This window comes from Paenibacillus sp. F411, from assembly GCF_017582705.1.
Taxonomy (GTDB): domain Bacteria; phylum Bacillota; class Bacilli; order Paenibacillales; family Paenibacillaceae; genus Paenibacillus_AQ; species Paenibacillus_AQ algicola.
This window is the reverse complement of record NZ_JAGFIP010000022.1, coordinates 1-57,329: the sequence shown is the minus strand read 5'-3', so window position 1 is coordinate 57,329 and position 57,329 is coordinate 1. Positions and strand designations below refer to the sequence as shown.

The following is a 57,329-nucleotide window of genomic DNA, read 5'->3' as shown; positions in this document are numbered from 1 at the left end:
AGCTCTACGGTAACACCCTCAAAATGAATATCAAAAGGCGGATGCGGCTTGGTTACTTTAACGGTTAATGCAACGATACTAGTATAAGTGCGGAGCACTTCGGTTGCAATATACTCCGCTAAAGCCTCGATTAGCTTGAATTGCTTGTTTTTCATCACACCGAGAAGCAGCTCGTGGACCTCCGCATAATTGACCGTGAGGGTCAAGTCATCGCGCAGCCCGGCCTCTTTTAAATCCAGCTCCAGCTCCAGGTCCACATAATAGCGCTGTCCGAGCTTTCGTTCCTCCTCAAATACGCCGACATAGGCGTAATATTCCATTTTGCGCAGGCTCATCTTATCCATGGATCCATACCGCCTTTCCTGAACGTTGATCGTTACTAAATACTTCCTGCAGGCAGCCTGCGGGTCAACCAGGGTGAAGCGTAAAGCATGGCATCACTCATCGCAACCGTTCGTTTCATCTGCGCCACATCATGCACCCGAACCAGCTGACAGCCCTGTGCGATCCCGAACGCAACCGTAGCTGCGGTTCCCTCGACGACATCCTCCACCGGCAGGTTCAGCGCGGTGCGGATAAATCGCTTGCGCGAGGTAGCCAGCAGCACGGGATACCCCAAGTGAACGAGCTCATCCAGCGCACTCATGACCTGCAGGTTCTGGCTGTGATTTTTGGCGAATCCGATACCGGGATCCAGTAGAATCCTTGCGGGATTGACGCCGGCCTGGAGTGCAATATCTACGCTTTCCAGCAGATCCTTCTTCATATCTTCTATGAGATCTGTATAGTTCTCATCCTGACGGTTATGCATCAGAATGATCGGGCAGTCCAGTGCTGCGGCTGTGGATGCCATTTGGGGATCCTTTTTACAGCCCCAGACATCATTAATGATGTGCGCCCCGGCCTGTATCGCCTGCCGCGCTACCTCCGCCTTATACGTGTCGATGGACAGCGGGATATGCGGCGCTGCTTTATGAATCGCCTCAATCACCGGTATGACCCGGCTCAGCTCTTCCTCAGCACGGACGGGCTGATGTCCCGGACGCGTGGACTCTCCCCCGATATCAATCAGATCTGCACCCTCCTCCACCAGCCTCAGTGCATGCTCCACAGCACGCCCCGAATCCAGATACCTGCCCCCATCGGAAAAAGAGTCCGGCGTAACATTCAGAATGCCCATGATCAGTGTAGCACTGCCCAGCTTCAGCTCGGTCTGACCGCACTTGTATGTCTGCTCGTACACGGTGATTCTCATCCTCGAAGTCCCCTGCCTTCCTGTCTGTTCCCGGTCCATTGCCGGTAGGCCTGTAAAAGCTGCCCCGTAATCGGGCCCATGACACCAGACCCTACCAATGCGGTTTTCTGTCCCTGGGCGAGCAGAGAAGTGATCGGCATCAGCTCCTGAACAGAGCCTGTCGTAAACACCTCATCCGCTTCCAGCAGGTCCTCCCAGCCATAACGGCCTTCATGGACGGGAATGGAAAGCTGCTGCGCCAGCTCCAGCACCGCCGCCCGGGTAATACCGGGCAAGATGCCGGTGCCGATGTCCGGCGTATACAGGTGGCCCTCCCGGATAAAAAACAGATTGCTTACAATGCCCTCCGCCAGCTCCTGGTTTACGGTCAGCATGCAGCCCTCGGCTTGGAGCGCAACGGCCTCCGGGTAACTTTGCAGTTCTTTTTTGGCCATAATGCTGTTCATGTAGTGCAGCGACTTCAGCCTGACCGGCGTCTCCGGCGTATTGCGGGGGGTATGCAGCAGCTGTAGCCCTCTCCCCTTCTGATACGCTTCGTCAGGCATTACGGGGAGCGGCTTCACGAGAAGCAGCTCCTGCGGAGCTTCATACATACCAGATGGCAAGCCGAGACCGCCCTCTCCGGCCGTTACCGTATACCGCACATAAGCATCCTTCAAGTCGTTAGCGGCAAGCAGAGCCTGCAGCCAGTCCCGGAAGGTGCTGTCATCCTGGGTATACGGAATGCCCAGCACGCTGCAGCTCTCTTCCAATCGCTTTAAATGCCGGTCCAGCAAAAAAGGCACCCCGTCGTAAGTACGAAAGGTCTCAAACAGCCCCATCCCGTAGAGCAGCCCATGATCGAGCACCGAGATGGAGGCCTGAGATGCCGGAATCACTTGTCTGTTGAGGCCAACCAGCCTCATGCCTGAGCGCCGGCCTTGTTCTGCAGAAAGCTGCGCAGCATTTGATGGCCATGGTCCGTAATAATGGATTCCGGATGAAACTGAACGCCTTCGATCGGGTATTCCTTGTGCCGCAGCCCCATAATTTCACCCTCTTCGGTCCAGGCTGTAACCTCTAGACAGTCAGGCAGACTTTCCTTCTCCACCAGCAGCGAGTGATATCTCGTCGCAGTAAAAGGATTGCTCAGACCCTGGAAAACCGAGGTGCCATGATGATGAATAGGCGAGGTCTTGCCATGCATCAAGCGCTCCGCCCGAATCACGTTGCCGCCAAATGCTTGTCCGATCGCCTGATGACCGAGACAGACGCCGAAAATAGGGATCCTGCCCTTAAAATGCTGAATCACGTCCAGGCTAATGCCTGCCTCATTCGGCGTGCACGGCCCCGGCGAGATCAGAATATGATCCGGTGCGAGCTTTTCAATACCGGCAAGATCAATTTCATCATTGCGGTACACCTGAACCTCTTCGCCAATCTCTCCCAAATATTGCACCAGGTTATAGGTAAAAGAATCGTAATTATCAATGACCAGAATCATGATTATCTCCCCTTATCTTAAAGCTGCGGCTGCAGCCTCTTCTTCACTGCACATGACGGCAGCGATCAAGGCCTTCGCCTTATTATGGCATTCGCGGTATTCCCGGTAAGGCTCGGAGTCAATGACAATGCCGGCTCCCGCCTGAATATATCCGATTCCGTCCTTGACCGCTAAGGTACGTATAATGATATTTAACTCCATATCTCCATTATAATCGATCCAGCCCATCGACCCTGTGTAGGGACCTCTTGTGACCGGCTCCAGCTCCTCGATAATTTCCATGGTGCGGATCTTGGGGGCCCCGGTGATCGTTCCGCCGGGAAAGGCAGCAGCGATCACGTCATAAGCATGCTTCCCCTCGGCCAGCTGTCCCTCCACTTGAGAAACCAGATGCATCACGTGCGAATAACGCTCGATCGTCATCAGCTCCGGCACCTTCACCGAGCCATAGGCTGCAATACGTCCAATATCATTGCGCTCCAGATCGACCAGCATGATATGCTCCGCCCGTTCCTTCTCCGTCTGCAGCAGCTCGGCCTCCATCGCGGCATCCTCTTGTGGAGTGGCACCCCTCCGGCGGGTACCGGCAATCGGGCGCGCGGTTACCTTTCCGCCATCCAGCTTGATCAAGAGCTCCGGCGAAGCGCTCGACAGCGCAAACCCCGGCGAATTCAAATAGCCCATGTAAGGTGAAGGATTGAGCACGCGCAGCCACTCATACACTTGAGAAGGATGAGACCTAAGCTTCACGTGACGCCGAAGCGAGAGGTTCACCTGAAATACATCTCCATTGCGGATATATTCCTGAATATCTTCAACTGCCTGCTGAAAGGCCTCCTTGGAAAAAGGGCTCTCCAGCGCATCCCAGCCCGCCACCTCCGGCACCAGCAGTGACGCTGCTTTTTGACGTCTTGCGGCAGTGAGGGCTTGCTCTGCAGAGCGCTCTTGAGTATCTCCCGTTATCCACTGCTCCCAGGCCTTAAGCATGCTTTGCGCTTTAGCCTCAGCTTGCTCATATAGAAGCTGCAGCTTCATCTTATCCTCCGCAGTTAACGGGAATCCCGCGGGGTGTTCTGCTGGCTGCAGACTGTCCCCGTTTAAGCTGTCCTTGCTTCCCTCATCCGGCTTCCATGGGATATGAACAGCGCAGTACAGCGCATGCTCCTGATGATCATAGATCCACTGCGACTCCATCCGCATCCACAAATAATCCGGGAAGCCGGCGTCATCGCTGGCAATAACCGGAATCTGCTCCAGCGAGCGGATGACATCATAGCCGAGGAAGCCGGCACAACCGCCCCGGAAATCCGGCCAACCGGGAGTGCGCGGTGCCCGGTACGGACGCATCCACTGCTCCAGCAGCGGCAGCGGATCGCCGTGAAGCGGCTTCGACTCTCCAGTGCGCAGATCCAGCACCTTCGCTTCCGTGCCTTTACCGGTAAGCACTGATACCGGATCTGTCCCTACATAGGTGTATCTTCCGCTCTTTCCGCTCTCCAGCACGAACGAATAGGGAGAGGAGGCCTGCCAGGCCGGGGTCCATGTTTCTGGTAGCTCGGGATAGACCTTGTTCCCTCGTGCTAAATAAGGCAGCATGGTCCAGCCTTCCTCCACCCAATTTAACCATTCGGCCAGCTTTGTTGTTCGTTCCATGCCTTTCCTCCCTATCCGTGAAAAATGCTGTCTGTTGCCTGTCAGTATACTTCATCCCGTCCGGCTTGAAAACCCCGCAGTAAGCAGCATACGCCTTGTTCTCTATACAATGTCCATTCCGGCGCTGCCCCATCCGAACCCCCGGGAAAGAAACAAAGCCTTCAATGCGTCCTGCATTGAAGGCTGTTTCTCTATAAATTTAAGTGCAATTAGGATTCAAAGTTATACAGCGGTGTGCTCAGGTAACGCTCACCGTTACTCGGAATAATAACAACGACACGCTTGCCTTCGCCAAGCTGCTTGGCAACCTTCAGTGCAGCGTGTACCGCAGCCCCGGAGGAAATGCCGGCCAGTACGCCTTCTTCTTTGGCCACACGGCGTGCCGTCTCGAAAGCATCATCGTTCTCGACATGGATAATCTCATCGTAAATGTCACGGTTCAAAATCTCCGGAATGAAGTTCGCACCGATACCTTGAATCTTATGCGGACCCGGCTGGCCTCCCGCCAGAATTGGGGATGCTGCTGGCTCTACTGCGTAAATCTTCACATCCGGGAACGCGTTCTTCAGCACTTCACCAGCGCCCGAGATCGTTCCGCCCGTGCCGATGCCGGCTACGAATGCATCCAGACTGCCGCCCACGGATTGAATCGCCTCCACAATTTCCGGCCCTGTCGTTTCACGGTGAATCTTCACGTTCGCCTGATTGCGGAACTGCTCTGCCATGAAGTAGGAAGGATTGCTGCGAACCAGCTCCTCGGCCTTCTTCACCGCGCCGTTCATGCCTTCAGATCCAGGTGTCAGCACCAGCTCTGCGCCGTAAGCACGCAGCAGGTTACGACGCTCCAGGCTCATCGTTTCCGGCATTACAATAACCGCTCTGTAGCCCTTGGCTGCCGCAACCATTGCAAGGCCGATCCCTGTGTTGCCGCTCGTTGCCTCAACAATGGTGTCGCCCGCCTTCAGCTTGCCTTCCTTCTCGGCTTCTTCCACGATGCTGACCGCGATCCGATCCTTGACGCTGGAGCCGGGATTCTGGTATTCCAGCTTCAGATAAATCTCTGCGCTGCCTTCCTCCGCCAGACGGTTCAAGCGAACCAGCGGTGTTCCTCCGATCAATTCCGTTACGTTATTAACGACTTTAGCCATGGTAACTGCCTCCCTGTATGATATATTCCACTGCATTCGTATCTTTATTTATTGCATGAATAGTTTCATTAATATCCGAGTAAAACGCTAGGTTTTGTAACTCCATATTATCAACGATTCTGTCCTGTGTCAACAACCTAAAATCACAGGAAGTCTCCATAAGAAACAGGCCTTGGCAGCCGGAGAAATAAGCTGCAAAGGCCTGTTTTACGGTTGCCGGAATGGCGCGGGCGACGCCCCTGCCAGCATCCGGGCTTCATATTTGCTGCGGAGCCGCTGCTCCAGCTGACTTAAGGATTCGGAACGCTCCAGAGCCAGCTGTCTGCGGACGGTCTCACGAGTGAGCTTCGGATCTGGCGCTGCCGGCACGAGAATTCTTTTGACATATACAATACCAAAGCCGTCCTCCAGCGCAATCGGTCCTGCGATATCGCCGCTGCTCAGCTCCAGCACGGTCTCCATCAGCTCTTGCGGCTGAAAAGGATCATCCTCTTCAATCAGTCCCAGCCGGCCGCCGTCTTCTCTCGTGTATTCGTCGATCGAGTGCTCGGCAGCAAGAGCTGCAAAATCCTCACCGTCCTCCAGACGGTCCAGCAGCTCATTCGCCAGTGACTCCTCCTCCACCTTGATCAGCGACAAATCCAGCTGCTTCTTGGGCACGAATTGATCCGGATGGTCCTCTAGATATTGATCAATTTCGCTAGAGCTGACCTTGACGTCTGCCGTTGCAATTTTCTCCAGCAGCAGCCGGTATTCGGTCTCTTCCTTCAGCACCTCTTCGGACAAGCCCAGCTGTGCCATAGCCTCCAGGAAACGTTCCCGGGAGCCGTAGGACTGAGCCATCCGATCCAGCTCCTGTTCAATCTCCTCCGGAGCTACCGTGATATTGGCCTGCTCCGCTTCCAGCGCAGCGACCTGGCGGTTCATCATCGTCAGCAGCACTTCGCTGCCGTATCTTCGCTTCAGCTCACGGCTCCACGCTTCTTCCGTGATAGCCTGCTCCTGCACCATGGCTACGGCCGATGAGCCGCTGCCTTCCTCTCTGGACAAGCCCTCCCGCGACAGAGCCCCCGAGAACACCATCCAGCTCCCCATAAAAAGCAAACCTGCTGACAGAACCATTACAGCTGCCCACAGTGCCTTTTCCTGTTTCGTCATCGGCTGCTCATCCCATATCTTTAAGATTTCGCCCGTTGTAAAACGGCTATCAATTCTTCCTCATCAAATGTATAGGCCTCATTACAGAAGTGACAGGTCACCTCGGCCTTCCGGTCCTCATCAATCATCGCCTGCAGCTCGCCCTCACCCATGCTGATCAGCGCGCGCTCCACCCGTTCACGGGAGCAGTCGCAGGTAAAGCTTACCTTCGTCTCCTCCAGAATCGTAATGTCGGGCAGCAGCCGCTTCAGAATGTCTTCCAGCTCAAGCCCTTCCTCCAGCAATGTCGTGATCGGTGGAATGTCCTGAATAGCTTTTTCAATAGTCCCGATTTCCTCATCCGTAATGCCGGGCAGCAGCTGAATAATAAAGCCGCCGGCATTGGCTACCGTATAGTCCGGGGATACCAGTACGCCCAGACTGACTGCAGAATTGGTCTGCTCGGATACGGCGAAATAATATGTGAAATCCTCTGCCAGCTCACCGGACACGATCGGTATACTGCCACGGTAGGGCTCCTTAAGGCCGAGATCCTTGATCACGTGGATATATCCGCTCGTGCCTACTGCAGCAGCGACATTCATTTTGCCGGGACGGATGTTCGTCATCTCCACATGCGGGTTATTCACATAACCGCGCACCTCGCCTCGGGCATTGGCTTCAGCCGCAATCAGACCAATCGGTCCATCGCCCCTCACCTGAATGCTGAGCCGCTCTTCCCCTTTCATCATAGCGCCCATCATGGCAGCGGCGGACGCCGTTCTTCCTAATGCGGCTGTTACGACGGGAAAAGTATCATGTCTGCGTCGCAGCTCCTCAACCAGATCGGTCGTCCGTACGGCAAATGCCCGGACCTTACCGTTCATGGCCGTTCCGCGGAGAATGCGGTCTATGCTGTTATCCATCTTCAGCCTCCTTTTGAGTCGTTAGCTCATGCTCTTCTTTATATATAACTCCTTGAAGTCCCTGTTCGTTGCGTTCCCTGCAGCACTTATTCGTTTCGTTCGTAAATAATCCGCAGCCCATCGAGGGTCAGGAGCGGATCAATATCGTCAATACAATGGGTTTCTCCCGAGATCAGCTCTGCCAGTCCGCCGGTCGCGATGACCTTAACATTGTCCGTTCCCAGCTCGGCTTTTATGCGCCTTACCAGGCCCTCGACCTGTCCCGCATAGCCAAAAATCATCCCGGATTGCATAGCATGCACGGTGTTGCGGCCAATCGCCTTCTTGGGCTTCTCCAGCTCAATGCGGGGCAGCTTTGACGCCCGCTGCACGAGCGCTTCCGCCGCAATGCCGACCCCCGGAACAATGGCCCCACCCAAATAGCTGCCGCTGGCGTCAATACAATCGAACGTCGTAGCTGTTCCAAAGTCAACGACGATCAGCGGCCCGCCGCCATATTTTTCAACGGCGGCCACAGCATTGACAATACGGTCCGCTCCGACCTCGCGCGGATTGTCATTGCGCAAATTCAGCCCTGTCTTGATGCCGGGACCGACGATCAGGGGATCCTGACTCATATATTTACGGCACATCTCTTCCACCACCGGAATTAACGGCGGCACTACGGATGAGACAATAACCCCTTCTATGTCGTTTACCGAGATTTGGGACATCTGAAACAGATTATGAATCAGCACACCATACTCATCTACTGTAGATTGGCGGGAGGTACTGATTCGAAAATGATGCAGCAGCTCTTTGTGCTCATAAATGCCGAGCACAATATTCGTATTTCCGATATCGACGACGAGAATCATGCGGTACCCCCTTTTTTGCCATTGAGATCCAGACTGATGTCCAGGCTCTGAAAAGAGTAGGTTAACCGGCCGACAGAAATAACATCCACTCCGCTTGATGCGATCTGCCGCACTGTCTCCAGCGTGACATTGCCGGAAGCCTCGGTCATCACGTGCGGGGAATGTCCCTTGATGAGGCTCACGGCCTCCTTCATCTGCGAATCATCCATATTATCAAGCATGATAATATCGGCCCCCGCCGCAAGAGCCTCCTGCACCTGCGCGATGGACTCCGTCTCCACCTCAATCTTCATCGTGTGCGGGATGACGCTGCGGGATCTGGATACCGCATCCCCAATGCTGCCTGCGCCCTTGATATGATTGTCCTTGATCATGACGGCATCATACAAGCCAAAGCGGTGATTACCCCCGCCGCCGATCCGTACGGCATACTTCTCAAGCATTCGGTGACCCGGTGTCGTCTTGCGTGTATCGACGAGACGGGTTGGCAGGCCCTCCAGGGCATTCACGAATGCACGTGTCTTTGTAGCAATGCCCGAGAGACGCTGCAGTAAATTCAGAGCGAGCCGTTCACCGGTCAGAATATGGTGCGTACTGCCCTCAACGATCGCCAGAATATCGCCCTTCTTGACTTCCTGTCCATCCTCAACATGCGCGTGAAACACAAGGTCTTTATCTACAATCTCGAACACCAGCTTTGCGGCAGGCATTCCGGCCACCACACCGTCTTCCTTGGCATGGACGACTCCCTTAGACTCGTGGCCCGGCGGAATTGTAGACAAGGTGGTAATATCGCCGGAGCCGACGTCCTCGCGCAGCCAGGAGCGTATATCTGCAGCCAGATTTTCATTATATCCGTTAAACATCATCACTGATTTCCTCCGTCATTCCTTGATCGCGGCCCTGTACAATGTGCTTGCGCCACTTCATATCATCTCGCTCCGGGAAATCCTCCCGATAATGAGCTCCGCGGCTTTCCTCGCGGTAAAGAGCTCCCTGGATGACGAGCAGGGAGCTGGTGAGCAGGTTCGCAAACTCATACTCCTCCCGCCGGGTCAGCACCGAGTGCAGCAGCGGCAGCTGACGCTTCAGCTCCTCCATCGCGCGAAGCAGCGTTTCCCGGGTCCGTCGAAGTCCGGCGTAGCGCACCATGACCTTTTGCAGCTTGAGGCGCCGCTCGACAATAGGCTGGGAAGCCAGCTCTCTGCGCTCCCAGCTGAAGGCCTCCGGCTCAAGGCCTTCCTCCAGTGGAGACAGCCTGCGGATGGCTTCTGCGATCCGTCGTCCGTACACCAGCGCTTCCGACAAGGAGTTGCTGGCGAGCCGGTTGGCTCCGTGCACACCGGTGGAGGATACCTCACCGCATGCAAACAGGCGTGAAAGACTGCTTTCGCCGTGCAGATCGGTTTTGACACCGCCCATCATATAATGCGCAGCAGGAGAAACCGGAATCCAGTCACTAGTCAGGTCCAGGCCGTACCGCATGCAGGTTTCATATATAGTGGGGAAACGATGCTTGATCATTTCCGCAGATTCATGCGTAATGTCCAGATAGACGAATGTGGATCGGGTTTCCTCCATTTCGCTGACGATCGCCCGAGCGACAATATCGCGGGGAGCGAGCTCCAGCAGCTCATGATACCTGTGCATGAAGCGCTCGCCTTTAATGTTGCGCAAGTAGGCTCCTTCACCCCGCACCGCTTCCGAGATCAAAAAGCGCGGTGCACCGGGATAGCTTAACGCCGTCGGATGAAACTGAATAAACTCCATGTCGCGGACCGTAGCCCCTGCTCGGTAAGCCATAGCCACCCCATCGGAGGTCGCCACCTCCGGATTCGTCGTATATCGATACAGCTGACCGGAACCGCCTGAGCACAGCACGGTGGCTTCGCCGCGTACAAAGGTGCGGCTTCCATCCGGCATCTGCACCAGCGCTCCGAGACAGGCTCCGCTCCGGGTGACAAGATCAATCGCAAAATGATCGTCCCATACCTCTACCCGAGGATGGCTTTGAACCTTGTCGGAGAGTGCTCGCACAATCTCATGTCCTGTTGCATCTCCATTGGCATGAAGAATTCGCCGGTGACTGTGAGCCCCTTCCCGGGTGAGTGCCAGTACGCCGTTCTCCTCATCAAACAGGGTACCCAGACGGATAAGCTCCTTTACGCCTTCGGGTCCCTCATGAACGAGCACGTCAACGGCTGCCGAGGAACAGAGCCCTGCCCCTGCAAGCAGCGTGTCCTGCCGGTGATAGATCGGGGAATCATCCTCTGCCGTCACGGCAGCAATGCCGCCCTGGGCATACCGGGTATTGCTCTCCATTAGCGTCTTCTTCGTAATGAGCAGTACCTGGCGGTCCTTCGCAAGCTCAATAGCCGTATACAGACCTGCTATCCCTGAACCGATGACAATACAATCGGTGGTCACCACCGGAAGATTGCTCCAGTCTACATCAACGAGAAACGGAGGAATAACGGGAGCCTTTGAGGGGTCGATGACAGCACCGTTCATCCTATTTCACCTGCAGCATGCGTTCGAGCGATGCCCGTGCCTTATCGGCTACGGCCGGCGGAACGTAAATTTGCGGCTTCATCGTTTCCAGGCATTTCACCAGCTTCTTCAAATTATTGACCTTCATATTCGGACATACGAGAAACTTGGTAGCAAAATGAAATGCTTTATCCGGACTATCTACCCGAAGCTGATAGCCGGTTCCATCCTCGGTACCCACGATAAATTCTTTCGCCGGAGAATTCTTGCAATATTCCAAAATAGCCGTCGTGCTGCCTACGAAATCACCCAGCTCCACAACCTCTGGCCGGCATTCGGGATGAACGACAAACTCCGCCCCTGGATACTTGGCCTTCATCTCCATGACATCTTTGACGGTCAGCATATCATGCGTGTTGCAGTATCCTTCCCAAATAATCATCTTCTTGTCCGTATGCTGCTGTACATAATGACCGAGGTTCTTATCCGGTACCCAGATGATTTCATCAGAATCTACAGACTGAATGACCTTTACCGCATTGGAGGACGTGCAGCAGATGTCGGTTTCTGCTTTAATCTCCGCCGAGGAGTTAATGTAAGTCACGACCTTGGCGTTAGGGTGCTGTGCCTTCAGCTTGCGCAGTCCATCCACATTCACCATGTCAGCCATCGGACAGCCTGCGCGCTCATCCGGGATGAGCACGGTTTTGTTCGGGGCTAGAATTTTTGCGCTTTCACCCATAAAATGCACACCGCAAAATACGATGGTGTCTGCGTCGGTTTGTGCGGCTTTCTGTGCTAATAGGAAGGAATCTCCCCGAAAATCTGCGACTTCCTGTATTTCATCGCGCTGATAATAATGCGCCAGAATAATAGCGTTGCGTTCTTTCTTCAATTGGATTAAGCGTTCGCGTAACTCCCGGTTCTGTTCGGCTTTACGCTCCAGTGCTAAAGCTTCCACTTCTGACCCTCTCCCTTTATGTATTACGGCAAGATTCGTATGGCCGCAGCAATTTGAGTACAGATGCCCATCTACCTTGTGAAAAGAAACACCTGCTAGTTAACACCTAATGTACACAACGTTCTCCCGGCTGTCAACGTGATAAGATGCACAAAAAAAACCGGAAAACAAGGGATGTTCTCCGGTTCTATCTGTATATAACGCTGCAGCGTCAGTTTTGGCGATATTACTACGTTAATCTGCCGCCTTGGTCTGACCCGCCTGGAGGCTTATCGTCAGGATTGCTGTTCTCCGGCTGATCATTGTCCATTGGATTGTTCGGAATTTCTCCCGTGTTGGAACGCTCTTCCTGGTCTTTGCCCTGAATGCGAACACGTACGTCTCCAATGCTGTCGATGACCGGTTCACCGCTCTCGGAGGAGCCGCCTTCACCGTCGTTGCCGGAATCCACAGAACCTGTCTCGATCAATTGCTTGATCTGATCCAGCTCCAGCGTTTCCTTCTCCAGCAAGGTGTTTGCAATCAGATGCACTTCCTTCGCATGCTCGGTCAGGAGCTGGCGGCATTTCTCATAGCAATCCTGAATGAAATGCTGCATTTCCTGATCGATCTCGTATGCGATCTGATCACTGTAGTTCTGCTCGTGTCCGATATCCCGGCCCAGGAACACCTGTCCCTGAGAAGTGCCGAACTGCATCGGTCCGAGCTTCTCGCTCATGCCGTACTCCACAATCATGCTGCGGACAATGCTCGTTGCCTGCTGGAAGTCACTGTATGCACCGGTACCGATTTCGCCGATAAACAGCTCCTCCGCTACGCGTCCGCCCAGCAAGCCGGTAACCCGGTCCAGAAGCTCCTGCTTCGTCACGAGCATGCGGTCTTCCTTCGGCAGCATAATCACATATCCGCCCGCGCGTCCGCGCGGAATGATCGTTACCTTATGAACCATATCGGCATGCTCCAGGAAGTAACCAACGATAGTATGGCCCGCTTCATGATAAGCAACAATCCGCTTCTCGCGGTCACTGATCACGCGGCTGCGCTTCTCTGTACCGACGATGACACGGTCAATCGCCTCGTCAACCTCTTGCATGGAGATGTCCTTCCGGTTGCGCCGTGCAGCGAGCAGGGCCGCCTCGTTCAGGAGGTTCTCCAGGTCCGCACCTGTAAAGCCTGTCGTCCGCTTCGCAATAACATCCATCTTCACGTCTTTCGTGAGCGGCTTGTTACGGGCGTGAACGTTCAGTACCGCTTCGCGACCCTTCACATCCGGACGGTCCACCGTGATCTGGCGGTCAAAACGTCCAGGACGCAGCAATGCAGGGTCCAGAATGTCCGGACGGTTGGTTGCAGCAACGATAATAATGCCTTCGTTCGCACCGAAGCCATCCATCTCAACCAGGAGCTGGTTCAGTGTCTGCTCGCGCTCATCGTGGCCGCCGCCCAAGCCGGCGCCGCGCTGACGACCGACAGCGTCAATCTCGTCAATAAAGATAATACATGGGGCATTCTTCTTCGCATTCTCAAACAAATCCCGGACACGGGATGCACCGACACCGACGAACATTTCGACGAAGTCAGAACCCGAGATGCTGAAGAACGGAACTCCGGCTTCACCGGCAACAGCACGAGCAAGAAGCGTCTTACCCGTACCTGGAGGGCCTACAAGCAGCACGCCCTTCGGAATGCGGGCTCCTACCGTGTTAAACTTGCGCGGATCCTTCAGGAAGTCGACAACCTCCACCAGTTCCTGCTTCTCTTCATCCGCACCGGCCACATCCTGGAATGTCACCTTCTTCTTCTCTTCGTTATACAGGCGGGCCTTGCTCTTGCCAAAGTTCATGACCTTGCCGCCGCCGCCCTGCGCCTGATTAAACAGGAAGAAGAACAATGCGAACATAATGATCAGCGGAATAAAGGAGGACAGCAGCGTCAGCCAGATGCTCGGTCCTTCCGTCTTCTTAATATTAAAGGCCACCTCATTAGCTTCGCTGGCGCTCACGAGCTCTTCCATCGCGGCATCCGTTGCCGGGATGTAGGTCGAGAAATCCTCAAATTCCTCTTCGCCTCTAGGCTCTCTATATGAGCCGGTTACCAAGTAAGCATAACCGTCAAATTGAGCCGTTATTTCCTCAATATTATCGGCCTTAATCTGTTGCCGCAGCTCATCATACCTAGGGGTATCGGCTACTTCGTTCCCATTGGTCACGAATTGTACGATGCCCACCACGACTAAAAATAGAATCAAATAAAAACCAGAATTCCGGATGAACCGACTCATCCCCTACCTCCTCTCAAAGACACATAAGATATTTTAACACAGCCTGTCTGGCTATCTCAACAAAGCAAAGGACCGACCGATATCTCCGGTCTTTGCGGTCAGCCATTTCAGCTGCTGTAAATCTCCGGTTTTAAAATCCCGATATAAGGGAGGTTGCGGTAATGCTCGGCGTAATCCAGACCATAGCCCACAATAAAGGCATCCGGAATCACAAAGCCGGTATAGTCCGCCGTCAGCTCCACGGTGCGTCCGGACGGCTTGTCAAAGAGCGTCACTACAGATACCGTCTTCGCCTTGCGGTCCTCCAGCAGCTTAATCAGATAGCTCAGGGTAAGCCCGCTGTCGATAATATCCTCCACGATGAGCACATCGCGGCCTTCCACCGACTGGTCGAGATCCTTGATGATCTTGACGACGCCGGAAGATTTCGTGGAAGCCCCATAGCTGGATACCGCCATGAAGTCCAGCTCAATCGGTACTGTGATGTTCTTAACCAGGTCCGCCATAAAAATAAACGCGCCCTTCAGCACGCAAATAACCAAGGGATCGCGGCCTTCATATTCAGAGCTCAGCTTCTGACCCAGCTCCTTAATCTTTGCCTGTAGTTCTTCTTCACTAATTAGTACTTCTTGAATGTCATTCTGCAACCTGAGACAACCTCCTACGTGTTTGTATCGTCTAGACGAAAAAGCCGGGCTGTCCCCTGCATTACGCCTCTCCCGCATCCGACAGCGTAAGGCGCAGAATACGGGTAGTATGCTGCCCGACAGCAGCGTGAACAGAACGTCGTACGCCCGGGATCCAGATCAAGGTGCCAAGCCCGTCACAAACAATGGGAATGGCCTGGCGGGCTGACGGAGGGATTTTCTCGTTGATGAGAATATCCTTTACCTTTTTGCTTCCGTTTAATCCCATGAGCTTCATCTTGTCACCGGGCTGCCTGGAACGGACAATCAGGGGGAAGTGCAGGTGATCGGCATCGAAAAAAGCTTCCGCATTCAGCATGCGGGGATGCGATTCCAGTCGTGCTTCGTCCCACAGCTCCAGCTTGAGCCTGCGTTGAATCTCCGGCAGCAGGAGCTCGAGCTCCTGGGGAGAATGCAGCTCATATATGTAGTTTAGACAGACGGGAGGACCGTTCATAAAGGATACTGTATCGTACTCGCGGATACAGCAAATGCCTTCCCCTAGATCCAGACTCCACGAATTAGAAATGTCCTGCGCAATGCGTCTTCGGATCAATTCAATCTTCGTAAAATCCGAAATTTCACGGTCAGGCGACAGGTAATTTAATATTAGTTTAATCAAACGCCGTTGTAAAGCGACATGTAGGGCCAGGAAAGAGGGCGCGCTCATGGCCGGTCCGTATGCCCCCTTCTGCACCAGGGCCGTATAGGCCTCCTGTGCAGCGCTCTCCATGTAATCATCCTCGCTTCCGATAATCTCCGCCGTCTGCACAAGGGAGGATGAAATCCGGGGATTGTACTCCTCCAGAAACGGAAGCACCTGCAGCCGCACTGCATTTCGTCGATACTTCGTCTGCTCATTGCTGTCATCCACCGCATAATCCACTCCGCTCTGACGGCATATCGCCACCAGATCGGCTTTACTGCGGCGCAGAAAAGGCCGGATCAGCTGAATGCCATCCTGAAGCCGGATCAGCTTCATGCCGGAGAGCCCGGAGGGACCGCTTCCGCGCAGCAGCCGCATCAAGACGGTTTCTGCCTGGTCATCACCATGGTGAGCCAATGCAATGGACCTCGCTCTGTATTTTCCCGCGATTTCAAATAAAAATGCATACCGCTTGGATCGCGCAGCGTCCTGCGCATTCCTGCCGCTCTCCCGGATGTAGGCCGGCACATCCACCACAGCCATTTCAAACGGGATCGCAAGCCGGGCACACAGAGCCTCAACAAGCTGTGCCTCCTGATCCGATTCCTGACGGAATCCGTGATGCACGTGGGCACAGACCAGCTTCAAGGGAGTGAGGACTGTGGAAATATGATGCAGCGTGAGCAGCAGAGCCATAGAGTCCGGTCCGCCGGAAACTGCAGCCACGACCGTATCTCCACGTGACCATAATCCATTCTCCGAGGCCAGCTGCTCTATTTCTTCACTTAGCTGCTGCAAATTTGTTACATCTTCCACCATTTCATACCCCTTTACCCATGCACCTGTGTCTTATGATGATATTAACCCGTTTCGGCCCATATGATCTCCTATGTAGCCAAAAACAAATATAATGCCGCTCCCATAAGCAGCAGGGAGAGGACAAAGGAACGCCGGAGCCACCGGGGCGTCCTCTTGATAGTGGGAAGAGGGCGGGCATAAACGCCCCGCTTCCACGCGTTCATCGCTTCCCGTGAGTTTGCGAATCCGCCTCTTAATGCCCGGCTTAGCCAGGCCGCATATGGCTTGATATGGGGACATTTTCGCACCACAGCCTCCAGATCATGAACCCCCCGGACCTGAGGGAGCTGCGCTGACGCTTCGCGAAGGCCCTTCTCATCGAGAAGATGTATACACATCACGGCAAACGAGAACAAATCATAGGCTTCATCGCCGGTTCTTGAGCCGGCATTCCAGTAGCCCCGGTCATACCACTCCGTAAACTGCTTCACGCTCTTGCCTTCTGCGCTGACCCCGCCGAAGTCGATCAGCTCCACACTTCCGTAGGGAGATACCAGCACATTCTCCGGCTTTAAATCACCGAACACATAGCCCAGCCGGTGCAGGGAAGAGAGCCGCTCCAGCAGCTTCAAGCCAATCAAGCCCATCCACTCCCGGCCGCGCACGCGGATAAACTGCCGAAGCTGCACCCCCTCCACATATCGCATGACATAGAAGGCAGCCTCCAGACCCGCCTCCCTGGCGTCATCAGCCTCGATGAAATACGGCTTCGTGAACTGCCGATTTAGCGCCTTGAGAACGTTGATCTCTGACTGCAGCTCCAGTGTATCGTATCCCATCTTGAGGGCATACCGCTGCTCCTGCCCCCGGCGGCGCACCAGATACACGCTGCCGTTCGCGCCGGAGCCCAGCAGACGTTCTACCACATACTGACTATGATGCCACTTGCCTGTAATGACCGTGCCGGGGGCACAGCCTGTCTCAGACGACGTAGTCACCGAGCATCCCTTCCTCTTGGCCGGAAAGTTCCCGCCTCTCTTGATTATATTCCAGTGTACCATAACGGAATTCATCAATCACCCCTAGAAGCGCGGGTCCTGTCGGCGTGGCTCCCTTCATCTGCAGGCGGCCGAACAGGCTCCTGACACCTTCGAGATTCCCGGTCCAGTCTACATCCTTGACCACATTTTCTCCGCTCCCCCGGCCCGGAAAGTGGAACACGGACAGCCTGCTGCGGCCAGAGCGCGCCTTCAAGCTCAGCATCAGGTCCCGGATCGCCTCCTCCACGGCCGCAAGCTTCGGCTTCATGCTTGCACTGGCGTCAATGAGCAGCGCAACCTGCAAGGAGGAGGTTTCGCTGAGCTCATCGACGACCTGCACCACCTCTGCTCTTTTGTCCGGGGGGAGAGTGCTAAGATCTCCGCTTCCAAGAATATGGCGAATCTCTTGGTTCACCGCCTGCTGAATCGTCTGCACCACGGTCTTGCGGGTCATCATCTGCATCGTTCTTGCCAGCTGCGGAGTGCCCACCACCTGGTGAAGCCCGCCTCCGGCCTTGGCAATCTCGCGGATTTCCAGCTCTCCCAGCTCGCCAATCATGCCGTAATCAAGCACCCCGATGACGTTCACGGTGATGCCCTCCTGCAGCGCATGGGCTGCAGCCATAACCGGACTCTCTCCAACATTAGAGCATCCGTCCGTAATTAGCAGGATTTGTTTCATCATTGCAATCTCCTCCCGTTCTGTTGCCAACCGGCTTTGCTCTCTAGTATTTCCGCATTTCAGAGAGTTCAAACCCGATATCCTCGAACTTGAAAGACTGCAAGAGATCCCTGTTTACAAGATTAGATATTGTGAGGACATCGGCTCAGCTTACCGTGCGCGGCCTTTCCATTCTGGAGAAGCCAGGCACATGTACGTTCGCCCATTCCGGATGGAAATGATCTACCCGCCCGACGACGACCGTCATATCATCATGAATATGATTTTGCTGATAGCGAATGACCTTTTCCAGTAACATATCCGCAATTTCCTGAGGATCGCTGCTATCTACCTCCTGAATGATACGCTTCATCCAGATTTCCTTATTCACTGCATAGCCTGGGGCATCATAAATACCGTCCGTCATCATAATGAGCACATCCCCTGCCTGCAGCTGCAGCGACACAAAATCGACCTCTATATCCTGAATGATGCCAATCGGCAGATTGCTTGCTGTCACCGGGATGACCTCTTTCCCCCGCTTGATAAAGCTTGGCGTGCTGCCGATTTTCATAAACGTCGTTTGAGCGGAATATTGGTCAATTAGCGCCATATCCACGGTGGCGTAAATTTCCTCCGGCGAGCGGAGCATTAAGATCGAATTGACCGATTTGATAGCGAGACGCTCATCCATGCCGGACTGCAGCAGCTGTTCCAAAATATTCAGTGCCGAGCTGCTCTCCAGCCGGGCCCGCTCCCCATTCCCCATACCATCACTTAACGCGACTGCAAATGTTCCGTTCCCCAGCTCCACTGTGCTGAAGCTGTCACCTGACAGCAGATCTCCACCCTTCGCGGCGGCGGCGACGCCGGTTGTGATCTCAAAGGTTTTGGCGGATTTGAACCGGACCGTGGCCAGTCCGTCCTTGGGATGAGTCAATACCTCTCCCACAACGGCAATATGCTCTCCAATGATATCTGACAGCATCGGGGCAATGATTTTGCGGCATTCATCGTATCCCTTGGTATAGGCATGAATAATCTCGATTTCTACATGACCGGAGTCGAGACTGATAATATCGATGCCCTGCACGGACAAGCCCAGCTGCAGCAGCGCCTCGCGGATCTGCTCCTCCTGAATGTGCATCGTCTGGCTCTCTCTTTTAATTTCCCGGGCGAGGTCCTCCATCACCTGGGACACCCCCGACAGCTGCTCCGCAACCAGATGCCGGCTGTCGAATATCTGGCGCTTCCACTGCATATCATTTTGATATAGATGATACTGCTGCTTCAGCACCTCCAGCACTTCCTCCCGCTTGGTACAGAATTTACCCAGCTCTGGCGGCAGCTCCTCGGCTTTAAGATCCGGCTTGTTCTCAATCGACGTCATGATGTCGGACATATATTTATAGGTTTGATAAAATTTAGCGTCCCAGCAGTGGCTCTGCTTAAAGCAGGCTGCACAGGTGCCCTGCGCCGCGGCGTCCATAAAATGATTCAGCTCCTCCGCCTGCTTGCCGGGCGGATGCATGCTTTGCGTCGCCTGCCCAAAGCTTTGGGACAGCTGGCGGAACACCTGGGAGAACTGGGTGACACGCTCGGCGGTCAAGTCCCTGACGCGCTTCGCATATTCATGCTGCGACCGGGTGTGGTCCTGCGTGCCCGGCACGTATTTTCCGATCATCTGGAAGAAGCTCTTGGGGGTGATCAGGAAAAGGCCAATCGCAGCACAAGTCTCCCAGGTGGAGAGCAGCACCTGCTCCGGTTTATTGAAATAAATCGATAGGATCGTGGCGCCGAGCAGCATGCCGAGGGAAACGCCGGCTTTTTTGCCCTCGCGCAGCATGCCGGCCAGCATCCCGGCGAAGGCTAGCAGGCTCATCTGGGCAAAGGCAGATATGTCCGCGAGACTCAGAATGAGGCCTGTAACGACGCCGACGGAAGCGCCGAGCGGCGCTCCTCCCACCAGGGCGAACAGCAGGATCAAGTACCGGGAGAGCACATGCTCGGCTGACAAGCCGTGCACAGCCCAGCCTACCGCTCCTGTCATGACCGAGGCGAGCAGGATGATCAAACACAAGATTTCTTCGTTTTTTAGCATATAATTTTTCTTGCGGAAGGTCAGGACCGGGATCGCCTGGATAAACACCAGAGTCAGGACAAAGCTCAGCACCGCGTCCAGCGTAAGCATCATCATGCTGTACCAGGTCATGGACGGGCCGACCAGCGTCGCGAACAGGTTCACCACAAAGGTAGAAACGAACACCATCATCGGGGCGTAGGAGAGCTCTGCCCGCTCGTAGGATTCCAGCCCGCGCAGGATCAGGTAGAAGATGATCATCTCCGCCGGTATGATCAGCATATTAGGATAAGGGGCGAACAGGCTACCTGCCATCACGGCTGCGCCTACCGGCAGCAAATAATCCCGGCGAACAAATACGATGACGGCGAAGAAAGCCGCAGCAAACGGTGACAGCTCGTCCAGAATGGTGGCCCGGCCCAGCAGAAAGCCCATAAAGCTTAATAGAATCATCCACTTTTTTGCAGCCAGCATATCCAAAGGGCGCTTCAGTGCCGACAATGACCCCAGAGTAACGCCCAAACGGCTGTACAACGCCCCCGCGCCTCTTTTTACCGTCCCTGTCCCCGGAAACATAACCACATTTCTTTTATCCATTATCCTGGCACCCCATTCATCACGAATTTGTTTGTAGGTCCCATTATAAAAGCAAGGATTTAGAAAGTTTGTCAGAACACCGGGTATGTGTCCAAGAAATTTCCGACAAAAAAGCCGGGCGGTCTGTCAGTCAGACAACCTCCCCCCGGCTCTAGGGTCAGACCGCTTTGAGCGTTTCAAAAGAGGGCTTAGCGGGTAATGAATGCGCGGTTTTTTGCAGGACCCCTTGGGGAAGGCGGCATCAGATCCGGGAGGATCCCGTTGTAACCTGTCGGACGCTCGGACCAGCTGACAAAAAAACCGCAGAAGGAAATTTCCTTCTGCGGTTCTGATCTATATGGGATCGGACTACATACGTTTGGCACCGCGTCCGCCGCGTTTGCCCTCCGTATTCTTCTTAAGTGAAGAGATGCGTTCCTCACTGTCTTTCAGGAAGCGCGACATTTTATCCTCAAATGAAGGCTTGTTGACCGCAGGCTTAAACGGGCGTCCGCCGCGTTCACGGTTGAATCCTCCACCGCCGCCTCCAAATCGCTCTCCGCCGCCTCCGCCGCTGCGTTCCGGTCTAGGTCCGCGTGGTGGACGGCTTTCCGAAGAAGCCGGCTTATCGACAGTCTGCTTGATCGAGAGACCGATCTTGCCATCCTTGTCGACGTTGATCACCTTTACGGTTACGACATCACCGATCTTCAAATGATCGTTAACGTCCTTTACGTAATTATCGGCGATCTCCGAGATGTGAACGAGACCCGTGACACCTCCTGACAGATCCACAAATGCTCCAAAATGCGTAATACCTGTCACCTTGCCCTCTAACTTGGTGCCCACTTCAATTGCCATAGAATAAAATGATCCTCCCTTAGAAATATACAGTCACATTGTGAATCTCGCTACGGTGATTTGATTATACCCAATGACCGAAAAGAGGTCAACAGAGTGATGCCGCGGTTTCGCAGGCTTTACTACCTTATTCCTGCGGCTGGATGATCGGAACCTCATTCGGCGGATACAGCCCAAATTTCTTACGGGCCATCTGCCCAATGTACTCCGGATCCTGCAGACGCTCCACTTCCAGGTTAAGCTCCTTCAGTGCAGCCTTTACGGCCCTCTCTTCGCCTTGCTTCTCAGCAAGCGTGCTGCTGGTGCTCTGGATCTGGCCATACTGGCTGTACAGCGTGATCCCTGCCCAAACCACAAACGAAAGCATCACCACGGCGTATAACCTCTTTCGCCGCTTGGCCCCCGCATTCCTGGCTGTATCGGGGGAATCCTCTTTGCGCACTGCCTCTGCATTACGTTCTACGTCGGCTCTGCGTCCTGTACCCGCTCTGGCCATGGCCTATCCCTCCTAAAACCAGCGTTTCCAGACTGCCTTGAACTTGTCCGCTGCCTTCTTCCCCCATGCCGGCATAGAGAGCCGGGAAATGATCGGGGAGCAAATCCACCTCAGGATGGCCCTGAGCGGCGTCAGCAGCTTCCAAACCACTTGAAGCACAACCATCATCAACCGCCAAATCAGCTTCAGGCTTCCTTTCAGCAAGGAAAACAGCAGCTTTAATGGCTTCCATAGCAAGACGTCCAGTAAAGTCGTCAAAATGGACAGCAATGACATTGCTGCCTGAACTAACATTACCACAAAACGCCTGGTTGTAACACTCCCGATTAAAAAATAGATCCATACCCCTGCAAAAAGACCAACAAAAACATAGAATCGAAGCTGCCCGTGATTGGCGGCGTACAGCATACGGAATACGAACAGCGCTGCGCCGATCCAGTACAGCAAATCGATCACATGCACCGACCATTTCGGGAAACGAAGCTCTCCTGCCAGCACCCGGTAGCTGTCATAGGCCATTCCCATTGCTGCTCCGGAAACCATCATCCAGAGCAGCGTCATCCACTGCTCATGGGGGTTCATTTAAACAGCTTGCCCAGCAAGCTCTTCGGTTTGGCCTGATTCCCGGGATTGAGGTAGGCAAAGGAATGGATCAAGCCTTCAATGGAGAGGATGCCCTCCTCCAAACTCAGGTTCTTGATATGTAAATTCTGGCCGCGGATGCTTAAATGCCCCAGCTCGGTCTGCAGAAGAAATTCTTCACTGTCAAAGCTTTCTACATTTTTGACACCGGTCATGTCCAGCAGCTTGCGGCTGTGCAGCCGCATATCGTGCGGCTTGTTTTTTTGGTCAATCATGGCATGTACCCCTCCCTTATACCAACAGCATATGGGGACAGGGATGCAATTAGAACCGGAATGATAGCTCCCGCGAGCAGGTATCCTCCGGCGGATGATAAAAAGACATCCTCTCCGCCGGCGGAGAGGATGTCTTGGACGGCGATGCCGTTATTGCCAGTTTAAATCGTTGTCTTTCGCGATCGGCTCTTCCTTAACCAGAGTGTAGAGGCTTGCAGCCTCATCCTTGCGGGTGGTGTCCACCAGGCGCTCTACCCGGACGGTGACCAGCTTCTGTCCGAACTGGACCGTAATCTCGTCTCCGACCTTGACCGTGCCGCTCGGCTTCGATTCACGGCCGTTAATATATACCCGGCCCTGCTCCGAAACGTCCTTCGCCACGGTGCGGCGCTTGATGAGTCTGGATACCTTAAGGAATTTATCGAGACGCATTAGTTGACAGCTTCTTTAAGCTTGTTGCCTGCCTTGAATGCAGGAACGTTGGATTCTGGAATTTCGATGGTGTTGCCGGTTTGCGGGTTACGGCCTGTGCGGCCTGCACGCTTGCGTGTTTCGAAGGTACCGAAGCCGATCAGCTGTACCTTGTCACCGCTTGCCAATGCATCTGTAATTTCACCGAGGAAACCGTTCAGAACGTTCTCCACGTCTTTTTTAGACAAACCGCTTTTACTGGAAATGTTGTTGACGAGATCTGTTTTGTTCATGAGTTAAAATCCTCCCAATATTTCGAAAAATAGAATGTGTGTAATAGCAAGCACCGTGATTCCATCTGTTTACTCGGGCTTGCCTATCAAGTGTAATTCTGGATGGGGGAGCGAATTCCTGCCTTTGGGGGCGATTTTTTTGAAAATCTGCCTATTTATCGGCAAATTTCACGCTCCTTTATGCCTTGTCCCTGCCCCCGGATGTCTTCGCGGACTGCCACAGCTCTTCCATGACGTCTACAGGCGTCTTGCGAATATCCTCGCCCCGGGCCGACAGCTGCTCCTCGATATAGTGAAAGCGCTCGGTAAACTTGCGGTTGGTTCGGGATAGAGCCTCCTCGGGATCAGCCTGGATAAAGCGCGCAGCATTGCAGGCTGCAAAGAGCAGGTCTCCCAGCTCAAGAGCCTGCTCCTCCGGAGACAGTCCCTGCTCTACGGCTTCCCGTAGCTCCGCCAGCTCTTCTTCAATCTTCTGGAACACCCCGGAGATGTCATCCCAGTCGAAGCCCACCTTGGCCGCCTTCTTCTGCAGCTTGTAGGCCTTCATCAGCGCCGGCAGATCCCGGGGAACGCCGTCTAGCACCGATGTGGAGGACGCGGTCTGTCCTTTTCTCAGCTTCTCCTCCGCCTTCATCTGCTCCCAATTCTGCAAGGCGTCCTCGGCATCCTTCGCAGAGGTGTCGCCAAATACATGCGGATGCCGGAAGATCAGCTTGTCATTCAAGGAGCCAATGACATCTCTGACGGTGAAGGTACCGATCTCTTCCTCCATCTGCGAGTGAAGCATAATCTGCAGCAGCAGATCTCCGAGCTCCTCCTGCATATGATCGGGATCATCCTCATCAATCGTTTCCAGCACTTCGTACGTTTCCTCAATGAGGTTCTTGCGGATGGATTGATGCGTCTGCTCCCGGTCCCACGGACAGCCCTCAGGACTGCGGAGCACGGCTACAATCTCATGCAGACGGTCAAAGCTGCGCCGGCGCAGCTGCTCATCATCGCTGCGGGGCACATAGACGAGAGACAGATTGCCATAGCCCTCTACACGGTCCAGCTCATACAGCGGAATGTGCTGAATGGATTCCTGTCCCTCCACGCCCAGCGCATGCCCGACGATGACCTCATAGTCATCCGGGTACACCTCCATCAGCGCAAGCTTCACCTCGGAGGCGGTAAACATATCATACACCTGACCGATCAGGGTGTGCAGCTGGGGCTGAAGCCGTGAAGCCGACAGCCCGCCGGCATCCAGCAGCTGAAAGCCTTCAATCGGGTCAAACCCGAGACGTACGAACGCTTCGTCGAGAAAGCTTTCGCCTCCCAGCACCTTCAGGGCAATGTCCTGCTCCGGACAACGCTCCCGCAGCAGCCGTACGGTTGCCTCCGCCACCATGGGATGGCCGGGAACGGCATACACAATCTCTCCTTCGCCGGCAAGAGCCAGCTTGATCAATGACGCAGCAATATGCTCATACACCTCCGGGAAGGTATCATAGCTTTCATATACGGAGTCAAAGGACTTCATCTCTATGCCTGTCTCACGCAAATCATCAATTACCGGGTGCTTCAGGGTGCGCACATATACCCTGTCAGCCCCTTGAAGAGTCTTGAACATGCCTAAGGTCAGTCTGTCGGCATTCCCCGAACCCAGTCCGACCACTGTAATCGCTGCACTCATGGGGCTTCCTCCGTCTTCGTCCGCTGATGCTTCTACAGCGGTAGTATCGTAGTCTACTATACCACAGGCGCCGGTGCAACTCACGTCCGCCGCTGCGGTAGGCGGTAAGGCGTGCGCAGCGGCAACGTATAAGCAGGCGCGGGCGTGAAGCTGTCACAGACGTGCTGGCTGCTCGCTCGGATGGCGGAGCCGAGACGTGCACGCGGTGGCTTCCACAGCGCTCGGCGTGAGAGACAGCGCGTCAGCACAGCAGCCGCAGGCGCGTAAGCAGGGCGGCCAGCGGCCGGCCGATCTTCGGCAGCAGGTGAAGCTCCTCCTCTGAGAGGAGCTTCGTCCAGACGGCGCCGGCCACAAAGGCGCCGGCCCCTGCCGCCACGCCGGCCAGGCTTGCGGCGGCGGCGCTCATGCGGCCGGTGCCCAGCCCGGCCGCGGCTGCCAGGCCGCCCGCCGCGGTTGACGCGGCCCAGGCGGCCAGCACCAGGCCCGCGGTCACCAGCGCGGGCCGCAGGAGCAGGTGTGCGGCGGATAGCCTGACACCTGCATGACGCACCAGCAGCGCGGTATTGAGCGCTGCTGCGGTGCCATGCGCGGCGACACCGGCAATCGCCGCGCCGGTAATGCCGAGCTGGGGCACAAGCGCCAGGTTCAGCCCCAGCTTGAGCAGGGCCGCCGCCAGCAAATGCAAAGCTGGCGCCCGGACCAGGCCCGCGCCCTGCAGCAGCGCGGCCGTAATAATGCTCACCGTGCCAAACACCGCGGTGAGCGCAACCCAGCGCAGCACATCGCTGCCTTCGGCATCCTCGTACAGCATCACATTGACAGGCTCGGCCAGCACCGCAAGTCCTGCGGACGCAGCCAGGCCGAGCAGCCAGAACCAGCGCAGGGCGAGCTCGCTCTGCCGGGCCGCCAGCTCATGCTGTCCCCGGTAGCGCGCTTCCGCCAGCGCCGGGATGAACAGCACCGACAACGACGCTGCCAGCATCGTGACCAGCTGGACAAGCGGCAGCCCCCGGTTGTAAATGCCGAACCGGGCCAGCATGCCGTCCTCCGACAACCCGCTGCTCAGCAGGGACCGGGGTACGGTGAAGGAGTCCACCAGGCCGATCAGCGGGATCGCCAGGGCGCTGAGGCACACGGGCAGCGCATAAGCAGCCAGCACCTTCAGAATCCTCAGGGCGCTGGTCTCGCCCAGATGGACCTCCCCCGCGCTCCGCTGGCTTTGCTGAAACCCGGCTTGCCGCGACCACGCTGGCTCTGTGAAACCGGGAGTGCCGGAATCCTTCGCCGCAGCCCTTTTCTTTCCACGGCTCTTGCGCCAGTATAGCAGCATCACAAGCAGGCCTGCGACTCCGCCGGCGGCCGAGCCGAGCATCGCCCCGGCCGTAATTTGTGGTGCAGACGCCCCCTGCTGAAGCATATACAGCAGCAGCGTAATCATGACGATGACCCGAATGCTCTGCTCTGCAATCTGGGATACCGCTGTCGGCACCACATTGTGCAGCCCTTGAAAATAGCCGCGCAGCAGCGCCATCCACGGCACAAAAAGCAGCGCCAGTGCAGAGGCCTGCAGAGCCGGCACCACCTGCTCACTGCCGATCCAGCTTCCGAGCAGCGGGGCTGTTGTATACAGCAGCAGCCCCAGCACCAGCCCCAAGCTGATCAGGAACAGGCTTGATATCCTCAGCAGGCGCAGGCTGTCCTGAGGCCGACCCGCCGCCTCGGCCTCCGCCACGAACTTGGACAGCGCAAGCGGAAATCCCGCTGCTGCGAGGGTAATCATCATGGTATACAGTGGATTCACCGTATTATAAATGCCGAACACGGCGTCTCCGCCTATATTCTGCAGCGGTATCTTTTGAAGCGTCCCGATCAGCTTCGAGCCGATCGCCGCCGCGCTCAGGATAAAGGCCCCCTTCAGAAGCCTTGCCCCCGCTTCCCCTGTTTTCATAAGCTGACCACCATTCCTTGCAGATCTCTCACTGAATTGTCATGTACAGCCCATTATACGCTCAAAGGACGGCTTGACTCAAAAGACATGCAATTTCCGGCACCGCCAATGCAGAACCCGATCATCAAAAAGCTCCCGCCGCATCCCGCTCTCCAAGGGAGAGCTTCGTTGCGAGCAGGAGCTGAGGTTGTGCAGTCATGCAGGGGGCTTTACACCGCCGGTTTACTGTTCCATTTGCTTGCCAAGGAAAGCAGCGGCGGTTTCCGCCATTTTCACTTCCATTTGGCCCATCTTGACAGACTCGTCCTTGTTCAGCATCAGCACACAGCCAATCGGGTCACCGCCGGCGACAATGGGAGCCGCAACAAAGGTGGAGAACTCCTCCGGATGATCCTTGCTGATTTCGTACGTGCCTTTGTTTTCTTCCAGGATGGTCTTGCGATTCTCCATCCCGGTCTCCAGCAGATTGCCCACCGGCTTGTCCATGTACTCCTTCTTGGAGCCTCCAGCTACAGCGACGAAGGAATCCCGGTCAGCAATAATGGTAATATGGCCGGTGCTTTCATACAGGGACTCTGCGTATTCCTTGGCGAAATCTCCAAGCTCTCCGATCGGCGAGTATTTCTTCAGGATGACTTCTCCATCCCGGTCTACAAAAATTTCGAGCGGATCTCCTTCTCGGATCCGTAGAGTACGACGAATTTCCTTGGGGATGACCACACGACCGAGGTCATCGATACGGCGAACGATTCCAGTAGCTTTCATTTCACATGCTGCCCCGCTTTCTTAAGAAGATTTTTCAACTACTGATCGGTATGGGAAGAGGATGTCCCCAGCCAGGTATGTTAAGTGAATGTCTGAGCTTAGTATTCATCCTTTCCTATAACCTTATACATCTTTGCCCTGAATTGGTTGCGTTAGAGGGTAAAAAAATCCATAACGCCATGGCGGCGTTATGGATTTACTGCGTCCAGAAGCCAAAAGACTGCCCCGGCCTGCGTTCTCCGGGACGAGTGCTCCCGGCAGCGCCGGCGCCTTTAGCAGCTTACTTGCCGGTATCCTCTCCTGCAGGCTCCTTCGCTTCAGGCTCCTTGCTCTCCGCACCGGGATCGCTCGTGCCAGGATCGGCCTGTGGCGCTTGCTCCGCTCCGTTCTCCTGCTCCGTAGACGGCTCAGCCGGCGTCTCACTCTTTGGCAGCTCAATGCTCTCAATGATGCTGTCCAGCTCTGTATTCATGAACTCGTCCACCTTACTGGAAGCCAGGTCACTGCGAATCTGGTCCTTGCGCTCATCGCTGAGCTTGTCAAAGGTCATTTCCTCGCGGCTTTCGACCTTCATCACATGGTAGCCGTATTCGGTTTCCACCGGCTCGCTGACTTCATTCAGGGGCAGGCTGAGTGCCTTCTCCTTGAACTCGGGCACCCAATCCTTCACTTCATAGTTCTCATACAGACCGCCGTTAGACTGGGAGCCCGGATCCTCTGAATACTCCTTCGCAACCTCCGCGAAATCAGCCCCGCCATCCAGCTTGGCCTTCACTTCATTTGCCAGCTTCAACGCATCTTCCTTCGTGCGCTCCTTGCCTTCACTATCGGTCAAGCGGATGAGCACATGGCGCAGCGTGACCACGGTGAAATCCTCCTGCTTCTCGTCAAAGGTGTTCTTGATCTCTTCATCAGTCACCTTGTTCTTCTGGTCTTCCATAACTGTCATGACGCGCAGCATGTAGCTTCTCAGGTCATCCTCGGTCAAGCCCTGAGCTGTGAGCGCCGCTTCCAGCGCCTCGGCTCCCATGGCCTCCTTGTTCTTATCGACCAGCTCGTCCGCCTGCTTCTTCGCGGCTTCCCTGGATTCCTCGCTGGCATCCACCGCCAGATACTCATAGGCTGCGCCCTGCTTCGCGAGATATTCTTTGAATTCGTCCATCTGCGCGAACTGTGCAAATTGCGGTGACATGAACTGCATCACCTTCTGCTCCAGCTCAAATTCTTTCTCTGTGATCTCCCCGCCCTTATACTTCACAACAATCTTGCTGTTGTCCTCCGGCGCAGGTGCTGCCGCGTTCTCGTTCCCGCAGGCAGCCAGTGATATAGACAACATGGCGCTCATCGTCACCATGAACAGCTTTCCCGACTTCTTATTTCTTGACGGCATTCTGTAAATCTCCCTTCCCGTTAAATGACTCCTTCGCAGCCTCAAGAAACTGTTCCAGCAGCTTCAACAGCTCCGGATCTTGAAGTCCTTTGCACTTCAGGCGTATCGACATGCCTGAGCCCTGCTCAAATTGTACACGCTTTTCGAAGGAACTTCCAATCTGTGAAAGGCTGTTCCTGTTCACTATTTTATCCTGTCCTTCGTAAAACTGCAAAACAAGGTCGTCCCCGCGCTGCGTAATGGAGTCGATTCCGTAGCTCCGTCCGTATATCTTCAGCCTCGACACGGCAAGCAGGTTCTGAACGGCCTCCGGCAGCTCACCGAAGCGGTCCAGCAGCTCATCCTCCAGCTCTGCAGCCTCCTCAAAGGATGCCACCGCCGCCACTTTTTTATAGATCTCAATCTTCTGAATGCTGTCATAAATATAGTCAGAAGGAAGATAGGCATCGATTCCAAGATCCAAGGAGGTGTTCCAATCCCGGGACGGCTCCTGCGGCTCGCCCAGCATAGTGACCTTCCGCTTCTGGATTTCCTCCGCCAGCATTTGGGAATACAGATCAAACCCGACGGAGGCGATGAAGCCGTGCTGCTCCGCCCCGAGCAGATTGCCCGCTCCCCGGATAGACAAATCCCGCATGGCAATCTTGAAGCCCGAGCCGAGCTCCGTAAATTCCTTGATGGACTGCAGCCGCTTCTCGGCAACCTCGGTTAACACCTTATCCCGCTGATACGTAAAATACGCATATGCGATCCGGTTGGAACGGCCTACCCGCCCTCTCAGCTGATAGAGCTGGGACAAGCCCATCTTATCCGCATCGTGCACGATCAGGGTGTTCACATTCGGGATATCTACGCCGGTCTCGATAATGCTCGTACTGACCAGCACGTCATACTCCCCATCCAGAAAATCCAGAATCGTCTTCTCAAGCTCTGTTTCACTCATCTGTCCGTGGCCCACGCCCACCTTGGCCTCAGGCACCAATTCTGAGATCTGGGCAGCCATTTCCTGAATTCCCTGCACCCGGTTATACAGATAGTAGACCTGTCCGCCTCGGGCCAGCTCCCGCTCAATCGCTTCGCGGACAAGCGTCTGGCTATGCTCCAGCACATAGGTCTGCACCGGAAACCGGTTTTCTGGCGGGGTTTCAATGACCGACAGATCACGAACGCCCAGCATGGACATATGCAGGGTCCGCGGAATCGGAGTGGCGGTGAGGGTCAGCACGTCCACGTTCGTCTTCAGCCGCTTCAGCTTCTCCTTATGAGTAACGCCAAACCGCTGCTCCTCATCGACAATCAAGAGGCCTAGATCCTTGAATACCAGGTCCTGCGACAGCAGGCGATGCGTTCCGATCAGAATATCAACCGTCCCCTGCTTGACCTTCTTAATCGTTTCATTCTGCTCCTTGCGGCTGCGGAAGCGGCTCAGCACCTCAATGTTCATCGGATAGGTTGAGAAGCGCTCCCGGAACGTTTCGTAGTGCTGCTGGGCCAGGATCGTCGTTGGCACCAGCACAGCCACCTGCTTCCCTTCAATCGCCGCTTTAAAGGCTGCACGGACAGCAACCTCGGTCTTGCCATAGCCGACGTCTCCGCACAGCAGGCGGTCCATCGGACGGTTCTGCTCCATGTCCTTCTTAATTTCTGTAATCGCCCGCAGCTGGTCCGGCGTTTCGTCATATGGAAAAATATCCTCGAACTCCTGCTGCTCAGCCGTGTCCTTCTCAAAGCCGTAGCCCGGTGCGGACTGCCGCTCGGCATACAGCTTGATCAGATCATCCGCAATATCCTGGACGGAAGAGCGAACCTTGTTCTTCACTCGCGTCCATTCGTTGCCGCCCAGCTTGTAAATTTTCGGCTCCTTGTCCTCCGAGCCTACGTATTTCTGGATCAGATCAATCTGCTCAATCGGTACCGATAGCTTGTCACTGCCCGCATATAAAATATGCATATAGTCTTTATGAATGCCATTGATCTCCAGCGTACCAATGCCCAGATATTTGCCGATCCCGTGGTTTTGGTGCACAACATAATCGCCGACCTTCAGCTCGGTATAGCTCTTGATCCGCTCGGCATTATCCATATTACGGCTTGTTTTTCTCGTCTTCCGCTGCTTCTGCGAGAACATCTCTGCCTCGGTAATGACTGCTGCATGCACGGAAGGGAGCTCGAAGCCGTTCTGCAGGCTGCCTTCAAGCAGCATCGGCTCCTCAATGCTATAGTCGTGCAGCACCCGCTTCATCCGGTCCATACGCTCGGCATCGCCGCCGAGCATCATCACCTTGATCCCGGATTTCTTCCACCTTTCCATCTCGGCTTTCAGCACGTTCATTTGGCCATGGAAATCCTGCATGCCGCGGGTAATGAAATTGACGATATTTTTCGGCTGCATCCGCGGCACCTGACGCAAAAAGACCGAGATCAGCAGGCTTTGGTAGCGCTGCTGGTAAATGACCTCTTCATGCTCCAGCGAGAGCGGCAGGCTTGGCAGCGACTTCCCGTGCTGAATCAGGTGCAGGTTCCACTCCGCTTCATCGCGCTCCAGCTGACGGGCGGTTTCCAGCAGGCGTCCTGGCTCATCCAGCACCAGAATCGTATCCTCGGCCATGTAGTCATACAGATGAGCGTGCTCCGGATATAGTAGCGAAATGTATTTATACATTTCCGGGAAATAAATACGCTCCCGCAGCATTTCCGCCTCCCGGCCGATCTCTTCCTTGAGGCGCTGCTTCGCCTGCCGGTCTGTCATGCGCTCCAGCTGGGTATCCAGCAGACTCAGCACGGTATCCGCTGCGCGATTCAGCGACTGCTGACTCGCGATAATTTCTTTGCAGGGCGTAATCAGCACCTCGCGGACCTTGTCAATCGAGCGCTGATCACCGGGGTCAAAGGTGCGGATGGAGTCGATGTCCTCATCGAAGAGCTCCACCCGGTATGCATGACGGGCTGTCATGGGATAAAAGTCGATAATGCCGCCGCGGACGCTCATCTCTCCCCGGGATTCTACCCGCTCCACGCGCTCATAGCCCATCTCGATCATCTGGTTGAGGAAGGCATCGAGCGCAAGCAGACCTCCTTCCTGCAAAAGGATACGCGCATCCTTCATCGCCTCCGGAGCGGGAAGCAGCCGCCGCACCCCTGAAATCGGAGCCACGACAAGGCCCCGGAAGCCGCGAGCACAGCGATGCAGCACTTCAATTCGCTGGGCAAGGGCCTCCGGGCTGGATACGGCCGATTCGGCCGCCACAAGCTCATTCGCCGGGTACAGCAATACATCCTCCGGAGATAGAATCTCCTGAAGGTCATCGTAAATTTTCTGGGCCGAGAACATGTTGTGGGTCACAACCAGCACAGGACGCTGCTGATTCTGCATCACCCCTGCGATCATGACCTGCCTGGAGGAGCCGGTAAGCCCGGATATGAGCTGATCTCTCATCCCGGAAGCCAGTCCCGCTGTAATGGATTGAAAATCCTTATCCTCGGAAAAAACATCAATAAGTGCTTGTAGCAAAAGGGGCACCTCTCTTTATGCAAGCGAAATATAAAAAGCTCATCAGTAATTGAAAAGAAGCCTTCAGCATGTCTGCCAAGGCTCTTGTAGTCAGTGGTTCTGTCTGTCCTAGGAATCCGTCATGAAGAGATGTACAGGCTGCGTCATTTAGGACAGCGGCTGCATATAGGCCCCGTGCAGGCTGCATCATTGACTGCCCACTCTATTGAAGCGGGCTCGCCAGCAGGCTGAGCTCCGGATGCATCTCCAGCGCTTCCCGGCAATGATCGCAGGTCACGTTGACAATCATCTCTCCGTTAAAATCATACGCTATTATATCCCTGCGTTCCTCGGGGGTCAAGGCATCCAGCCCGAGCCTCGATTCGGAAATGCCGCGGGAATCAATCACGCCTTGATGGGTCCGGCAGTGTCTGCAAACATAATTTATCGCCATTGTATGCCTCCTGGGAATGGTTTATGTTCCTCAGTATGTCCCTATTCAGAGACTTTAAGACAAGCTTCCGTTGGCAATGAGAGAGAGATTCTCGAGTACTTCTAGCCGTTGAACCGCTGCATAGTCTGCTCGAAGGTATGGCTCAGGCTGTGCTCCAGAGCGTCGCAGGTGCTGTGGATCATTTGCTGCAGCGGCTCCTGCTCCTGCTTGGGAAAGGTCCCCAGCACATAGTCGACAACAGCCCGTCCCGGAGTCGGCCGGGAAATGCCCATGCGCACCCGGTTGAAGCTCTGCGTGCCTGTATGCTGAATGATCGACTTGATGCCGTTATGTCCACCGGCACTGCCCTGGTAGCGCAGACGAATTCTGCCGACGGCCGTATCCAGATCATCATAAACGACGATCATATCGTCCAGATGAACTTTATAATAATCCATATAAGCCCTGACGGCCTCGCCGGATAAGTTCATATACGTCATCGGCTTCATCAATACAGCCTTCTGACCGTTGATGATCCCTTCTGCGATCACGGATTTGCATTTGCTCTGATTAAAGGTGAAGCCATGCCGGGAGGCCAGCTCGTCCAGAGCCATAAACCCGACATTATGGCGGGTCTTCTCATAGGCGGGGCCCGGGTTGCCCAGGCCGACAATCCATTTCATGAGTAAACGTCCTTTCTGCAATTATGCTTTCCTCTTTCCCCTATTCTAAAGTACAATAGATGGACAAAGGACATGTGATAGTCATGTCATCATCCCGACATAAGAAGGTGGAGCGCTATTGGATCATACGAGGAAGATGTTGACGCACCACAGCCACTTCCAGTACCACATGAAGCATGGAATCCCCGTTCAGGTCTATGACCAGGGAGTTCATATTACACTGGGCTGCATCACAGCCGTGGAGCCGCAGTTTGTCGAGATTGAGGGCGCCGTATACAATCGGAACTGCTTCACGTTCGTATCCCGTCCCGGATATTGACGTTTCGCTGCCCTTCCCGCCCCTTATTGAAAGCGGTTACCCGCTATGGATAGGTTGTCATATGCAGTATCAGTCCATCGGCGTATAGCCGCTAAGGGTTACCGCTCCTTAGGAAGGTGCGGTAACCCTTAGCGCTGGCCTGATGCCGGTTATTCGATCTCGAACAGCTTGCTGATGGACAGCTCTTCATGGACACGGATAATAGCCTCGCCCATTAGCGGAGCTACGGACAATACTGTCAGCTTGCTGCTTGGGTTTGGATGGGTAATCGGAATCGTATCCGTCACAATGACTTCCTTCAGCGGCGAATTCTCCAGCCGCTCCATCGCCGGGCCGGAGAGCACCGGATGTGTACAGCAGGCGTATACTTCCTTCACGCCGCCCTCCATCAAGGCATTGGCTCCCAGCACAATGGTGCCGGCTGTATCAATAATATCATCGATCAGAATAGCGGTCTTGCCTTCAATATTACCGATAATGTTCATCACTTCGCTGACATTCGGCTCCGGACGGCGCTTGTCGATAATCGCCAGCGGGGCATTCAGGAAATCAGCGAGCTTGCGGGCGCGGACGACACCGCCATGGTCTGGAGATACGACCACCGGGTTCTCGATTTGCTTGGACCGGAAATACTGGGCAATGATTGGCACCCCCAGCAAATGGTCTACCGGAATATCGAAGAAGCCCTGGATCTGCATCGCATGCAAATCCATACAGATGACGCGGTGAGCACCAGCAGTTTCGATCAGGTTCGCTACGAGCTTTGCTGTGATTGGATCACGCGAGCGTGCCTTGCGGTCCTGCCGGGCATAGCCGTAGTAAGGAATAACAACGTTAATGCTCTTGGCCGATGCGCGCTTCAATGCATCCACCATAACGAGCAGCTCCATCAGGTTATCGTTGACCGGTCCGCAGGTAGACTGCACGATGTATACATGACAGCCGCGGACGCTCTCGGAGAGCTTGACTTGAATTTCGCCGTCGCTGAAGCTGGTGGTCAGCGAATCGCCCATCGGAATGCCGATGTAGTCTGCGATTTGATGGGCCAGCTTGGGATTGGAGTTACAGGTGAAAATTTTTAATTTGGAATCAAGATAAGTCATAAAATAAAAACCCTCCGTGCTGGTTCAATTGTGTAGCTGCCTGATCACTCCGGCTTGGACGAGGAATTGCTGCTCTTCTTGGCCTTGGCGCGGGAGCGGATTTTCTCGGCGTATCCCGGCTTGTTCTCCTGGCGCACTCTGGCAATCGCCAGATCATTCTCCGCTACGGAATGCGTGATCGTGGAGCCGGCTACAACGAATGCGCCCTTGCCCACTTTTACCGGGGCTACAAGATTAACATTGCTGCCGATAAAGGCATCATCTTCAATTTCAGTAACAGATTTATTATAACCATCGTAGTTCACGGTTATCGCGCCGCAGCCGACATTTACGTTCTTGCCTACCGAGGCATCGCCGATGTAGCTGAGGTGAGAGACCTTGGAGCCATCATCAATGACGGCATTCTTCACTTCCACGAAGTCACCGATCTTGACGTTCTGGCCCAGCTTGGTGCCCGGACGAAGATACGCATAAGGCCCGACAGACGTTTCTGCCCCCACCTCTGCTTCGCACAGTACCGAATATTTCACGGTTACGCCGTCAGCGAGAGAAGAATCTTCAATCTCACTGTTCGGACCCAGCGTACACTGACTTCCGACTGTCGTGCTTCCCTTCAGAAACGTTCCCGGATAAATCACGGTATCGCTGCCGATCTTAACATCTGCCCCGATGTACGTAGAGGACGGATCGATCAGCGTGACTCCGTTCAGCATATGACGTCTTGCAATGCGCTCCCGCATCAGAGCTTCGGCTTGCGAAAGAGCGAGCCGGTCGTTCACGCCGATGGACTCTGCCTCATCCTCTGTCTGGTAGCCCAGCACCTTGTCGCCAGATTGCTTCAGGATGCTGATACAGTCGGTCAAATAATATTCCTGCTGAGCATTCTGGTTCGTGACCTTCTCCAGCGCGGCGAACAGCTTGGCATTATCGAAGCAATAGGTACCGGTGTTAATCTCGCACACCGCATCCTCTTCCGGACTGCAATCCTTCTGCTCTACAATGCGCAGCACATCGCCCTTCTCGCTGCGGATAATCCGTCCGTAGCCCTTCGGGTTGTCCATATGGGCTGTCAGAATGGTGACTGCCGCCTGATTGCTCTCATGCAGCTCCAGCAGTCCCTCAAGCGTCTCTGGTGTCACGAGCGGGGTATCACCGCAAATAACAATCGTAGAGCCTTCCTCCTGACCGATCAGCTCCTTGGCCTGCTTCACAGCATGACCAGTTCCAAGCTGCTGCTCCTGCAGCACATATTCCGCCGCATCACCCAGATAAGAGCGTACAGCTTCCGCGCCATGCCCGACCACGACGACGGTACGTTCCGATTTCACTTGTTCAACCGTTTGCAGCACATGACCCACCATCGGTTTCCCGCAGACGGGGTGCAGCACTTTATATAATTTGGATTTCATTCGTTTGCCCTGGCCAGCGGCGAGGACTACAGCTAATCTTTTCAAGGGCCCTGCCTCCTCCTCTTGAACTCACTACTGAATATATATCATTCTAGAAAAAAAGAAAAGAGAGCCACGGGTATGGCTCTCTTTTCTTCGAACCCCAATAGTAATCCTAAGCGCCTTCTTCAATGACTTCTTCCTCTTCCGTCGCAGCACGCTCGTATTCAGCCAGTACAGCAGACTGAATCTTCTCGCGGGTGCCGGAGGAAATCGGATGAGCAATATCGCGGAACTCCCCATCAGGAGTACGCTTGCTCGGCATAGCAACAAACATTCCGTTATTGCCGTCAATCACGCGAATGTCGTGAACGACAAACTCGTTATCGATGGTAATGGATGCGATTGCTTTCATTCTCCCCTCAGAGTTCACGCGGCGGAGTCTGACATCCGTAATTTGCATTGTGTGTTCACCACCTTTTTCCATCAGAGACTTGGTGTATAATTCCACACAGCAATTCCGAAATCCTTCTTTTTTTCTAACAAAATGTCCTAAAATCAGGAATTTTTTTCGAAATCAGATATTTTCGACAGACTTCGTCGGATTTCGTTTGAAAACGCTACAATATCGACAAATACAGCGCCCTTATTGTTGAAAGTAATTTCCGGGCCGAACCGTAATCATCTTGCTCCGCGCATCTACATCGTTCAGGCATGCAAGCGAAATATAATCCTGCAGCAGCCGCTCCTGCGATTCGATCGCACCGGACTCCACCAGCACACCTACGCCTGCAACCTCGGCATTAAATTCAGCCAGCAGATCCACCATGCCCTGAATCGTTCCGCCTGCCTTCATAAAATCATCCACGATCAAGACCCGGGACTGCTCCCGCAGCGCTCTCCGTGAGAGAGACATCGTATGAATGCTCTTATGGGAGCCGGATACATAGTTAATGCTAACCGCCGAGCCCTCGGTTACCTGATGGTCTCTTCGCACCAGGACCACCGGCAGGTTCAGCTGCGCTGCCGTCGCATAAGCGAGCGGAATGCCCTTAGTCTCCACCGTCATCACCACATCGATATCCCGATGCGCAAAGGCCGTAGCGATAATCTTGCCTGCCTCGTTCATTAGAGAGGGCTGTCCAAGAAGGTCGGACATATACAAATAGCCTCCCGGCAGGATCCGGTCAGACTGCTGCAGCTTGCCGCACAGCTCCTGAACAAAGTCCAGCGCACGCTCCTGGCTCAGCTTCGGAATATACCGCACACCGCCGGCAGCACCCGCCAGCGTCTGCAATTCACCGAGGCCCTCCTCCTCGAACACTTCCTTGATGATGGCCAGGTCCTCACTGATGGAGGACTTGGCTGCACCATACCGATCCGCAAAGGTCGTTAAGGGAATTAATGTATGGGGTTTAGCCAATAAGAACTGGGTCATATCGACCAGTCGTTCGCTGCGCTTTAATTTTTTCACGTCGTATCCTCACTAAATCCGAATATTATATAGTTAATATAACATTCTCGTACGTCTTTCCACAAGAACTTGTGGAATCGGCGCCCTTTTCTTGCTTATGTAAGCAGCCTAACCGCGTACACTTCCTTGCAGAAGCCGCGCAATCCGTTGTAGATCCGGGCCACCTTCGACTCCTTGGACACGAGCCCGAACACCGTCGGTCCGCTGCCGGACATGAGGGCGCCATCGGCTCCCAGCCTCAGCATCGCCTCCTTGAGCTGCTGCACCTCCGGGTGCAGCTTCGGTGTGACCTCTTCCAGCACGTTGCCAAGCTGCTCGCACATCTCTGTGAAGCTTCCCTTGGCCAGCGCTGCAGTCATCTCCTTCGCGGAAGGGTGGAACTTTATCTGATCTGCCTTCAGCTTGCCGTACACCTCCGCCGTAGACACATTGATTGGCGGCTTGGCCACAATGGCCCAGCCCTGCGGCGGCGGGCTGACCGGGGTCAGAATCTCTCCCCGTCCCGTTGCCAGTGCTGTTCCCCCTGTCACACAGAAAGGAACATCTGAGCCCAGCTCTGCCCCGAAGGCGAGCATGTCCTCAAGCGGCATATTCAGTCCCCACAGCCGGTTCAGGCCGCGCAGCGCAGCCGCTGCGTCACTGCTTCCGCCTGCCAGCCCGGCAGCGACCGGAATGTTCTTGTCCAGGTGAATATGCACACCCTTGCGGACCCCGTAACGCTCCTTCACGAGCCTGGCCGCCTGAAAGGCCAGGTTCTTCTCATCCAGCGGAATGTAGCCCGCCTGGCTTGTAATCATAATCGTATCCCTTGGCTGCTCCTCCAGCTCCAGACGGTCTGCCAGATCGATCATGGTCATCACCATCTCCACCTCATGGAACCCGTCAGGCCTTTTGTGAAGCACATCTAGCATTAAATTAATTTTGGCCGGAGCCTTCTCGTATATTTTCAACACCGTTCACCTGTCCTTAGCATCTCCCATAAGCTCATACCTGACCCACAGGGGAAAAACATCTAATGCCTCTATATTAGCAAACCAGAACGTACAAGTCATTTATATGCGTCAAAAATGAAAAAGGCCTTCCCGAAGGAAGGCCGACGTTATAAGTGCCTTTGCTGCATTACTGCTGTGGTCCGCGGGCTGCGCGCTCGGCGAGCTCAATCGCTTTTTTGACCATATTGCCGGCGTCGCTGGCCTTGATCCCGCCCCAGCCCTCTTTTTGCACCGTGTCATAAAAACCGAGCTCCTTCGCCAGCTCATACTTCAGCTCTTCCGACATCATGCTTCTTCTTCTCCGGCTCATTGTTGAATCCGCCTCCTTGAACGTGATGTGGGGGTGACCGTCCTTAGTATGCTCCCGTTCTTCCTCCTCATGCCTTCCCATTCATGGAACGAACAGCAGCAAAGCAACCGCTGCGCAAATAAAAACAGCCCCCTTCGGGAGCTGCCTGCACACAAAAGCTATGACTTGATATAGGTGATCTGCATCTGGCCTTCTTCATCCAGAACGACGATTTCAACCGTCTCTGTCAGTATATCAGCATAACTGTAAGACACACGTTTAAAGGTTTGCTGGTCCTGATCCAGCTTTACAATGAATACAGAAGGGTAGGTTTCTTCCAAAACACCAGTGCGCTCAACGGTCTTGCGGCGACCTCCGTTAGCCCGCAGCGCAATTTTTTGCCCCAAGTGGGCATCCAGACTGCGTTTGATATCCAACAGCGAATTTTTAGCCATTGTCAACGACCACCTCTTTCCTTGTCCATTATACCTGTCAACCAGAAGACTGTCAAATCAAAACCATTAATTATATCAGCAACAAAAAATCATTGTCAATAACTTTTTTTTGGGGCGGAAAAGTCTCATGCGTTGAGTCCTTATTATGCGCAACACAAACCAGCTGTATGCATTCGGATGACCGAATACATACAGCTGGTTTGCAGACATGATACAGGTGACAGGTGGACAGAGGTGACTGACTAGCTGATCGACGGCGTTACTTTGAGCGTGGACAGATCCTGCAGCCGGGGAGAACCGATCCGGTGGCTGCCCCGGGTCTCAATGCCGCCCAGCCCCTGCGTACCGCTAATGGTGTTATGCAGCACATCATTCATATTCATCGTTTCCCGAACCGACGTATAAGCCGCCTTGCAGGCGACATAGACGGGGTCCAGGGCATGGATCAGCACCCGGCCTGGCGAGCTGGCAAAATTGGCTCCGGTTTGCAGCATCGCCTCGAAATGCGACTGACAGGCGCCGGCAATGACGATCAGCGCATCCAGATTGCGCTCATACTGGCGCGCGGTTTCAATCGCCCGCACGAAATGGTGCGAATTTTTGTAGCTGTCCAGGCTGTACAAATCATAAGGCTGAGGGCGCTTTAACACCCCGTCATGGCCGGTAATGACGACGATATCAGGACGCACTCGCGGCAGCAGCCGATGCAGCGCATCAGCCATCGACGATTCATGCACATAATGCCCTTCCGCCGGGACTCTGAGCTGCTGATATAAAGCGAGGCTTTTTTTTAAATACATAGGGTCTCCATCCAGATGCAGCACTCTGCCCGGAACATCAAAATACCCCTTATCGCTGCTCGATCCCCATTCATCCCGTAATCCGTCCAGCCGCCGTGCACAATCCAGCTTCAGCCGGGTCAAGGATTCCTTCGCTTTAATTTGAGCCTGCTTGGTGCGCTCGCTGACCGCAGGCCGCGCAGCAGGCACCAGATCGCTCAGGGGTGCATCCGCCAGCAGCCGGAAATCTGTTCCCTTGATCACCGCTGCGTTGGGACGTACCGACTCGATCCGGAACGTCACATCCCCGCCATACGACCTGCGGACGACCAGGTCTCCTAAATTCATTTCAGCATCCCCCCTGACTTCATCCTATGGGCGCAGGCCGGGAAAGGTTCGCGCCAAGCACAAATAAACCGGGGAGCATCTCCCCGGTTTATTTGCAGCGTCTTGCAGGTATTTAAGAAAGCCCAATCCCGGCTTCCAGCAGCACATCACTGAGCCGTGCATACTCCTCCATACTTAGCGTCTCTCCGCGGCGGGTCGGCTCAATCCCGGCCTCCTGCAGCAGACCTTCCAGCTGCTCCCGCCCATCCTTCGGGAAATATTTGCTCTTCAGATTGTTCGCAATCGTCTTTCTGCGCTGGGCGAAGGAGGCCTGGATCACCTCGAAAAAGTGCTGCTCATTCTTCACCGCAACAGCAGGCTGATCCCGAACCTGAAGGCGGATGACCGCCGACTCTACGTTCGGCTGCGGAATAAAGACGGTGTGCGGCACCGTGCAGACCAGCCGCGGCTCTGCATAATACTGCACCGCAATGCTCAGGCTGCCATAATCCTTACTGCCCGGGGAGGCCGCCATGCGCTGCGCAACCTCCTTCTGGATCATGACCACAATATTCTCCAAGGGGAGCTTCTCCTCCAGCAGCTTCATCATAATCGGGGTCGTCACATAATACGGAAGGTTGGCAACGACGCTCACCTTGGATACCCCGTCAAAGCGCCTTGCAAACAGCTCCTTCATATTCACCTTGAGCACGTCGCCATGCTCCACAGACACGTTGGGATACGGCTCCAGCACCTCCTCCAGGATGGGGATCAAGCGCTGGTCAATCTCCACTGCGGTGACCGTACCGGCCTGCTGAGCGAGCTTCTCGGTCAGTGCACCGATGCCCGGGCCGATTTCCAAAGCTCCCTTCTCCTTGGTCAGATCAGCAGCCTTCACGATATTGTGCAAAATATTCTGGTCAATCAGGAAATTCTGGCCGAGGCTTTTTTTAAATGAAAAACCGTGCCGGGCAATGATCTCCTTCGTTCGTTTCGGTGTTGATATATCTTCAGTTCCCATTAATGCTTCCCTCCGTCTTCAAGCGTAGCAGCCGCTGCCTGAAATTCCTCCGGTGTAATTTGAAACATGGCCAGCCGCTTCAGCAGCTGCTTGCCATTGCAATAGCCGATACCAAGCTGATTGCCGATCTGCATGCGTCTTGCCGCCGCATCTGGATGCAGCAGCAGCCCCGCCTCAATAACCTCCTCCATGGAGATCAGGCTGTCCGCTTTATCGAACGCTGTATGCACGCGAGAGAGGGCGTGCCGGATCGCCTCAACAGATGCATTCTCGACACCGATATCGCCCTTGCGGGTCGCATCAGCCTCCGGAATAAACGCGTGCTTGCAGCCCGGCACCTTGGCATCGATGATTTTGCGAATCCGCTCTCCCGCATGGTCGGGATCTGTCAGAATAATGACACCTCGCCGCTCCTGCGCAAGCTTCACCTTGGCAATGACCGCGCGGTTCACCGCAGAGCCTCCCGTCTCTATCGTATCGGCCTCTACAGCACGCTTCACCGCGACCGTATCATCCCGGCCCTCCACCACAATAACTTCCTTGATCATGCTTCATTCGTCCTTCCAAAAAAAAGAAGAGGATCATATCCTCTTCTTAGCATCTCATTATATTACATAAATAGTAGCCTATTTCTCATGGAAAAGTAAAACATTAGTTCGATTCCGGCTTGACGGGTCCAATGACATACACGGTATGCCCGTTCTTGCGTCCGAAATTCAGTGCTGCACGCAGCGAGTCGTAATACACGTCAATCTTGTTGCCCTTGATCGCACCGCCTGTATCTTCGGCACGGCGGAAGCCAATGCCCTCAATATAAACCCACCAGCCAATCGGAATGACGTTAGGATCTACAGCGATGGTGCGGCCTTCCGTAACACGCGTACCGGAAGCGGTCTTCGTACCGATGCCCGGCTGCTCCGAGGAGTACGCCGTCATGGATACATTCTTCAGGACCTTCTTATATTCAAAATCAATACCGGCTTTAGAAACGACGTTGTTCTGCTTACTCTCTGAGCTTGAGCTCGACTGAACGGCGGCCTTTGGCTGAACGGCAGGCGTCTTCGCCGAGGTCTTAGTCGTCGTCTTGGCTACAGTCGTTGGCTTTACAGCCTGAACGACCGGCTCTTCCTTCACCGGCTCCGGCGGCTTCTTCGTGCCGACCGCGATCACTTTATCCATCGTCTTGCGTTCGACTTCCTTGGACACCACTTGTTTGGAAACCAGCTGTCCATCTTCATACACCTTCTCAATATGGTGAATGATCAATCCAGGCTCTCCCGCTTGAACCACCCGGTTATCGCCCTTCAGAAGCGAAGGGTCTGACGTCTTGATGACCCGGTATTCGCGGACCTCTTCTTCTTGTACCTGCTGCTTACTTACGCGAACAACGCGAATGTCGGAAGCCTCGGACAGCTTGCTGTCCAGTGCAGGAGTTACTTTATCTTCATCCTGGACGGTAATGCCGGCTTTGTTTAGCACGTTCTGTACAGTGTCCTGGGTTGTAAATACCGTTTGCGTATTGCCGTCTGCGGTGACTGTAATAGGAACCGCACGCTGAATGACGATCCGGTCTCCATCCTGAAGACTTCCGTTTAGCGGCATGGATATTTCATCCTGCGGCTTCAGCGAGATCGAATGCTCTTCCAGCACATTTTGCAGCATGGCCTCATTCGTTTCCACCGTGGTCACCCGTCCATCGACCACCAGGTGAATTTCTTTGCCCGACTGGTTGTGTATAATCAGCAGTACGAGCAGCGTAATGGTGATGGTACCAAAGGCCGCCAGCATCAGTTGACGCAGAAAATCATGCTTCCATCGTAATGCGTATGACATGCTGGATGATTGTGAATCATGGGTCTGTTCTGGTTGTAAAACGCCCACTGCTTCATCCTCCTTCATAGCCCCGCCCTCTAGATCATGCATGAGTGTATATGACGCGACTATAGCAAATTTGTCTCACAGAGTGCCCCGCTATAGATGTGCACCCTGCGTTACGCCCCGTCTATTCGTGCATGTGTTCTGCCACCCCCCTTGTGTATCCCAGGGTATGATGGCGCTCTCTCCAATATTCTGAATATAAAAAAAGCCCGAAAAAGAGTATTAGAGACTCTTCTCGTGGCTTTTCCAGCTGTAGTCTTGGAAAGGATGCACGACCGTTGCCTCTCTTATTTACGCTTACGGGGTTAGCTGTCGGGTTCGGACGTAAGAGAGACGCCCTATCTCGAGTCAACCGCTCATGGCGGCTGCCCTCAAATTCACCCCAAAGACCCGAATTGAAATCAAATACAGTGCTCACAGCCCTTATGTATGGTTGCTCGTTGACCCTGTATCGGTTCCCCCGTTCTCCATGATCTGGAGATTAAGCGAGACGGTTTGTAAATGAATATGCTGCTGGTGTCAAACCAGCGCTTCATAAGTACTGAAAAGATGATACTCTCTTTACATGCAGGTTGTAAAGCAACGTTCAACCACATTTTTTCTGATAAATAGTTAAATTATTGTAATAATCGGACCATTTTTGATGATAAAATCTTAATTCATCGCAAATGCTCGCTTTTTCACCGCTTTTGCTCCCGATTTCATCAAATCCCAAATCGTTCCAGACCATTTCGGGTTGTAATCTCACTAATTTCTTCCAGAGACAACCCCTTCAATTCAGCGGCTTGCTCTGCCACATACTTCACGTAAGAGGACTCATTTCTTTTTCCCCGGAACGGGTGCGGTGTCAAATATGGCGCATCGGTTTCCAGTAAAAGGCGGTCCAGCGGCACCTGTGTCAGCACCTCTTTAGGCTGTTTGGCATTTTTGAACGTAGTGGGTCCGCCGAAGGAAATATGAAAGCCCATATGCAGGCACTGCTTGGCCGTTTCCCAGCTGCCGGAGAAGGAGTGCATGACGCCGCCCACCTCCGACGCTTTTTCCTCCTTCAGAATTCGCAGGACATCCTCATGCGCATCCCGATTATGAATCACGATGGGCAGATTCAGCTCCTTCGCCAGCTGAATCTGCTGCCGGAACACCTTATGCTGTATCTCTTTGGGAGACGTGTCCCAATGGTAGTCCAGTCCAATTTCGCCAATGGCTACAACCTTCCGGTGAGCGGTCAGAGAAGCAATCCACTCCAGGTCCTCCTCCTTCATCGCAATGGCGTCTACCGGATGCCAGCCTACGGCTGCATATATAAAATCATATTTTTCCGCGAGCTGCATCGTCGTCGGGATGGTCTCACGATTGAAGCCAATGTTGATCATACGCGTAATTCCCTGGTCTACTGCCCGCTGAATGACGGCTTCACGGTCCTCATCAAAGGCTGCAGAATCCAAATGGGTATGAGTGTCGAATAACATAACGTGTAAAGCTCCCTTCCTGTCGAAAATAAATCAGCTTGACCTTTTTATCCATCATTCCAGCTTGATGGACATGAGCAGCCACAGGTTCCCTGTGCACTACCGTGCAAGCAGACCGGTGACGTCAGCGGGCAATATGTCCCACACCGTTCTCAGCTTGTCCTCCGGATAGTATAGATGGGAGCGTCCGCGGTGAATGCCGCTGATGGAGCGCACAATGTCTGATACCTCGGAGATTTCCCGCAGCTGATCAAACCGGTCCAGCAGTAAAATCTGCTTATGGCTTGCTGTAGAGCCTGAAGGAAATTCATCATAGGGCAGATCGGTCGGAAAATCAACCTCCAGGTCATACTCCGGATTCAATCCCGCTTCCTGAAAGGCGTGGCGAAGCTCGTCGATCGTCTCTTTGTCGATATGATCGATTTCTACATATTTATACAATCGGCGGTGCATAAAGCGGCAGCAAAGATCCCGGAGCAGCTCGTCCTTTTCATAGGTCCATTGCAGAAAAGCGGTCTGTATAAGCGCTTCATCAAGGCGCAAATACTGATTGACATCAGGATTGCCCTCAAACAAAGCCGGCAGCGGCTCTACCATGAATTGAAAAGGATATCGATCCCGGAACAGCTCCTTCGCCCGGCGGAATATTTGCCGTAATATAATTTCGGAGCTTCTCGTCACAGGATGAAAATAGACCTGCCAGTACATCTGGTAACGTGACATCAAATAATCCTCGACCGCATGCATGCCGGACTGCTTAACCACCACCCGATCCTTATAGGGCCGAAGCAGCCTGAGAATCCGATCGGAATCAATCGTGCCATAGTTAACACCCGTATAGTACGCATCCCGAAGCAAATAATCCATGCGATCTGCATCCAACGGGCTCGTGACCAGATTACTGACAATGGGCTTGTCATAGCTCTTCTGAATGACAGCAGCGACCTTGCGAGGGAAATCCGGATCATGGCTGGTCAGCACCTCATTGACACAGGTATCCTCTGTCAGGATTCTGCAGGTCCAATCCTCATGATTCATATGAAAGGCTTCTTCTATAGAATGTGAAAAAGGACCATGGCCCAAATCATGCAGGAGCGCAGCACACAAGGCAACCAGCCGCTCTTCTTTTGGCCAATCCGGATAGCTGCCCCGTTCAAATTGAGAAATAATCTTTCTCGTAATTTCATAGACACCCAAGGAGTGGGAGAATCGGCTATGCTCCGCCCCGTGAAAGGTCAGAAAGGAGGTGCCTAGCTGCCGAATCCGGCGCAGCCGCTGGAACTCCGGCGTGTTAATCAGCCGCCAAATCAAATCGTCCTGGACATGAATATAGTTATGAACGGGGTCCTTGAATACCTTCTCTTCCGAAATGGAACGTCTCATGCATATCCTCTCCTTCTCAAGATCAATGTGATGGACTGAATGTTGAGCTTTCACTACTTTTGACGCATAATGTAGAATAATGTCGAATTACGTAAAATGGCGACTTCCAAATCGACAAATCTGAAGATTCCCAAAAAAATAACATGTTTTTGAACTTTTTGTGATCATATAAAGCTTTTCTCACTATAATTTTGTTAATAGGTGTGATATTCTCAAATAAACAGGTTGACTGTTTTGGGAATCGTTGGTACTATAAATAACATAAAAGATAGAACTATGTCGAATAATGACTTTTTTAAATTATAGCGAGAGGGGCATGAATCAGTTATGATGAAATCAACAGGTATTGTAAGAAAGGTAGACGAGCTAGGACGGGTAGTTATTCCGATTGAGCTTCGCCGTACGCTGGGCATTGGTGAGAAGGACGCATTGGAGATCTATGTAGACGGCGAGCGCATTATGCTGAAGAAATACGAGCCAGCCTGCATTTTCTGTGGCAATGCCGAGAACGTAACCTACTTCAAGGGCAAGATCGTCTGCCATGAGTGTGTATCTGAGATTCCGTCACCGGTAGCCAACTAATTTCTATTTGAGATAGAATCCATAGAATAAGTCATGCTGCTTGCATTAATTCTAACCTTTATATATCTCCTTTATGGCCTTCCAGCGCTTATGGCGCCGGAGGGTTCTTTTTTGTGTGCTCACGCCCGATACAGCAGCTTTGCGAAGCGCTCGGTGTTCCCGAACGCTTCAGCTCCTGCCGCTTTCCATCAATATAAAGGCTATAGCAGCGCATTATAAATGTCCCGCTTGGACACTCCCCGGTCGGATGCGACTTTCTTCATGGCATCCTTCCGGCTCAGACCGGTCTCTTCGTAATGCGCCACATGATCTTCTATAGACATGCTCTGCCACCAGGAGTCCCGCTCCTTCTGCTCCTCCTCTTGGCTGCCTCCCTCCAAAACCACGCAGTATTCTCCGATCGGGGGATGCTCCTCCAGCCACTCCATGCACTCCTGGAGCGTGCCGCGGGTAAATTCCTCATACCGCTTCGTCAGCTCCCGGGCCAGGACCGCTCGGCGATGACCGAGCGCTTCCTGCATGAAGGAGAGCGTCTTCTTGATCCGGTGAGGAGACTCATAGAACAGCAGTGAGCCTGCAGATGCCGGAAGAGACTGGAGCAGAGCCACCGCATCCTTCTTCTCTCGGGGGAGAAAACCGATGAACGTGAACCGCTCCGTTGAGAGCCCCGAGGCAATCAGCGCAGAAAGGGCCGCGTTCGCTCCGGGAACCGGAATGACGGGAATACCTTCTGCTATAGCGAGCCGAACCAGATCGCTTCCGGGGTCGGAAATGGCCGGCAGGCCGGCATCGCTGACGATGGCTGCATTTTTTCCTTCTATTATATACCTGATAATCTCAGGACCGCTCGCCCCTTTATTATGCTCGTGATAGCTAAACAGCTGCTTCGGCTGAATGTCAAAATGCGTCAGCAGCTTGCGGGTCTGCCGCGTATCCTCGGCTGCGATAATATCGCATTCTGAAAGGGTACGCACGGCGCGGTATGTCATATCCTCCAGATTGCCAATCGGTGTGGCAACCAGATATAGTGCGCCAGGGCCGCCTTCGGAGGCTGGCGACTGAAAGCTGCTCTGGGAGCTGATGCTCATGAGGTTTCCTCTTTTCCGTAATAGATTTCCAGCAGCTCCGGACAATACACACCCTGTTCATCATAAACAAGGAGCGGCGGCTGCAGCCGGACCTCTGGCTTTCCGTCCCGGAGACATTCGATCAGGACCATATTGGCCTCCACACCTGCTCGGGGATGCACGAACCGGATGATCTTGGGCTCCAGCCGGTATTGATGCAGCAGCACCATAATTTCTGCGAGCCGGTGAGGCTTGTGCACCATAGCCAGCTTTCCGCCGGAGCGCAGCAGCCGGGATGCGGCCTGAATGACCTCTTCCAGCGTACAGTGGATTTCATGGCGGGCAATCGCCTGATGCTCATTCAGCTTTCTATCACTGCCGTTAAGCGGCATATAGGGCGGGTTCACGGTAATATAGTCATATACGCCGTGGCCTGTTTCCAGGTAGAGCTCCCGCAGATCTCCTTCCCGCATGCTTACGCGTTCCTCCAGCCCATTCAAGGCAATGCTTCGGCGCGCCATGTCAGCAAGCCGTGGCTGAATTTCAATGCCCTCCAGGCTTGCTTCTGTGGCCGTGGACAGCAGGAGCGGAATGACGCCATTCCCGCTGCATAGATCCAGCAGCCTTCCCCGCCGCGGAACCCGGGCAAAGCGGGCCAGCAGCACGGCATCCATGGAGAAGCTGAATACCTCATCGCTTTGTATAATCCCCATATTATGGGTTAGCAAATCATCCACACGTTCAGATGGCTGTAGCTGTATCGGTTTCTTGATCATGATGAACATTCATTCCTTCTCTAATTTAACTTTAAACCTCCGCGGAATACAGATTACAAAAAAAGCCGTAGGCATCTGTACCCTCCTACGGCTTGTTGGATCTCTTGTATATAGTAATGACGGTTATACTCTACGGCTGACATTAGCTGTCACTTATTCAGGAACGACAGACAGAATAGACAATCGCCTTCGGTTCGCAGATGTCCGTAATAGACATTGCAAATATGAAAGCCCTCATGATACAAGCGTGCCAGATTATCATATCCCTCTCCAACCATATCCTCCGCGCCTGCCTGCACAGCAGCCCGGGATTTGGATGTCGAGGAAGCGGAGGCTGCAGGGTCTGCCGGCTGAACCTCTCTCTTCAGCACCTTGCGGAGCTGTTCATTTTCCAGGCCGAGACGATGGTTATCCTCCAGCAGCTCCTTGATGATCTGCTTCAGCTCACCCAGTTCACTGTTCATATGCCCCAGCTGGGACTCCATCTCTTGAATGCGCGTAAAAATGTTGTTCTTCTCCAAGATTACACCCCGAAAGTAACCATTCTATAGTCTACTTGATGACCACGTCATCCAGCGGAAGCTCCTTAACCTTGCCAATCTCGAACAGCTGTACATGTACGGTTCGTGTATCTGCGTTCACGCCGACAACCTTCCCGTCTCCAAGCGAGGTTACGACAAGCTTGCCCACAGAAGGCAGCTCTTCCTTGCTGCTTTCATAGTTATCATGCTCAAACTTCAAGCAGCACATTAATCTTCCGCAAAGACCGGAAATCTTCGTCGGGTTCAGCGACAAGCTCTGATCCTTGGCCATCTTGATCGATACGGGCTCGAAATCACCCAGCCAAGAGGAGCAGCAAAGCACTCGTCCGCAAGGTCCCAGACCGCCCAGCATCTTCGCCTCGTCACGTACGCCAATCTGGCGAAGCTCAATTCGAGTGCGGAAAATGCCTGCCAAATCCTTCACCAGCTCCCGGAAGTCTACGCGCCCTTCAGCTGTAAAGTAAAAAATAATCTTGTTGCGGTCAAAGGTGAATTCCACATCCACCAGCTTCATCTTCAGTCCGTGATCCCGGATTTTATTTAAACAGGTCGTGAAGGCATCCTTCGCCGCCAGCTTGTTCTCATCGACCACCTTAGCATCGTTGTCGCCGGCGATGCGGATCACTTTCTTCAGAGGAAGCACCACATCACATTCCTGAACCTCTTTCTTGCCAATCACTACATGTCCGTATTCAATCCCCCGAGCAGTTTCTACAATGACACATTGTTCCTTCTCTACGGGAAGATCCAGCGGATCAAAATAATATACCTTGCCCGCTTTCTTAAAGCGGACACCCACTACGCTGTACAAAAAATTAACCCCCTTGTTAGCCTTGCCTATTGGCCCTTACGGGTGTATGGGGTAATCTCACGCCGGAGCTTCGCCCATCCCCAATAACAATTGCTCGAGACAGAGCTGTCCGTTGACGTTGTAGCGTAATTTCTTCTGACACTCTGCGGCCAAATCCATGCAGGAGACCCATTGTGATGTGCTACGGGCTGAAGCATGACCGGTGATGAACTCAGCCTGATCTATAAAAACGAGGCAATCCTGCCTGCCGTACTGGACATTGATCATGTCTTTAAACCATAAATGAAACAGGCTGAAGAGCATGTCCAAATGCTCCGAGAGTCCGGTTCTGAACACCTTCTGGCTTGCTGTGATCATAGCCATGCCGGAGCGGTTCACAGACTCCTTCCCTAATTGTAACATTACGTTTCTAATTTCTGCAAACCAATTCTCATTTAAAATTGCTCTGCAGCCCTCTAATCCGGAGGCCAGATGAACGGCGCACCGGACAAGGGCTGCAGGATATTCCTCAGCAATCAGCACCTGTTCCATCATCGCGGAATCCAGCGCCCTGAAAGGGACCTTCTGCACCCGGGATTGAATCGTAGGCAGCAGCGCCTGTCCATTCTCGGCGATCAAAATGGCCACGGCAGGCAGCTGCGGCTCTTCCAGAAATTTCAGCAGGCTGTTGGCGGCTTGAACCGTCATTTTGTCAGCATGCTCGATAATATAAACCTTGGGATGATTCTTCTGCGAGCGGTATGAAAAAATCCGCTGAAGCTCGCGGATTTGGTCAATCTTTATGCTGGCGCCATCCGGCGAGATCATCGTCAGATCCGGATGGTTGCCATGATCGACCTTCCGGCACTCCAGGCACTTGCCGCAGGCATCATCACTCTCCTCTGTACAAAAGAGCGCTTTTGCAAACATCACGGCCATCTCCAGCTGTCCCGCACCCGTGGGCCCGCTGAACAAATAAGCGTGACTGATGGCCTTGCGCCGCATGGCATTTTGAAGCAGCTGCTTGGCAGCCTCCTGCCCCAATATATCGTTAAAAGACATAAGTCCTCTCACTTTCCCATTCATCTACTGCCAAACCTTTATGGATGGCATGCATGCTAAAAAGCTAAATTAATAAGCATTCCGCGGATTTCTCCGATCTTGCTCAACAGCTCAATCTTGCCCTGCTCACTCTCCAGCAGCTCGTCTGCCATCGCCAGCAGCAGGGAATCAATCTCATCAATTACGTTGTAACGCTTGCTTCTTCCCCGGCGGTCCCACCCGCGGGTTTCCTTCATCTTTACGCCCCGGCGGACGGTTTCTTCCAGAAATCGCTTCACCATGAATCGGTAGGCCTTTAATTCGCGGATCGTCATGACTCTCGCCAGGCGCTCGCCCTGCATTGCAATTTCCCGCATCTGCCGGCTTAATTCCTCATTCGTAGCCTTTTCTCCCTGCTGGTACATAATATCCGAGAAGGATTTCTGCTGCACCGGCTTGGCATTATTGTCCGCAGTGGTCAGCTCGCTTTTTAGAGGTCGAAAGCCTGGATTGATTTTCATGCCATTCACCGCCTTTTGGGGTATCATTTCTTATAGCTCCAGGAGCCTTTCTTACATATAGCTACCCGTTGAAGGGTGTAATCCGCCCAGCTTCATCATCTCATCATCAGCTGCCGAGTATATTGAACGAGAACAAGAAAGCCGCGTGCGGTTCTCATGCAAGCCTTCCGATTGAAGCATTCCCTCTTTATACTCGGCAGCGGGCTGTTCGTCGAGACATCAGGTGCAGATTAGAAATGCTCAAACCGCTCAACAGGAAGCACGAACACAGTAGCTCCGCCCACCTGCACCTCGACAGGAAGCGGCAGATACGAATCGGTCGTCCCGCTCATCGGGGTTACCGGCGTAACCAGCTGCTCACGTACCTTACAGCTATTGCGAATGACGTTCATCACGCTTTCTACCTGCGTATCATCGACCCCGATCATAAACGTCGTATTGCCCGCTTTCAGAAAGCCTCCGGTACTGGCCAGCTTCGTTGCCCGAAAATTTGCTTTAACCAGACCGGCCGACAGACGGTTGCTGTCCTTATCTTGTACAATCGCCACGATCAATTTCATATGCCATGTTCCTCCTTATTAATATCGGCATGTTTAGAAGCCGTATGTTTATTATTTGACAAAGCTGATCAAAAACCCTTTAATACTGTGCTTTCCAGCGCTCGTATGAGCTCTTTTTCAACGAGGGCCGGCGGCCTGGATGCATCAATAATCCGGATTCGTTCCGGATCTCTCTGCGCCACCTGTCGATACCCTTCCCTCACCTTGCGGTGAAATTCAAGGCTTTCCATATCCAGGCGGTTGTACTCACGCTCTTCATTGGCTGCAATGCGCGACAGTCCGGTCTCCGGGTCCAGATCGAGCAGCAGTGTCAGATCCGGCATGCGGTCTTCAATAGCAAACTGGTTCAGTCTCCATACCTCTTCCATCCCGATCCCTCGTCCAAGGCCTTGATATACCAGACTGCTATCTACGAAGCGATCACATAGTACGGTCAGACCGTTGGCTAAGGCTGGCTCTACCTTCTCGACGAGATGCTGCCTTCTGGCGGCTGCATACAACAGTGCCTCGGTCCGGGCATCCATCTCTGTATGGCTGGGATCCAGGATGAGTGATCGTATCTTCTCCGCAATCTCGATGCCTCCGGGCTCTCTGGTGATTAAATAAGGAATGGAATGGTTTTGAAAATAAGCTGCTAAACGGCCAACCATCGTTGTTTTTCCGGAGCCCTCACCTCCCTCAATCGTAATAAACATGGGTTTGCGGTTCATGACGTAACCTGCTTTCCTGAAGTATTTCGCACTAGGATGGTGCGCAGTGCCGGATCCGCCGCACCTTGGCATTTCGCTCCTAGATCTCTTAACCGGACAAGCCGCTTCGCCTGCTTCGGGGTAATACGCTCCCCCGTATACAGCAGCGGAATACCTGGCGGGTATGGGACGATCGTCTCTCCGGCAATCTCTCCAGCACACTGCTCCGGCGGCAGGGCTGTTAGTTCCTTCGGATCCAGTGTGCCCAGATGAAATGCCACCGGCTCACTAAAGCTTTGGGCTTCATAAATGTTCCACGTGGAAACATTGTGAGTCGCCGGGTGCCTAAGTTGAGGTGAGGAATCAGCCGAACTGAGCTGATCCGGCTCCTCATTGGAGTCTAGCCGTTGCAGCTCCTGCGGCGACTGCACCAGAGGTGAGGGCGCAGACGAGCTGAGCTGATCCGGCTCCTCATTGGAATCTGTCCGCTGCAGTTCCTGCGGCGACTGCACCGGAGATGAGGAGTCAGCCGGGCTGATCTGATCGGGCTCCTCATTGGAGTCTGCTGGCTGTTCGCCCAGGTCTTCCTCCACCATATGCTGCAGAGCCTGTAAGAGGTGCTTGGCATCCTCCTCCGTGGAGCCAAGCGTAAAGAGCAGAACGACGTGATGCTCGTCGCTCATCTCTGGCACACAGCCGCGCTCCTCTAGCGCGCGCTGAAGTGCAAAGCCGCTCAGGGCCCCCGTGCGGTCATACATGACCGCTTTGAAGGGGTCCTGATGCGTGTACGCCGCCGGCCGCGCTTGCGGCGGCTGCAGCAGCCCCAGGCGCGGCAGCTGTGCGAGGCCGCGCTTGAAGGTGTTCACGGCGGCGAGCCCCGCCGTGAAGGCACTTGGGCCCTGCGCATGGATCAGGCGCCGGGCCAGATCGAGCGAGCCCATTACCGGATAGGATGGGCTCGAGCTTTGCACCATAGCGAGGCGCTGGCGCAGCAGGGCGCGGTCCAACCGCGGTCCCTGCACGTGCAGCATGGCGCCCATCGTCATGGCGGCAAGCATTTTGTGCGTCGACTGCACAACGACATCTGCTCCGCATGACAAGGCGTGCCGAGGCAGATCAGGATGCTGGCCATAATGTGCGCCATGTGCTTCATCCACCAGCAAAGGGATCCCCGCCGCATGACAAAGCTCACTCCATGCCGTCAGATCCGTACCCATACCATAATAGTTGGGCATCGTCAGCAGCACACCCTTGGCCTTTGGGTAGGCAGACAGCGCAGCACTCCCTGCTGCCAACGACGGGGCAATAGCCAGACCGCTCCCTGCATCCACCTCCGGATCCAGAAAAACAGCCTGTGCTCCTGCGAGCATCAGTCCGTTCAGCACTGACTTGTGCACATTGCGCTGAACCAGAATCAAATCCCCAGGCTGCGCGCATACCGTCAGAATCATCGCCAGATTACCGGCCGTACTTCCCCCCACCAGAAAAAAACTCTCCTCCGCCCCAAAGCAATCCGCAGCCAGTCGTTGTGCTTCCAAAATAACACCGTCCGGCTGATGCAAATCATCGGTTCCCGTAATCTCTGTCACATCGACAGAAAAGACATCCATCAATAGATCAGCCCCGGGCACCCCCATATAGGCCTTTCCGTTCTTATGTCCCGGCACATGAAACGAGGCTCTTCCCTTCTCGCGGTAATTCTGCAAAGCCTCCCATAAGGGGGCACTCTCTTTATTTCGTAGTTGAGCATCCTTGTACTCTATCGACATCGTCTTAATCCTTCCAAGCCTGGTTTAACTACCTCTATTCTAACGTAAAATGCTTCTCACGCCTATGCCTCATGAAGACCGGATATTTACACTCAATAAAAAAAGGCCCCCTAAGGCCTCAATGTGTTACAGCAATTTGCTTCAAACGATGAATAAAGTACTGATACTTCGCATCCTCTGCGTTCGTATGCACGATTTCGGACTCACAATCTTCACAGACGAACTGAGAAACAATCGTGATTCCCTCCTGCTTGATCTGGCTGCATACGATGCACACTTGCCCCGCCATCTCTTCCATGAGCCAACCCACCTCCATTGATTTACTATTAGTATGACAGGTTTTCTAGTATTTTAAACCTTTTCATAGGTTGTGATTTCCATTTATGCCCTTTTCAACATATACTATGTGTAGTGCCTGGCGAAGGGTGTCTGTACCTACAAATCTTCACAAAATTTCATTGCCAGCCGATAAAACAAGTACATACTCTTTTCTATCGAAGCTACTAAAGGAGGGCCGTGAGCACGATGGCCGATCAATCTCATCAGAAAGCGACTTTTTATCAATACCGACTGCTCAAAAAAATCACACTCCCCCGCTGGATGTGGACTACCTACCTTCTCCTTCCCTGTGCTGCAGTCGCTTCCCAAATGGTCATCCTCTCCTGGGACAGCTTTATTTTCTTTCTCCTGGCAGGCATGCTCATTTTTTGGATACAATTTGTCATTGGCAGATCCGTTCTGCATTTGACCGGGTCCCTCTCCTCGCGTAAATGGCGGTTTAGCCTCCAAGCACCCTGGATCGGTTATATGCCTGAGCAGCATGTCAGCAGCTTCCGATTTATCAAGGTGCAATGGCATACGAGCTGGATCGGGTGCGTTCTTATCGCATTGATGGCATTCTGGTCTCCGCTTTCATTTACAATCTCAGCATACTTTTGGCATCTCTGGCTGGTAGGACCGCGCTATTATGCCTGGTACCGGTTAACGCGGCAGTATAAGGACGGCATGCTGAAGTTCGGACCGGATGATGTATCCTACTATTCTCAATAAACGATTAAAAAGACCTTTATCCATGTGGATAAAGGTCTATTTCTTACTTTCCAGCCCTTGCAGCTCTTTCTTAACAGGTGCCGGTATCGTAATTATCAATGAATCGTCGTGTACCGTGAGGTGGACGATATTTTTTCCTTTTTCAAAAATAATCGGTGATGTGCCTTCCTGATCTTCTTTCTCCTGCCAGCCCCATGATTTAATTTCTTCAAGATAAGGCTCGGGAAGACTTTCATCTTCCTTCAGGCCTGGCAAAACATATCTTACATAATCAAGCTCCCCCGTGCCCTTGGCCTGCTCTGTTCGATTGGCTTCTTTAGGCACCGGAAACGACTTCACATTCGCAGCTCCATCAAAAGATTCCCATGTAGGTTTGTCCGAAATACTACACCCAGACCCCATCAGCAAAATTGCTCCTGCGCAAATCCCCCCTGCAAGACGCATCCTGCTGTTCCGCATGAAATAACCTCCTTCCCAGCCGCATCCACATGTATTACCGGACTTCCCATGTTGATCTTGAATGTTGATTGGTGGATAGGCTGTAATCCTAGACCGTTTAACCTATACATTACATATATCTGAATGTACGGAAATGACGTATGACCTGTTTTATACTATTCCTATTATACTGATTTCCCATAAGATTCGGTAACAAAATCTTCATCTGTTTCTGCCAGCACGGATGAAACAGACAAAATAAAAACCACCGTCGATGTCATCGACGATGGTTCTTCGCTTGGCGGCGTCCTACTCTCCCGGGACCCTGCGGTCCAAGTACCATCGGCGCTGGAAGGCTTAACGTTCGTGTTCGGGATGGGTACGCGTGGAACCCTTCCGCCATCACCACCAAACATGATTTTTCGGAGCATAGCTCCTCAAAAATCGCTGCGAGAAAATATCAAACCTTGATATTCACCCTCAGTGTGCTCAGATGTTTGATCACCTGAAAACTAGATACGAAACGAATGTGCGTTGTTAGAGAATGATCTTGTAGGATAAGCCCTCGACCGATTAGTATTGGTCAGCTCCATGCATTGCTGCACTTCCACCTCCAACCTATCTACCTCGTGGTCTTCAAGGGG

58 protein-coding genes, 2 rRNA genes and 1 riboswitch (1 of these 61 running past the window's edge) are annotated in these 57,329 nt (G+C 53.7%); of the genes, 3 read left to right on the top strand and 57 right to left on the bottom strand.

Annotated features, from left to right (window positions below):
- The 31 genes from folB to pth all read right to left on the bottom strand — a co-directional run.
- Nucleotides 1-344 carry the 5' portion of a dihydroneopterin aldolase gene (gene folB / locus JJQ72_RS18505; RefSeq protein WP_138223954.1) on the bottom strand. The gene continues 19 nt to the left of window position 1, outside the view, so only the first 344 of its 363 coding nucleotides appear in the window; its start codon is at nt 342-344; the stop codon falls past the left edge of the window.
- 35 nt (nt 345-379) lie between these two features.
- Nucleotides 380-1,255 carry a dihydropteroate synthase gene (gene folP / locus JJQ72_RS18500; RefSeq protein ID WP_208204553.1) on the bottom strand — a complete coding sequence of 292 codons (876 nt, stop codon included), beginning with the start codon at nt 1,253-1,255 and terminating at the stop codon, nt 380-382.
- A complete protein-coding gene (locus JJQ72_RS18495) occupies nt 1,252-2,160 on the bottom strand; it encodes an aminotransferase class IV (RefSeq protein WP_138223952.1) in 909 nt (302 codons plus the stop codon). Before JJQ72_RS18495 ends, folP begins: the two co-directional genes overlap by 4 nt.
- Complete coding sequence (gene pabA / locus JJQ72_RS18490) at nt 2,157-2,738, bottom strand: aminodeoxychorismate/anthranilate synthase component II (RefSeq protein ID WP_208204552.1); 582 nt, start codon at nt 2,736-2,738, stop codon at nt 2,157-2,159. Before pabA ends, JJQ72_RS18495 begins: the two co-directional genes overlap by 4 nt.
- Nucleotides 2,739-2,750: 12 nt before the next feature.
- Nucleotides 2,751-4,391, bottom strand: a complete 1,641-nt coding sequence (locus JJQ72_RS18485; protein ID WP_208204551.1) for an anthranilate synthase component I family protein — start codon at nt 4,389-4,391, stop codon at nt 2,751-2,753.
- Between the two features lie 209 nt (nt 4,392-4,600).
- Nucleotides 4,601-5,539: a cysteine synthase A gene (gene cysK / locus JJQ72_RS18480; RefSeq protein WP_208204550.1), complete on the bottom strand. Its 939-nt coding sequence runs from the start codon at nt 5,537-5,539 to the stop codon at nt 4,601-4,603.
- Nucleotides 5,540-5,746: 207 nt separating this feature from the next.
- On the bottom strand, nt 5,747-6,697 hold the full coding sequence (locus JJQ72_RS18475) for a peptidylprolyl isomerase (RefSeq protein ID WP_208204549.1): 951 nt from the start codon (nt 6,695-6,697) through the stop codon (nt 5,747-5,749).
- Nucleotides 6,698-6,717: 20 nt separating this feature from the next.
- Entirely contained in the window at nt 6,718-7,602 is an 885-nt protein-coding gene (gene hslO / locus JJQ72_RS18470; protein WP_138223947.1) for an Hsp33 family molecular chaperone HslO, read from the bottom strand.
- A gap of 86 nt (nt 7,603-7,688) precedes the next feature.
- A complete protein-coding gene (locus tag JJQ72_RS18465) occupies nt 7,689-8,459 on the bottom strand; it encodes a type III pantothenate kinase (RefSeq protein WP_138223946.1) in 771 nt (256 codons plus the stop codon).
- Nucleotides 8,456-9,328, bottom strand: coding sequence for a carboxylating nicotinate-nucleotide diphosphorylase (gene nadC, locus JJQ72_RS18460; RefSeq protein ID WP_208204548.1), 873 nt, complete (start codon nt 9,326-9,328; stop codon nt 8,456-8,458). Before nadC ends, JJQ72_RS18465 begins: the two co-directional genes overlap by 4 nt.
- Nucleotides 9,318-10,970 carry an L-aspartate oxidase gene (gene nadB, locus JJQ72_RS18455; RefSeq protein WP_208204547.1) on the bottom strand — a complete coding sequence of 551 codons (1,653 nt, stop codon included), beginning with the start codon at nt 10,968-10,970 and terminating at the stop codon, nt 9,318-9,320. The genes nadC and nadB overlap by 11 nt, the downstream gene beginning before the upstream one ends.
- Before the next feature lies 1 nt (nt 10,971).
- Nucleotides 10,972-11,910: a quinolinate synthase NadA gene (gene nadA, locus JJQ72_RS18450; RefSeq protein ID WP_138223943.1), complete on the bottom strand. Its 939-nt coding sequence runs from the start codon at nt 11,908-11,910 to the stop codon at nt 10,972-10,974.
- A 229-nt stretch (nt 11,911-12,139) separates the two neighbouring features.
- Complete coding sequence (ftsH, locus tag JJQ72_RS18445) at nt 12,140-14,191, bottom strand: ATP-dependent zinc metalloprotease FtsH (protein ID WP_138223942.1); 2,052 nt, start codon at nt 14,189-14,191, stop codon at nt 12,140-12,142.
- A 107-nt stretch (nt 14,192-14,298) separates the two neighbouring features.
- On the bottom strand, nt 14,299-14,838 hold the full coding sequence (gene hpt / locus JJQ72_RS18440) for a hypoxanthine phosphoribosyltransferase (protein ID WP_138223941.1): 540 nt from the start codon (nt 14,836-14,838) through the stop codon (nt 14,299-14,301).
- 61 nt (nt 14,839-14,899) lie between these two features.
- Nucleotides 14,900-16,342: a tRNA lysidine(34) synthetase TilS gene (gene tilS / locus JJQ72_RS18435; protein WP_208204546.1), complete on the bottom strand. Its 1,443-nt coding sequence runs from the start codon at nt 16,340-16,342 to the stop codon at nt 14,900-14,902.
- A gap of 68 nt (nt 16,343-16,410) precedes the next feature.
- Nucleotides 16,411-17,319: a serine/threonine protein kinase gene (locus JJQ72_RS18430; protein ID WP_208204545.1), complete on the bottom strand. Its 909-nt coding sequence runs from the start codon at nt 17,317-17,319 to the stop codon at nt 16,411-16,413.
- Nucleotides 17,303-18,043 (bottom strand): vWA domain-containing protein, encoded by a 741-nt coding sequence (locus JJQ72_RS18425; RefSeq protein WP_138227548.1) that lies wholly within the window; start codon nt 18,041-18,043, stop codon nt 17,303-17,305. The genes JJQ72_RS18430 and JJQ72_RS18425 overlap by 17 nt, the downstream gene beginning before the upstream one ends.
- 145 nt (nt 18,044-18,188) lie before the next feature.
- The gene (gene spoIIE, locus JJQ72_RS18420; protein ID WP_208204544.1) at nt 18,189-20,699 is read right to left on the bottom strand and encodes a stage II sporulation protein E; all 2,511 of its coding nucleotides are present in this window, start codon (nt 20,697-20,699) and stop codon (nt 18,189-18,191) included.
- A gap of 348 nt (nt 20,700-21,047) precedes the next feature.
- The gene (locus tag JJQ72_RS18415; RefSeq protein ID WP_138223937.1) at nt 21,048-21,539 is read right to left on the bottom strand and encodes a S1 domain-containing RNA-binding protein; all 492 of its coding nucleotides are present in this window, start codon (nt 21,537-21,539) and stop codon (nt 21,048-21,050) included.
- Between the two features lie 127 nt (nt 21,540-21,666).
- Nucleotides 21,667-22,035 (bottom strand): FtsB family cell division protein, encoded by a 369-nt coding sequence (locus JJQ72_RS18410; protein WP_208204543.1) that lies wholly within the window; start codon nt 22,033-22,035, stop codon nt 21,667-21,669.
- A gap of 12 nt (nt 22,036-22,047) precedes the next feature.
- Nucleotides 22,048-22,617 carry a spore cortex biosynthesis protein YabQ gene (gene yabQ, locus JJQ72_RS18405; protein WP_138223935.1) on the bottom strand — a complete coding sequence of 190 codons (570 nt, stop codon included), beginning with the start codon at nt 22,615-22,617 and terminating at the stop codon, nt 22,048-22,050.
- Entirely contained in the window at nt 22,614-22,892 is a 279-nt protein-coding gene (yabP, locus tag JJQ72_RS18400; RefSeq protein WP_138223934.1) for a sporulation protein YabP, read from the bottom strand. The genes yabQ and yabP overlap by 4 nt, the downstream gene beginning before the upstream one ends.
- A 150-nt stretch (nt 22,893-23,042) precedes the next feature.
- Nucleotides 23,043-23,324 (bottom strand): RNA-binding S4 domain-containing protein, encoded by a 282-nt coding sequence (locus JJQ72_RS18395; protein ID WP_138223933.1) that lies wholly within the window; start codon nt 23,322-23,324, stop codon nt 23,043-23,045.
- Nucleotides 23,324-23,596 carry an HU family DNA-binding protein gene (locus tag JJQ72_RS18390; RefSeq protein ID WP_138223932.1) on the bottom strand — a complete coding sequence of 91 codons (273 nt, stop codon included), beginning with the start codon at nt 23,594-23,596 and terminating at the stop codon, nt 23,324-23,326. Before JJQ72_RS18390 ends, JJQ72_RS18395 begins: the two co-directional genes overlap by 1 nt.
- Before the next feature lie 178 nt (nt 23,597-23,774).
- Nucleotides 23,775-25,274, bottom strand: a complete 1,500-nt coding sequence (gene yabN / locus JJQ72_RS18385) for a bifunctional methyltransferase/pyrophosphohydrolase YabN (protein WP_208204542.1) — start codon at nt 25,272-25,274, stop codon at nt 23,775-23,777.
- Nucleotides 25,275-25,515: 241 nt separating this feature from the next.
- A complete protein-coding gene (locus JJQ72_RS18380; protein WP_208204541.1) occupies nt 25,516-27,222 on the bottom strand; it encodes a putative polysaccharide biosynthesis protein in 1,707 nt (568 codons plus the stop codon).
- A gap of 222 nt (nt 27,223-27,444) precedes the next feature.
- Nucleotides 27,445-27,987, bottom strand: a complete 543-nt coding sequence (spoVT, locus tag JJQ72_RS18375) for a stage V sporulation protein T (protein ID WP_138223929.1) — start codon at nt 27,985-27,987, stop codon at nt 27,445-27,447.
- A gap of 280 nt (nt 27,988-28,267) precedes the next feature.
- Nucleotides 28,268-29,377: a peptidylprolyl isomerase gene (locus JJQ72_RS18370; protein ID WP_208204540.1), complete on the bottom strand. Its 1,110-nt coding sequence runs from the start codon at nt 29,375-29,377 to the stop codon at nt 28,268-28,270.
- Nucleotides 29,361-32,888, bottom strand: coding sequence for a transcription-repair coupling factor (gene mfd / locus JJQ72_RS18365; RefSeq protein ID WP_208204539.1), 3,528 nt, complete (start codon nt 32,886-32,888; stop codon nt 29,361-29,363). Before mfd ends, JJQ72_RS18370 begins: the two co-directional genes overlap by 17 nt.
- 202 nt (nt 32,889-33,090) lie before the next feature.
- On the bottom strand, nt 33,091-33,321 hold the full coding sequence (locus JJQ72_RS18360; protein WP_138223926.1) for an anti-sigma-F factor Fin family protein: 231 nt from the start codon (nt 33,319-33,321) through the stop codon (nt 33,091-33,093).
- A gap of 101 nt (nt 33,322-33,422) precedes the next feature.
- Nucleotides 33,423-33,983, bottom strand: a complete 561-nt coding sequence (gene pth, locus JJQ72_RS18355) for an aminoacyl-tRNA hydrolase (RefSeq protein WP_138223925.1) — start codon at nt 33,981-33,983, stop codon at nt 33,423-33,425.
- 118 nt (nt 33,984-34,101) lie between these two features.
- On the opposite strand from pth, the gene JJQ72_RS18350 reads away from it, so the two are divergent.
- Nucleotides 34,102-34,302, top strand: coding sequence for a hypothetical protein (locus tag JJQ72_RS18350; RefSeq protein WP_243896215.1), 201 nt, complete (start codon nt 34,102-34,104; stop codon nt 34,300-34,302).
- 149 nt (nt 34,303-34,451) lie between these two features.
- On the opposite strand, the gene JJQ72_RS18345 is transcribed toward JJQ72_RS18350, so the two are convergent.
- From JJQ72_RS18345 to JJQ72_RS18285, 13 genes are all read right to left on the bottom strand, one after another.
- Nucleotides 34,452-35,405: a ribose-phosphate diphosphokinase gene (locus JJQ72_RS18345; protein WP_138223924.1), complete on the bottom strand. Its 954-nt coding sequence runs from the start codon at nt 35,403-35,405 to the stop codon at nt 34,452-34,454.
- A gap of 44 nt (nt 35,406-35,449) precedes the next feature.
- A complete protein-coding gene (gene glmU / locus JJQ72_RS18340; RefSeq protein WP_208204538.1) occupies nt 35,450-36,859 on the bottom strand; it encodes a bifunctional UDP-N-acetylglucosamine diphosphorylase/glucosamine-1-phosphate N-acetyltransferase GlmU in 1,410 nt (469 codons plus the stop codon).
- A gap of 109 nt (nt 36,860-36,968) precedes the next feature.
- A complete protein-coding gene (gene spoVG / locus JJQ72_RS18335; RefSeq protein WP_036696395.1) occupies nt 36,969-37,256 on the bottom strand; it encodes a septation regulator SpoVG in 288 nt (95 codons plus the stop codon).
- A gap of 183 nt (nt 37,257-37,439) precedes the next feature.
- On the bottom strand, nt 37,440-38,267 hold the full coding sequence (purR, locus tag JJQ72_RS18330; RefSeq protein WP_138223922.1) for a pur operon repressor: 828 nt from the start codon (nt 38,265-38,267) through the stop codon (nt 37,440-37,442).
- Between the two features lie 95 nt (nt 38,268-38,362).
- Complete coding sequence (gene ispE, locus JJQ72_RS18325) at nt 38,363-39,217, bottom strand: 4-(cytidine 5'-diphospho)-2-C-methyl-D-erythritol kinase (RefSeq protein ID WP_138223921.1); 855 nt, start codon at nt 39,215-39,217, stop codon at nt 38,363-38,365.
- A gap of 169 nt (nt 39,218-39,386) precedes the next feature.
- Nucleotides 39,387-39,569, bottom strand: a complete 183-nt coding sequence (locus tag JJQ72_RS18320) for a small, acid-soluble spore protein, alpha/beta type (protein WP_138227546.1) — start codon at nt 39,567-39,569, stop codon at nt 39,387-39,389.
- A 158-nt stretch (nt 39,570-39,727) separates the two neighbouring features.
- Nucleotides 39,728-40,003, bottom strand: a complete 276-nt coding sequence (veg, locus tag JJQ72_RS18315) for a biofilm formation stimulator Veg (RefSeq protein WP_138223920.1) — start codon at nt 40,001-40,003, stop codon at nt 39,728-39,730.
- Between the two features lie 242 nt (nt 40,004-40,245).
- Complete coding sequence (yabG, locus tag JJQ72_RS18310; RefSeq protein WP_208204537.1) at nt 40,246-41,130, bottom strand: sporulation peptidase YabG; 885 nt, start codon at nt 41,128-41,130, stop codon at nt 40,246-40,248.
- A 112-nt stretch (nt 41,131-41,242) separates the two neighbouring features.
- Nucleotides 41,243-42,130: a 16S rRNA (adenine(1518)-N(6)/adenine(1519)-N(6))-dimethyltransferase RsmA gene (gene rsmA, locus JJQ72_RS18305; protein WP_208204536.1), complete on the bottom strand. Its 888-nt coding sequence runs from the start codon at nt 42,128-42,130 to the stop codon at nt 41,243-41,245.
- On the bottom strand, nt 42,130-42,678 hold the full coding sequence (gene rnmV / locus JJQ72_RS18300; RefSeq protein ID WP_138223917.1) for a ribonuclease M5: 549 nt from the start codon (nt 42,676-42,678) through the stop codon (nt 42,130-42,132). The genes rsmA and rnmV overlap by 1 nt, the downstream gene beginning before the upstream one ends.
- Before the next feature lie 103 nt (nt 42,679-42,781).
- Nucleotides 42,782-44,011, bottom strand: coding sequence for a ubiquitin-like domain-containing protein (locus JJQ72_RS18295; protein WP_138223916.1), 1,230 nt, complete (start codon nt 44,009-44,011; stop codon nt 42,782-42,784).
- 276 nt (nt 44,012-44,287) lie between these two features.
- A riboswitch (cyclic di-AMP (ydaO/yuaA leader) is annotated at nt 44,288-44,506 on the bottom strand.
- Nucleotides 44,507-44,712: 206 nt separating this feature from the next.
- Nucleotides 44,713-45,477: a TatD family hydrolase gene (locus JJQ72_RS18290; RefSeq protein ID WP_208204535.1), complete on the bottom strand. Its 765-nt coding sequence runs from the start codon at nt 45,475-45,477 to the stop codon at nt 44,713-44,715.
- Between the two features lie 99 nt (nt 45,478-45,576).
- Nucleotides 45,577-46,860: an HD domain-containing protein gene (locus tag JJQ72_RS18285; RefSeq protein ID WP_208204534.1), complete on the bottom strand. Its 1,284-nt coding sequence runs from the start codon at nt 46,858-46,860 to the stop codon at nt 45,577-45,579.
- Nucleotides 46,861-47,187: 327 nt separating this feature from the next.
- On the opposite strand from JJQ72_RS18285, the gene JJQ72_RS18280 reads away from it, so the two are divergent.
- Nucleotides 47,188-47,442, top strand: a complete 255-nt coding sequence (locus JJQ72_RS18280) for an AbrB/MazE/SpoVT family DNA-binding domain-containing protein (RefSeq protein WP_138223913.1) — start codon at nt 47,188-47,190, stop codon at nt 47,440-47,442.
- Nucleotides 47,443-47,642: 200 nt separating this feature from the next.
- Here JJQ72_RS18280 and rsmI read toward each other — a convergent pair whose 3' ends face one another.
- From rsmI to JJQ72_RS18230, 10 genes are all read right to left on the bottom strand, one after another.
- Nucleotides 47,643-48,530 (bottom strand): 16S rRNA (cytidine(1402)-2'-O)-methyltransferase, encoded by an 888-nt coding sequence (gene rsmI, locus JJQ72_RS18275; protein WP_138223912.1) that lies wholly within the window; start codon nt 48,528-48,530, stop codon nt 47,643-47,645.
- Entirely contained in the window at nt 48,527-49,285 is a 759-nt protein-coding gene (locus JJQ72_RS18270; RefSeq protein WP_138223911.1) for a tRNA1(Val) (adenine(37)-N6)-methyltransferase, read from the bottom strand. The genes rsmI and JJQ72_RS18270 overlap by 4 nt, the downstream gene beginning before the upstream one ends.
- Nucleotides 49,286-49,434: 149 nt before the next feature.
- Complete coding sequence (gene yabA, locus JJQ72_RS18265; RefSeq protein ID WP_138223910.1) at nt 49,435-49,806, bottom strand: DNA replication initiation control protein YabA; 372 nt, start codon at nt 49,804-49,806, stop codon at nt 49,435-49,437.
- Between the two features lie 31 nt (nt 49,807-49,837).
- Nucleotides 49,838-50,638 carry a PSP1 domain-containing protein gene (locus tag JJQ72_RS18260; RefSeq protein WP_208204533.1) on the bottom strand — a complete coding sequence of 267 codons (801 nt, stop codon included), beginning with the start codon at nt 50,636-50,638 and terminating at the stop codon, nt 49,838-49,840.
- 57 nt (nt 50,639-50,695) lie between these two features.
- Nucleotides 50,696-51,679: a DNA polymerase III subunit delta' gene (holB, locus tag JJQ72_RS18255; protein WP_208204532.1), complete on the bottom strand. Its 984-nt coding sequence runs from the start codon at nt 51,677-51,679 to the stop codon at nt 50,696-50,698.
- A gap of 56 nt (nt 51,680-51,735) precedes the next feature.
- The gene (locus tag JJQ72_RS18250; protein ID WP_138223907.1) at nt 51,736-52,179 is read right to left on the bottom strand and encodes a YaaR family protein; all 444 of its coding nucleotides are present in this window, start codon (nt 52,177-52,179) and stop codon (nt 51,736-51,738) included.
- A 230-nt stretch (nt 52,180-52,409) separates the two neighbouring features.
- Nucleotides 52,410-52,739, bottom strand: coding sequence for a cyclic-di-AMP receptor (locus JJQ72_RS18245; RefSeq protein ID WP_138223906.1), 330 nt, complete (start codon nt 52,737-52,739; stop codon nt 52,410-52,412).
- Nucleotides 52,740-52,807: 68 nt separating this feature from the next.
- Nucleotides 52,808-53,449 carry a dTMP kinase gene (gene tmk / locus JJQ72_RS18240; RefSeq protein ID WP_138223905.1) on the bottom strand — a complete coding sequence of 214 codons (642 nt, stop codon included), beginning with the start codon at nt 53,447-53,449 and terminating at the stop codon, nt 52,808-52,810.
- Nucleotides 53,446-55,197, bottom strand: coding sequence for an aminotransferase class I/II-fold pyridoxal phosphate-dependent enzyme (locus JJQ72_RS18235; RefSeq protein ID WP_208204531.1), 1,752 nt, complete (start codon nt 55,195-55,197; stop codon nt 53,446-53,448). Before JJQ72_RS18235 ends, tmk begins: the two co-directional genes overlap by 4 nt.
- A 118-nt stretch (nt 55,198-55,315) precedes the next feature.
- Nucleotides 55,316-55,495: a sigma factor G inhibitor Gin gene (locus JJQ72_RS18230; protein ID WP_138223903.1), complete on the bottom strand. Its 180-nt coding sequence runs from the start codon at nt 55,493-55,495 to the stop codon at nt 55,316-55,318.
- Between the two features lie 227 nt (nt 55,496-55,722).
- Here JJQ72_RS18230 and JJQ72_RS18225 point away from each other — a divergent pair, with 227 nt between their 5' ends.
- Nucleotides 55,723-56,247 carry a hypothetical protein gene (locus JJQ72_RS18225; RefSeq protein ID WP_208204530.1) on the top strand — a complete coding sequence of 175 codons (525 nt, stop codon included), beginning with the start codon at nt 55,723-55,725 and terminating at the stop codon, nt 56,245-56,247.
- Between the two features lie 36 nt (nt 56,248-56,283).
- Here the strand turns inward: JJQ72_RS18225 and JJQ72_RS18220 are convergent, their stop codons facing one another.
- The 3 genes from JJQ72_RS18220 to JJQ72_RS18210 all read right to left on the bottom strand — a co-directional run.
- A complete protein-coding gene (locus JJQ72_RS18220; RefSeq protein WP_138223901.1) occupies nt 56,284-56,706 on the bottom strand; it encodes a hypothetical protein in 423 nt (140 codons plus the stop codon).
- Between the two features lie 275 nt (nt 56,707-56,981).
- A 5S ribosomal RNA gene (rrf, locus tag JJQ72_RS18215) occupies nt 56,982-57,098 on the bottom strand.
- Nucleotides 57,099-57,238: 140 nt separating this feature from the next.
- Nucleotides 57,239-57,329 (bottom strand): 23S ribosomal RNA (locus JJQ72_RS18210); the annotation flags it as partial.

Coding starts and splice junctions, on each gene's coding strand:
- folP (WP_208204553.1), bottom strand. CDS start 1,255: ATGAGAATCACCGTGTACGAGCAGACATACAAGTGCGGTCAGACCGAG.
- JJQ72_RS18495 (WP_138223952.1), bottom strand. CDS start 2,160: ATGAGGCTGGTTGGCCTCAACAGACAAGTGATTCCGGCATCTCAGGCC.
- pabA (WP_208204552.1), bottom strand. CDS start 2,738: ATGATTCTGGTCATTGATAATTACGATTCTTTTACCTATAACCTGGTG.
- JJQ72_RS18485 (WP_208204551.1), bottom strand. CDS start 4,391: ATGGAACGAACAACAAAGCTGGCCGAATGGTTAAATTGGGTGGAGGAA.
- cysK (WP_208204550.1), bottom strand. CDS start 5,539: ATGGCTAAAGTCGTTAATAACGTAACGGAATTGATCGGAGGAACACCG.
- JJQ72_RS18475 (WP_208204549.1), bottom strand. CDS start 6,697: ATGACGAAACAGGAAAAGGCACTGTGGGCAGCTGTAATGGTTCTGTCA.
- hslO (WP_138223947.1), bottom strand. CDS start 7,602: ATGGATAACAGCATAGACCGCATTCTCCGCGGAACGGCCATGAACGGT.
- JJQ72_RS18465 (WP_138223946.1), bottom strand. CDS start 8,459: ATGATTCTCGTCGTCGATATCGGAAATACGAATATTGTGCTCGGCATT.
- nadC (WP_208204548.1), bottom strand. CDS start 9,328: ATGATGTTTAACGGATATAATGAAAATCTGGCTGCAGATATACGCTCC.
- nadB (WP_208204547.1), bottom strand. CDS start 10,970: ATGAACGGTGCTGTCATCGACCCCTCAAAGGCTCCCGTTATTCCTCCG.
- ftsH (WP_138223942.1), bottom strand. CDS start 14,191: ATGAGTCGGTTCATCCGGAATTCTGGTTTTTATTTGATTCTATTTTTA.
- tilS (WP_208204546.1), bottom strand. CDS start 16,342: ATGGTGGAAGATGTAACAAATTTGCAGCAGCTAAGTGAAGAAATAGAG.
- JJQ72_RS18425 (WP_138227548.1), bottom strand. CDS start 18,043: ATGAAACAAATCCTGCTAATTACGGACGGATGCTCTAATGTTGGAGAG.
- spoIIE (WP_208204544.1), bottom strand. CDS start 20,699: ATGGATAAAAGAAATGTGGTTATGTTTCCGGGGACAGGGACGGTAAAA.
- JJQ72_RS18415 (WP_138223937.1), bottom strand. CDS start 21,539: ATGGCAATTGAAGTGGGCACCAAGTTAGAGGGCAAGGTGACAGGTATT.
- JJQ72_RS18410 (WP_208204543.1), bottom strand. CDS start 22,035: ATGGCCAGAGCGGGTACAGGACGCAGAGCCGACGTAGAACGTAATGCA.
- yabQ (WP_138223935.1), bottom strand. CDS start 22,617: ATGAACCCCCATGAGCAGTGGATGACGCTGCTCTGGATGATGGTTTCC.
- yabP (WP_138223934.1), bottom strand. CDS start 22,892: ATGATTGACCAAAAAAACAAGCCGCACGATATGCGGCTGCACAGCCGC.
- JJQ72_RS18395 (WP_138223933.1), bottom strand. CDS start 23,324: ATGCGTCTCGATAAATTCCTTAAGGTATCCAGACTCATCAAGCGCCGC.
- JJQ72_RS18390 (WP_138223932.1), bottom strand. CDS start 23,596: ATGAACAAAACAGATCTCGTCAACAACATTTCCAGTAAAAGCGGTTTG.
- yabN (WP_208204542.1), bottom strand. CDS start 25,274: ATGAGTGCAGCGATTACAGTGGTCGGACTGGGTTCGGGGAATGCCGAC.
- JJQ72_RS18380 (WP_208204541.1), bottom strand. CDS start 27,222: ATGAAAACAGGGGAAGCGGGGGCAAGGCTTCTGAAGGGGGCCTTTATC.
- spoVT (WP_138223929.1), bottom strand. CDS start 27,987: ATGAAAGCTACTGGAATCGTTCGCCGTATCGATGACCTCGGTCGTGTG.
- JJQ72_RS18370 (WP_208204540.1), bottom strand. CDS start 29,377: ATGCCGTCAAGAAATAAGAAGTCGGGAAAGCTGTTCATGGTGACGATG.
- JJQ72_RS18360 (WP_138223926.1), bottom strand. CDS start 33,321: ATGGCGATAAATTATGTTTGCAGACACTGCCGGACCCATCAAGGCGTG.
- pth (WP_138223925.1), bottom strand. CDS start 33,983: ATGAAATGGATTGTCGGCCTGGGCAACCCGGGCCCCGCCTATGAGAAG.
- JJQ72_RS18345 (WP_138223924.1), bottom strand. CDS start 35,405: ATGACTTATCTTGATTCCAAATTAAAAATTTTCACCTGTAACTCCAAT.
- spoVG (WP_036696395.1), bottom strand. CDS start 37,256: ATGCAAATTACGGATGTCAGACTCCGCCGCGTGAACTCTGAGGGGAGA.
- JJQ72_RS18320 (WP_138227546.1), bottom strand. CDS start 39,569: ATGAGCCGGAGAAGAAGAAGCATGATGTCGGAAGAGCTGAAGTATGAG.
- veg (WP_138223920.1), bottom strand. CDS start 40,003: ATGGCTAAAAATTCGCTGTTGGATATCAAACGCAGTCTGGATGCCCAC.
- yabG (WP_208204537.1), bottom strand. CDS start 41,130: ATGAATTTAGGAGACCTGGTCGTCCGCAGGTCGTATGGCGGGGATGTG.
- rsmA (WP_208204536.1), bottom strand. CDS start 42,130: ATGGGAACTGAAGATATATCAACACCGAAACGAACGAAGGAGATCATT.
- rnmV (WP_138223917.1), bottom strand. CDS start 42,678: ATGATCAAGGAAGTTATTGTGGTGGAGGGCCGGGATGATACGGTCGCG.
- JJQ72_RS18290 (WP_208204535.1), bottom strand. CDS start 45,477: ATGTTATTCGACACTCATACCCATTTGGATTCTGCAGCCTTTGATGAG.
- JJQ72_RS18285 (WP_208204534.1), bottom strand. CDS start 46,860: ATGAGACGTTCCATTTCGGAAGAGAAGGTATTCAAGGACCCCGTTCAT.
- JJQ72_RS18280 (WP_138223913.1), top strand. CDS start 47,188: ATGATGAAATCAACAGGTATTGTAAGAAAGGTAGACGAGCTAGGACGG.
- rsmI (WP_138223912.1), bottom strand. CDS start 48,530: ATGAGCATCAGCTCCCAGAGCAGCTTTCAGTCGCCAGCCTCCGAAGGC.
- JJQ72_RS18270 (WP_138223911.1), bottom strand. CDS start 49,285: ATGATCAAGAAACCGATACAGCTACAGCCATCTGAACGTGTGGATGAT.
- holB (WP_208204532.1), bottom strand. CDS start 51,679: ATGTCTTTTAACGATATATTGGGGCAGGAGGCTGCCAAGCAGCTGCTT.
- JJQ72_RS18250 (WP_138223907.1), bottom strand. CDS start 52,179: ATGAAAATCAATCCAGGCTTTCGACCTCTAAAAAGCGAGCTGACCACT.
- JJQ72_RS18245 (WP_138223906.1), bottom strand. CDS start 52,739: ATGAAATTGATCGTGGCGATTGTACAAGATAAGGACAGCAACCGTCTG.
- tmk (WP_138223905.1), bottom strand. CDS start 53,449: ATGAACCGCAAACCCATGTTTATTACGATTGAGGGAGGTGAGGGCTCC.
- JJQ72_RS18235 (WP_208204531.1), bottom strand. CDS start 55,197: ATGTCGATAGAGTACAAGGATGCTCAACTACGAAATAAAGAGAGTGCC.
- JJQ72_RS18230 (WP_138223903.1), bottom strand. CDS start 55,495: ATGGAAGAGATGGCGGGGCAAGTGTGCATCGTATGCAGCCAGATCAAG.
- JJQ72_RS18225 (WP_208204530.1), top strand. CDS start 55,723: ATGGCCGATCAATCTCATCAGAAAGCGACTTTTTATCAATACCGACTG.
- JJQ72_RS18220 (WP_138223901.1), bottom strand. CDS start 56,706: ATGCGGAACAGCAGGATGCGTCTTGCAGGGGGGATTTGCGCAGGAGCA.